This window comes from Streptococcus oralis (genome assembly GCF_001578945.1).
GTDB lineage: Bacteria > Bacillota > Bacilli > Lactobacillales > Streptococcaceae > Streptococcus > Streptococcus oralis_Q.
Genome location: NZ_KQ969550.1, coordinates 272,301 through 323,529, shown reverse-complemented (window position 1 = coordinate 323,529; position 51,229 = coordinate 272,301). Strand labels below are relative to the sequence as shown.

The 51,229-nt window shown below is 39.5% G+C and carries 31 protein-coding genes, 1 other RNA gene and 2 pseudogenes; 31 read left to right on the top strand and 3 right to left on the bottom strand.

What is annotated here, in order from left to right:
• The first annotated feature begins 106 nt into the window (after window positions 1-106).
• From SORDD16_RS01460 to rfbB, 20 genes and pseudogenes are all read left to right on the top strand, one after another.
• Window positions 107-2,074: a peptide ABC transporter substrate-binding protein gene (locus SORDD16_RS01460; RefSeq protein WP_061452080.1), complete on the top strand. Its 1,968-nt coding sequence runs from the start codon at window positions 107-109 to the stop codon at window positions 2,072-2,074.
• Window positions 2,075-2,674: 600 nt separating this feature from the next.
• Entirely contained in the window at window positions 2,675-4,363 is a 1,689-nt protein-coding gene (locus tag SORDD16_RS01455) for a CAP domain-containing protein (protein WP_061452079.1), read from the top strand.
• 776 nt (window positions 4,364-5,139) lie between these two features.
• Window positions 5,140-5,726 (top strand): annotated as a pseudogene (locus SORDD16_RS10470) (hypothetical protein); the annotation flags it as partial.
• Between the two features lie 190 nt (window positions 5,727-5,916).
• A complete protein-coding gene (cpsA, locus tag SORDD16_RS01445; RefSeq protein WP_061452077.1) occupies window positions 5,917-7,362 on the top strand; it encodes an LCP family glycopolymer transferase CpsA in 1,446 nt (481 codons plus the stop codon).
• A gap of 1 nt (window position 7,363) precedes the next feature.
• Complete coding sequence (gene cps4B / locus SORDD16_RS01440; protein WP_061452076.1) at window positions 7,364-8,095, top strand: capsular polysaccharide biosynthesis protein Cps4B; 732 nt, start codon at window positions 7,364-7,366, stop codon at window positions 8,093-8,095.
• Between the two features lie 8 nt (window positions 8,096-8,103).
• Entirely contained in the window at window positions 8,104-8,796 is a 693-nt protein-coding gene (gene cpsC / locus SORDD16_RS01435) for a capsular polysaccharide biosynthesis protein CpsC (RefSeq protein ID WP_061452075.1), read from the top strand.
• Between the two features lie 9 nt (window positions 8,797-8,805).
• A complete protein-coding gene (locus SORDD16_RS01430; RefSeq protein ID WP_061452074.1) occupies window positions 8,806-9,480 on the top strand; it encodes a tyrosine-protein kinase in 675 nt (224 codons plus the stop codon).
• A gap of 15 nt (window positions 9,481-9,495) precedes the next feature.
• Window positions 9,496-10,863 carry a sugar transferase gene (locus SORDD16_RS01425; RefSeq protein ID WP_061452073.1) on the top strand — a complete coding sequence of 456 codons (1,368 nt, stop codon included), beginning with the start codon at window positions 9,496-9,498 and terminating at the stop codon, window positions 10,861-10,863.
• 5 nt (window positions 10,864-10,868) lie between these two features.
• On the top strand, window positions 10,869-11,612 hold the full coding sequence (locus SORDD16_RS01420) for a WecB/TagA/CpsF family glycosyltransferase (RefSeq protein WP_061452072.1): 744 nt from the start codon (window positions 10,869-10,871) through the stop codon (window positions 11,610-11,612).
• Complete coding sequence (locus SORDD16_RS01415) at window positions 11,609-12,433, top strand: LicD family protein (RefSeq protein ID WP_001076787.1); 825 nt, start codon at window positions 11,609-11,611, stop codon at window positions 12,431-12,433. Before SORDD16_RS01420 ends, SORDD16_RS01415 begins: the two co-directional genes overlap by 4 nt.
• A 1-nt stretch (window position 12,434) precedes the next feature.
• Complete coding sequence (locus SORDD16_RS01410) at window positions 12,435-13,316, top strand: glycosyltransferase (RefSeq protein ID WP_061452071.1); 882 nt, start codon at window positions 12,435-12,437, stop codon at window positions 13,314-13,316.
• Window positions 13,317-13,340: 24 nt separating this feature from the next.
• Window positions 13,341-14,423: a glycosyltransferase family protein gene (locus SORDD16_RS01405; RefSeq protein WP_061452267.1), complete on the top strand. Its 1,083-nt coding sequence runs from the start codon at window positions 13,341-13,343 to the stop codon at window positions 14,421-14,423.
• Between the two features lie 18 nt (window positions 14,424-14,441).
• Window positions 14,442-15,686 (top strand): hypothetical protein, encoded by a 1,245-nt coding sequence (locus SORDD16_RS01400; protein ID WP_061452070.1) that lies wholly within the window; start codon window positions 14,442-14,444, stop codon window positions 15,684-15,686.
• 7 nt (window positions 15,687-15,693) lie between these two features.
• Window positions 15,694-16,596 carry a glycosyltransferase family 2 protein gene (locus SORDD16_RS01395; RefSeq protein WP_061452069.1) on the top strand — a complete coding sequence of 301 codons (903 nt, stop codon included), beginning with the start codon at window positions 15,694-15,696 and terminating at the stop codon, window positions 16,594-16,596.
• A gap of 98 nt (window positions 16,597-16,694) precedes the next feature.
• Window positions 16,695-18,629, top strand: a complete 1,935-nt coding sequence (locus tag SORDD16_RS01390) for an HAD-IA family hydrolase (RefSeq protein ID WP_061452068.1) — start codon at window positions 16,695-16,697, stop codon at window positions 18,627-18,629.
• Entirely contained in the window at window positions 18,619-20,064 is a 1,446-nt protein-coding gene (locus SORDD16_RS01385; RefSeq protein WP_061452067.1) for a flippase, read from the top strand. The genes SORDD16_RS01390 and SORDD16_RS01385 overlap by 11 nt, the downstream gene beginning before the upstream one ends.
• Before the next feature lie 60 nt (window positions 20,065-20,124).
• Window positions 20,125-21,213, top strand: coding sequence for a non-hydrolyzing UDP-N-acetylglucosamine 2-epimerase (wecB, locus tag SORDD16_RS01380; RefSeq protein ID WP_061452066.1), 1,089 nt, complete (start codon window positions 20,125-20,127; stop codon window positions 21,211-21,213).
• A gap of 38 nt (window positions 21,214-21,251) precedes the next feature.
• Window positions 21,252-22,121 (top strand): glucose-1-phosphate thymidylyltransferase RfbA, encoded by an 870-nt coding sequence (gene rfbA, locus SORDD16_RS01375; protein ID WP_061452065.1) that lies wholly within the window; start codon window positions 21,252-21,254, stop codon window positions 22,119-22,121.
• Between the two features lie 4 nt (window positions 22,122-22,125).
• Window positions 22,126-22,719, top strand: a complete 594-nt coding sequence (locus SORDD16_RS01370) for a dTDP-4-dehydrorhamnose 3,5-epimerase family protein (protein ID WP_061452064.1) — start codon at window positions 22,126-22,128, stop codon at window positions 22,717-22,719.
• A gap of 18 nt (window positions 22,720-22,737) precedes the next feature.
• Window positions 22,738-23,784, top strand: coding sequence for a dTDP-glucose 4,6-dehydratase (rfbB, locus tag SORDD16_RS01365; RefSeq protein WP_061452063.1), 1,047 nt, complete (start codon window positions 22,738-22,740; stop codon window positions 23,782-23,784).
• Between the two features lie 60 nt (window positions 23,785-23,844).
• Here rfbB and rfbD read toward each other — a convergent pair whose 3' ends face one another.
• Window positions 23,845-24,699: a dTDP-4-dehydrorhamnose reductase gene (gene rfbD, locus SORDD16_RS01360; RefSeq protein ID WP_061452062.1), complete on the bottom strand. Its 855-nt coding sequence runs from the start codon at window positions 24,697-24,699 to the stop codon at window positions 23,845-23,847.
• A 244-nt stretch (window positions 24,700-24,943) separates the two neighbouring features.
• On the opposite strand from rfbD, the gene SORDD16_RS01355 reads away from it, so the two are divergent.
• From SORDD16_RS01355 to SORDD16_RS01345, 3 genes are all read left to right on the top strand, one after another.
• Window positions 24,944-26,926 (top strand): peptide ABC transporter substrate-binding protein, encoded by a 1,983-nt coding sequence (locus tag SORDD16_RS01355; protein WP_061452061.1) that lies wholly within the window; start codon window positions 24,944-24,946, stop codon window positions 26,924-26,926.
• A 284-nt stretch (window positions 26,927-27,210) separates the two neighbouring features.
• On the top strand, window positions 27,211-33,501 hold the full coding sequence (locus SORDD16_RS01350) for a SpGH101 family endo-alpha-N-acetylgalactosaminidase (protein WP_081215100.1): 6,291 nt from the start codon (window positions 27,211-27,213) through the stop codon (window positions 33,499-33,501).
• A gap of 171 nt (window positions 33,502-33,672) precedes the next feature.
• Window positions 33,673-41,682, top strand: coding sequence for an SIALI-17 repeat-containing surface protein (locus tag SORDD16_RS01345; RefSeq protein WP_061452060.1), 8,010 nt, complete (start codon window positions 33,673-33,675; stop codon window positions 41,680-41,682).
• A gap of 166 nt (window positions 41,683-41,848) precedes the next feature.
• Here SORDD16_RS01345 and pbp1a read toward each other — a convergent pair whose 3' ends face one another.
• On the bottom strand, window positions 41,849-44,005 hold the full coding sequence (pbp1a, locus tag SORDD16_RS01340; protein ID WP_061452059.1) for a penicillin-binding protein PBP1A: 2,157 nt from the start codon (window positions 44,003-44,005) through the stop codon (window positions 41,849-41,851).
• The gene (recU, locus tag SORDD16_RS01335) at window positions 44,002-44,598 is read right to left on the bottom strand and encodes a Holliday junction resolvase RecU (RefSeq protein WP_061452058.1); all 597 of its coding nucleotides are present in this window, start codon (window positions 44,596-44,598) and stop codon (window positions 44,002-44,004) included. The genes pbp1a and recU overlap by 4 nt, the downstream gene beginning before the upstream one ends.
• A gap of 66 nt (window positions 44,599-44,664) precedes the next feature.
• On the opposite strand from recU, the gene SORDD16_RS01330 reads away from it, so the two are divergent.
• The 8 genes and pseudogenes from SORDD16_RS01330 to SORDD16_RS01295 form a co-directional block, all read left to right on the top strand.
• On the top strand, window positions 44,665-45,192 hold the full coding sequence (locus tag SORDD16_RS01330; protein WP_061452057.1) for an SLOG family protein: 528 nt from the start codon (window positions 44,665-44,667) through the stop codon (window positions 45,190-45,192).
• Window positions 45,193-45,261: 69 nt separating this feature from the next.
• On the top strand, window positions 45,262-45,591 hold the full coding sequence (gene gpsB / locus SORDD16_RS01325; RefSeq protein ID WP_061452056.1) for a cell division regulator GpsB: 330 nt from the start codon (window positions 45,262-45,264) through the stop codon (window positions 45,589-45,591).
• 20 nt (window positions 45,592-45,611) lie between these two features.
• An RNA gene (gene rnpB, locus SORDD16_RS01320) (RNase P RNA component class B) lies at window positions 45,612-46,001 on the top strand.
• Window positions 46,002-46,084: 83 nt separating this feature from the next.
• Window positions 46,085-47,242, top strand: coding sequence for a THUMP domain-containing class I SAM-dependent RNA methyltransferase (locus tag SORDD16_RS01315; RefSeq protein ID WP_061452055.1), 1,158 nt, complete (start codon window positions 46,085-46,087; stop codon window positions 47,240-47,242).
• 12 nt (window positions 47,243-47,254) lie between these two features.
• On the top strand, window positions 47,255-48,703 hold the full coding sequence (gene mapZ / locus SORDD16_RS01310; RefSeq protein WP_061452054.1) for a cell division site-positioning protein MapZ: 1,449 nt from the start codon (window positions 47,255-47,257) through the stop codon (window positions 48,701-48,703).
• A gap of 75 nt (window positions 48,704-48,778) precedes the next feature.
• Complete coding sequence (gndA, locus tag SORDD16_RS01305) at window positions 48,779-50,203, top strand: NADP-dependent phosphogluconate dehydrogenase (protein ID WP_061452053.1); 1,425 nt, start codon at window positions 48,779-48,781, stop codon at window positions 50,201-50,203.
• A gap of 11 nt (window positions 50,204-50,214) precedes the next feature.
• Window positions 50,215-50,904 carry a response regulator transcription factor gene (locus SORDD16_RS01300; RefSeq protein ID WP_061452052.1) on the top strand — a complete coding sequence of 230 codons (690 nt, stop codon included), beginning with the start codon at window positions 50,215-50,217 and terminating at the stop codon, window positions 50,902-50,904.
• A gap of 98 nt (window positions 50,905-51,002) precedes the next feature.
• Window positions 51,003-51,229 (top strand): annotated as a pseudogene (locus SORDD16_RS01295) (N-acetylmuramoyl-L-alanine amidase family protein); the annotation flags it as partial.

Below are 51,229 nucleotides of genomic sequence, written 5' to 3'. Positions count from 1 at the left end.
CATAAAAAATATTTGTTAGAATTTTCTAAAAAAATAGCTGAATGTCTTTGCATTTATAGAAAAATAGGGTATAATGGTGAAAATACTATCTTTAAGGAGATTGCCTATGAAATCGAAAAAGTGGCTCTTAGGAGCAGGAGCGGTCTTGAGTGCTGCTCTCCTGTTAACGGCTTGTGGAAAAAACGAAAAGAATGCAGAGGCTCCCAAGACATTTTCTTATGTTTATGCCATGGATCCATCGTCTTTGGACTATAGTGTGACGAGCAAAAGTTCAACATCTGACGTTATAGCGAACGTTGTGGATGGTCTCTTAGAAAATGATAAGTATGGAAATTTAATTCCATCACTTGCAGAAGACTGGTCCGTCTCTAAAGATGGTTTGACCTATACCTACAAACTTCGTAAGGGTGTGAAATGGTATACTTCTGAGGGAGAAGAGTATGCAGAAGTTAAGGCTCAAGACTTTGTTACTGGGCTTAAGCATGCTGCTGATGGGAAGTCAGACGGACTTTCTTTGATTCAGGATTCTATCAAAGGATTGGCTGCCTATGTCAGTGGAGAAAGCAATGACTTCTCTACTGTAGGAATTAAAGCTGTTGATGACTACACGGTAGAATACACTCTCAACAAGCCAGAAAGTTTCTGGAATTCTAAGGTCACAACTGCAACCATGCTTCCAGTTAATGAAGAATTTTTGAATTCGAAAGGGAGCGACTATGGTGCACCAACCCCATCAGGTATCCTATATAATGGTCCTTATTTCTTGAAATCATTGACTTCAAAATCAGTCATTGAATATGAAAAGAATCCAAACTACTGGGATAAGGACAATGTCAAGATTGACAATATTAAACTAACTTTCTACGATGGATCAGACCAAGAATCTTTGATTCGTAGCTTTACACAAGGTGCATATACCACAGCCCGTCTCTTCCCAACAAGCTCAAACTTTGAGTCAACTAAAAAAGAGTATGGCGATAAGATTGTCTATAGTCCACAAGAAGCGACAAGCTACTACCTCACTGTGAACGTAAACCGCCAGTCTTACAATAAAACAGCCAAAACGGACGAGGCTCAAAAAACTTCAACGAAAGAAGCTCTTCTCAACAAGAACTTCCGTCAGGCGCTGAACTTTGCCCTTGACCGTCACTCTTACACTGCCCAGCTGAATGGCGAAGAAGGTGCGGACAAGATTATCCGTAACAGCCTAGTGCCTCATGACTACGTTCAAGTGGGTGAAAAGACCTTTGGAGAGTTGGCACAGGCAGAGCTCGTTTCATATGGGGAACAATGGAAAGATGTAGCCCTTACAGATGGTAAGGATACGATTTACAGTCCTGAAAAAGCTAAGGCGGCCTTTGCAAAAGCTAAGACAGAATTGCAAGCTAAAGGCGTGACATTCCCAATTCGTTTGGACATCCCGGTTGAACAGACAGATGTGATTGCCGTTCAGCAAACCAACTCACTCAAACAATCTATCGAATCAACACTTGGTACAGAGAATGTCATTATTGATGTTCTTCAAATGACGGATGATGAAAAAATGAGTATCACTTCTCAAGCCAAAGTACCATCTCAAAAAGACTATGACTTGAATGGAACTGGTTGGGGACCAGACTATCAGGATCCAGCCACCTATCTCAATATACTAGATGCCAAGACAGGTTCTGCTCTCAAGCACTTGGGAATTACCCGAGGAAAAGATCCAGAAGTGATGGCTCAAGTTGGACTGGACGAATACAAGAAACTCTTGGATGATGCGGCGAGTGAAACAAGCGATCTCAATAAACGTTATGAGAAATACGCTAAAGCTCAAGCTTGGGTATCTGATAGCTCACTCTTAATCCCAGTTGCCTCTTCAGGTGGTTCTCCAACTGTTAGCCGTACAGTGCCATTCACAAAAGCGTACTCTCAAGTCGGAATCAAGGGGGATCCATTCGTTTTCAAAGGCCTGGAGTTGCAAAATGATGTCGCGACCACCAAAGAATACGAAGAAGCTTTCAAGAAATGGCAGAAAGAAAGAATCGAAACGAATGCCAAATACCAAAAAGAGCTAGAAAAACACATCAAATAATCTATAAAAAGAAAAGGAAGTTGCAGAAAATCTGTGCTTCCTTTTGTTTCTTTGTTAACTATAGTAGTCGATGAAACGCGTAATATCAGAGTTGTGCAAACACTAAAAAGGAACAAAACCGCTATAGTGGGGGTGCGATATATTATTAGAAGGGGGGTTCTTTTTAGGCTATGATTTGCATGATAAAGAGGACTGTCAGATCGACAATAGTTGTAATGCAACCTAATCACGGGAATCCGAAGGAGAATACGAACTTTAATATTTATATAACAAATTATTTTTAGTATATTTATACATGTTAAAAATATTTTTTAGGCAAGTGTTTAATACCATATAGTTTGAGCGTTGAAACAAAAAATACTTGTTCTGATGTTAAAACATCAGTTTTGTTATATAAAAATAGTAATGATGTTATTTTGTTGATTTTAAAATGTGAAAGTGCTACAATTGTTATTGAACGTAATAAATATTAAAAATATTCATTACGTCTAAATTATATTTTATAAAATATATTCTTTACTTTTAGTCCGAAAAACGAATAGTGCACAAAGTTTTTCCGAACATTACGACTAGTGGTTCTTTTTGGAGGTTTAATTTAAAATGAATAGAAAATATGGTCTTTTGGCGGGAGCGGTTCTGGCATCGGCAATTGCGGCTTCAGCTTCTGTAGCACCAACGGTTCATGCAGATCATCGTTGGGATTTCCGTCATAACTGGGACTACGATTTCGATGATTGGGACTATGACTATTGGGATTATGACTATTGGGATTATGACTATTGGGACTATGGCTATAACTATTGGAATCGCAACTATAATTATTGGAATAGATACAATTACCGACAACCCAATAATGGTCGCTATTTTTACTGGAATGGTCACTACTACTACCGTATGAGTGACGGTAGTTACCGTATTTACCGTGATGGTGAATGGAAACCGTTGACAAATAATAATGACAACAATTCTTCAGCTAATAACTTAACAAATGATAGCCACTACCGCTATGAGAATGGTTACCATTACTATGTGTTAGAAAACGGGGACTACTATTATTACCAAGATGGTCAGTGGGTGTTTGTTAAGAAATCTGAGGATAATCCAAAAGAAGAGGAAAAAGAAGATTCGGGTACAGTGGAGCTTCCAGAAAATCCCCCATTCAATGGTGCTGAGGGAGAGTTTAATCCTTTTGCACCAAAACCAGACCAACCAACTGAAGATCCAAAACCAGATAATCCAACTGAAGATCCAAAGCCAGATAATCCAACCAATCCATCTGTCCCAGAGACTCCAGGTTTAACCACGACGGATGAACCGAGTGAAAATCAGATTCCTCCGTATGTTGAAAAGCCAGCAGCGGGTTTGGAGCACTTGTTGTGGGCTCCAGATGGAAGTAAACCAAAATTGGCCTTTCCACCAGGAAAGCCAGGTGATAAGGTTCTGGAGAACGATACACACTATGCCTTTGATGGCACAAACCATTATTACTATGTTGACTCTAATGATGCAGTTACAGGTTATACAGCCTACTGGAAATGGATGGGGAATGTATGGAAACTGTATGGGATGACCAACCCTACTGATCCGGCACTGGATCCAAACTTGCACACGGATCCTGCGGATGATGAGTATAGATATAGTGATCAGGATTCTAGCGTGAAACTGTATTCGACTAATCTAGTCGCAACTGCTGAGGCAGGGCAAGCTCTTCCATTCCAAAATGTTGAGGAATTTAAAAACTATGTGATCGAAAAACTAAATCCGAAATTTGTAGATAACGCAGGTTGGGATGCAAAGGTTACTTGGGAGATTGAAGATGAAGAAATCTTTGAGAAAACTAAAACAGATCCTTGGGCTAGAGATTATGTTTTGGTTGCCAATCTCAAGAGCGGAGTAGACGGAGAAAGTTATCGTGATGTAGAATTTGGTTATGTGAAGTTTGTCTTCCGCGTTGCTGCGACGGATGATACGAATTATTACTATATGGAAAAGGCTAAGGAAGCATTTGCTGAGATCAATGAAATTCGTAAGGAACAAGGTTTGAAAGAATTGACTTGGTCAGATGAGATTTATCAAAATCAAGTCCTGCCGAAAGCAAATCAAATTTCTCGCCAATATGATAGTTCAGGCTTTGTTGCTCGTCATGACCAAGATGCGGACGCTGTTGTCAAGAAGTGGGCAAATAGTGGTTTGAGAGAACTACTTTTAGATCCAAATGCGACAGAAGGGGCCGTGGCGGCAGTAGTTAGTGGTAATGGAGATTATTACTGGGCTTATAATTATAAGTAATTCGAATTTCTAGCTCTGTGTCACCTGTCGTGGATTGATGAGAAGGCTAGTATATGGAGAAGGCGGTACTGTCTTCTCCATTTTTATTCAAAGCGATAATGGTTCTTTTCTTAAATTACCAAAGTTACGAAACTTGCATTTGATGGATTTTATCAGATTGCTAGTTGCCTCTAATCAAGGCAATTGAGGGATGTGGATAATTCATTTTTTCTTAAGAACGATTTGGAAAAGAGGATGAATGCCGCGGGTTCTATCTTCCTATTGGTACGAAAAGCTCTTCGAAAACAAACTAGTTGTCTGTATAATAATGCCGTAGCTGAAAAAATTGTCGTATTTTAAGGTCAAATTCATTAATCAAGGATACTTTCGTTCTTTAAAAAGAATGGCTGTTAGAGACAGAAGATTGTCTTTGTTGGTGGAATATTCATAGGATTCATAGCAATTTTGACGATCGAATGCCCGTCCGTGGCGGTGATGTTGATGGCTTAAATCGATATAGATAAAGTTTGTACAGAAAATGGTTGTTTTTTATTTTCCATGCACTTAAGTGTTTAGGTTCATTTTAACGCCCTGCATTATTTGTTTAGATTAATCGTTTCTCGATAGAAAGCGGGAAACTCTACTTTTTAAAGCAATTTTTATAACATATAAACATGTTATAAAACCTAACATATAGAAGTAGGCGATGAAATTAAGAAAAAACTTATCGGAGCGGTTCTTGCCTTAGTTGCAGGAGGGTTACTGTCAGCTTTTGGACAGTTTGATACAGATATAAGTACTTTCTCGTCAACGTTAACCGCAAAACCTATAATCATACCGCTAAAACAACGGATGAGCAAAAGCTATCAACTCAAACAGCGATTTTAAATAAAAATTTCCGTCAGGCGATTAACTTTGCCCTTGATCGCACAACCTACTCAGCTCAATCAAATGGTGAGGAAGCAGCCAGCAAAAACCTTGTAATACCTCCCTCCTTACTTTTGTACAAGTAGGAGACAAGAGCTTTGGAGAGGTAACGGCTTCTAAGCTTGTGAACTATGGAACAGAATGGTCAGGAATCAACTTGGCGGATGCCCAAGACGCTTACTTTAATAAGGAAAAAGCTCAAGCGTGGATGATTGACAATTCTCTAATCCTGTCTGCTATGTCAAATAGTGGTACAGCCTCTGTAACCAAAGTAACTTCGTTTACACGTGCCTACTCCTTAGTTGGTATCAAGGGGGACGGAAATAATTATAAGTACATGAGATTGCAGAAAGATCCTGTTACCAAGAAAACGATTTGACGAAGCTAAGGCTAAGTGGGAAGAAGAACGAAAAAAACGATTGAGCAGAGTCAAAAAGAATTTGAAAATCATATCTAAAAGCGAAAACAAGGTTTTCTTCAAGAGATCTTGTTTTTGTTTGTCAAAACTCTCAATGCTGAAAGTTGTAACTTCAAAAAAATAATTAAGAAAAAAGAATGAAAACGCTAGAAATTGTGGAAATGAATAGAATTTATCCTATTTCTGTGATATAATTATTCTAATTATTAGAGTAGTATAGGGGAGTATCATGAATAAACGTTCAAAGAGAACTCGCTCGGGGAAAGTAATGCAAAGTGTTAACATAGTCTTGTTAACTGTTTACCTATTGTTGGCTGGCTTGTTGCTTTTTTTGATTTTTAAATACAATATCCTTGCTTTTAGATATCTGAATCTAGTGGCAACTGCCTTAGTTCTATTAGTTTCTCTAGCAGGGTTGCTCTTGATTGTCTATAAAAAAGCTGAGAAATTCACCATTTTTCTCTTGATGCTCTCTATCCTTATGAGCTCTGTGTCGCTCTTTGCAGTACAGCAGTTTGTTGGACTGACTAATCGTTTAAATGCGACTTCCAATTACTCAGAATATTCTATCAGTGTTGCTGTTTTAGCAGATAGTGAGATTGGAAATGTTACGCAACTGACGAGTGTGACAGCACCGACTGGGACTGATAATGAAAATATTCAAAAACTACTAGCTGATATCAAGTCAAGTCAGAACACGGATTTGAAGGTCGAACAGAGTTCGTCTTACCTAGCGGCTTACAAGAGTTTGATTGCAGGTGACACCAAGGCCATTGTCCTAAATAGTGTCTTTGAAAATATCATCGAGTCGGAATATCCAGATTATACATCAAAGATTAAAAAGATCTATACCAAGGAATTCACTAAAAAAGTAGAAGCACCTAAGGCTTCGAAGAGTCAGTCTTTTAATATCTATGTGAGTGGTATTGATACTTATGGCCCGATTAGTTCGGTGTCGCGTTCGGATGTCAATATCCTAATGACTGTCAATCGTGATACCAAAAAAATCCTCTTGACCACAACACCACGCGATGCCTATGTACCAATCGCTGATGGTGGAGGCAATCAAAAAGATAAATTGACCCATGCGGGCATTTATGGAGTTGATTCATCCATCCACACCTTAGAAAATCTCTATGGAGTAGATATCAATTACTATGTGCGATTGAACTTCACTTCGTTTTTGAAATTGATTGATTTGTTGGGTGGGGTAGATGTTTATAATGATCAGGAATTCACAACTCTACACGGTAAGTTTCAATTCCCTGTGGGCAATGTTCATCTTGATTCAGAACAGGCTCTTGGTTTTGTCCGTGAACGCTACTCTCTAGCAGATGGTGACCGTGACCGCGGACGCAATCAACAAAAGGTGATTGTGGCTATCCTTCAAAAATTAACGTCGGCAGAAGCACTGAAAAATTATAGTACGATTATTGATAGCTTGCAAGATTCTATCCAAACAAACATGCCGCTTGAGACCATGATGAATTTGGTCAACGCTCAGTTAGAAAGTGGTGGAACTTACAAAGTGAATTCGCAAGACTTGAAAGGTAAAGGACGGATGGATCTTCCTTCTTATGCGATGCCAGATAGTAATCTCTATATGATGGAAATTGACGACAGTAGCCTTGCATCTGTCAAAACTGCTATTCAAGATGTGCTGGAGGGCAGATGAAATGATTGATATTCATTCGCACATTGTCTTTGATGTAGATGATGGCCCCAAGTCGAGAGAGGAAAGCAAGTCTCTCTTGATAGAAGCCTACAGACAGGGGGTACGAACCATTGTCTCTACCTCTCACCGTCGCAAGGGCATGTTTGAAACTCCGGAAGAGAAGATAGCAGAAAACTTTCTTCAGGTTCGGGAACTAGCTAAGGAAGTTGCGAGCGACTTGGTCATTGCTTATGGAGCTGAAATTTACTACACACCAGATGTTCTGGATAAGCTGGAAAAAAAGCGGGTTCCAACTCTCAATGATAGTCGTTATGCCTTGATAGAGTTTAGTATGAACACCCCTTATCGCGATATTCATAGTGCCTTGAGCAAGATCTTGATGTTGGGAATTACTCCAGTCATTGCCCACATCGAGCGCTATGATGCTCTTGAAAATAATGAAAAACGCGTTCGAGAACTGATCGATATGGGCTGTTACACGCAAGTAAATAGTTCACACATCCTCAAACCCAAACTTTTTGGAGAACGTTATAAATTCATGAAAAAAAGAGCTCAGTATTTTTTAGAGCAGGATTTGGTTCATGTCATTGCAAGTGATATGCACAATCTAGACGGTAGACCTCCTCATATGGCAGAAGCATATGACCTTGTTACCCAAAAATACGGAGAAGCGAAGGCTCAGGAACTTTTTATAGACAATCCTCGAAAAATTGTAATGGATCAACTAATTTAGGAGAAATGATGAAAGAACAAAATACGATAGAAATCGATGTATTTCAATTACTTAAAACCTTGTGGAAACGAAAGCTAATTATTTTATTAGTGGCACTTGTGACAGGTGTGGGAGCTTTTGCATATAGCACTTTTATCGTTAAGCCAGAATATACGAGTACCACGCGTATTTACGTAGTGAATCGCAATCAAGGAGACAAGCCGGGACTGACAAATCAGGACTTGCAGGCAGGAGCTTATCTGGTAAAAGACTACCGCGAAATCATCCTTTCGCAGGATGTATTGGAAAAGGTTGCGACCGATTTGAAATTAGACACGCCAGCAAAAACGTTAGCCAGCAAAGTTCAAGTGACTGTACCAGCTGACACTCGTATCGTCTCAATCTCTGTCAAGGATAAACAACCAGAGGAAGCCAGTCGCATCGCTAATTCTCTACGAGAAGTTGCTGCAGAAAAGATCATCGCTGTAACGCGAGTATCTGATGTAACGACACTTGAAGAAGCGCGACCAGCTACGACTCCCTCTTCTCCAAATGTTCGACGCAACACCTTGTTTGGTTTTCTTGGAGGAGTCGTCGTAACAGTAATTACTGTTCTTTTGATTGAGTTACTCGATACCCGTGTGAAACGTCCTGAAGATGTCGAAGATGTACTGCAAATTCCACTTTTAGGAGTCGTTCCAGATTTGGATAAAATGAAATAGGAGGAAGTTATGCCAACGTTAGAAATCTCACAGGCAAAATTGGAGCTTGCGAAAAAGGCAGAGGAATATTATAACGCTTTGTGCACGAACCTACAGTTAAGTGGAGATGATTTGAAAGTATTTTCTATCACTTCTGTGAAACCAGGAGAAGGAAAGTCAACGACTTCCACTAATATCGCTTGGGCTTTTGCGCGTGCGGGTTACAAGACACTGCTGGTTGATGGAGATATCCGTAATTCTGTTATGTCAGGTGTTTTTAAAACAAGAGATAAAATTACAGGTCTGACAGAATTTTTATCAGGAACTACAGACCTGTCACAAGGGCTTTGTGATACCAATATCGAAAATCTCTTTGTGGTTCAGGCTGGCTCTGTATCACCAAATCCGACAGCGCTTCTTCAAAGTAAGAATTTCAGTACGATGCTTGAAACCTTGCGTAAATATTTTGACTACATCATCGTGGATACTGCTCCGGTCGGTGTCGTCATTGATGCGGCTATCATTACGCGGAAATGCGATGCTTCTATTTTAGTAACAGCAGCAGGTGAAACAAATCGACGGGATATTCAAAAAGCAAAAGAACAGTTGGAACAAACTAAGAAGCCGTTTTTAGGGATCGTGTTAAATAAATTCGATACTTCAGTAGACAAACACGGTTCTTATGGAGATTATGGGAAGAAATAGGTTGAGGAGATAGAGATGGATGGAAAAGTAGTAAAACTTTCATTGGCCATAATCCAGAGCTTTCTTGTTATTTTATTGACTTATCCGCTTAGTGCTGTGAGAGAAACGGAGATTGTTTCAACAACAGCTATTGTACTTTATATCCTCCACTATTTTGTCTTTTATATCAGCGATTATGGACAGGATTTCTTTAAAAGGGGATATTGGATCGAGTTTGTCCAGACATTGAAATATATCCTATTCTTTGCTCTAGCGATTAGTATTTCTAATTTTTTCTTAGAAGATCGCTTTAGTATTTCCAGAAGAGGCATGATTTACTTCCTCACATTACATGCTCTTTTAGTCTATGTGCTAAATCTATTTATCAAGTGGTATTGGAAGCGAGCTTATCCCAATTTTAAAGGAAGTAAAAAAATTTTCCTACTTACAGCAACTTCTCGTGTCGAAAAGGTACTGGATAGACTAATAGAATCAAATGAGGTTGTTGGGGAGTTGGTAGCTGTCAGTGTTTTAGACAAACCAGATTTTCAGCATAATTCTTTAAAGGTAGTAGCAGAGGAGGAGATAGTAGACTTTGCGACTCATGAGGTGGTCGATGAAGTCTTTATCAATCTTCCAAGTGAAAAATACAATATTGGAGAGCTTATCTCTCAGTTTGAAACGATGGGAATTGATGTAACAGTCAATCTAAATGCTTTTGATCGTAGTTTGGCACGTAACAAGCAAATCCGTGAGATGGCAGGATTAAACGTTGTGACTTTTTCTACAACATTTTATAAGACTAGCCACGTGGTTGCTAAACGGATTATTGATATTATCGGTTCTCTAGTAGGGCTGATACTATGTGGTCTAGTCAGTGTTGTACTGGTTCCTTTGATTCGAAAGGATGGGGGCTCTGCTATTTTTGCTCAGACGCGTATTGGAAAAAATGGTCGCCATTTCACTTTTTATAAGTTTCGCTCTATGTGTGTAGATGCTGAGGAGAAAAAAAGAGAGCTCATGGAACAAAATACCATGCAGGGTGGAATGTTTAAGGTGGACGATGATCCGCGTATCACGAAAATTGGTCGTTTTATAAGGAAGACTAGCCTGGACGAGTTGCCACAGTTTTATAATGTTCTAAAGGGAGATATGAGTTTGGTTGGTACACGACCACCAACAGTGGACGAGTATGAACACTATACCCCAGAACAAAAACGTCGTCTAAGTTTTAAACCTGGCATAACAGGTCTCTGGCAAGTCAGCGGACGAAGTGAGATCAAGAATTTCGATGAAGTTGTCAAATTAGATGTGACCTATATAGACGATTGGACAATTTGGAAAGATATTGAAATTTTATTGAAGACAGTTAAAGTAGTATTTATGAGAGATGGAGCGAAGTAGTTCATATGAATGAGAGAATCCAAATATTAGGAATTACTATTGATCCATTAACGATGAAAGAAACAGTGGATGCTGTTGAACAGTATGTTTTAAAGAAGCATCCTTTGCACTTGATGGGAGTTAACGCGGATAAAATTAATCAGTGCCATGAAGATGAGAAAATTAAAAAAATCGTTAATGAATCAGGAATAATTAATGCCGACGGTGCTTCAGTGGTTTTAGCGAGTAAGTTTTTAGGAGCGCCTGTCCCTGAACGAGTAGCTGGTATAGATTTGATGCAAAATTTGCTAGAGTTATCAAATAAAAAAGGATACTCAGTTTACTTTTTTGGAGCCAAAGAAGTAATTTTGCAAGATATGCTAAAAGCTTTTAAACAAAGATATCCTGATCTTGATGTTGTTGGTTATAGAAATGGATATTTTTCACCTGAAGATGAAGAAAAGATTCAGGAAGATATTAAAGATAGAAAACCAGATTTTGTGTTTGTAGGGATTACTTCTCCTAAGAAAGAATATATTATCCAATCATTCATGGATAATGGAATTAATGCTGTTTTTATGGGTGTTGGTGGCAGTTTTGATGTATTATCAGGGCACATCAAACGAGCGCCATTATGGATGCAAAAATTGAATCTGGAATGGTTATTCCGTGTAGCTAATGAACCTAAACGCCTTTTTAAGCGTTATTTTGTAGGGAATATTTCATTTATAAGAAAAGTCTTAAGAGCGAAAAGGGGATATAAATTTTGAACCAAACAGAAATGGTTAAATTGATTCAGAAAGTTGAATTGGATGCTATAAAAGAGTTTCAAAAAATTTGTAAAGAGAACAAAATAGATTTCTTCCTTCGTGGGGGTAGTGTACTTGGGGCAGTCAAATATGATGGCTTTATTCCATGGGATGATGACATGGATATTGCTGTGCCCCGTGAAGGCTACGATAAACTTCCAGGTATCTTTAAGGGTAGAATTATCGCAGGCAAATATCAGGTTCTTGCTTATCAATATTGCGATACTTTACATTGCTACTTTCCTCGCTTATTCCTTTTAGAAGATGAACGGAAACGTTTGGGCTTGCCACGAAATACCAATTTAGGCCTGCATTTGATTGATATCATTCCTTTGGATGGTGCCCCAAATCATTCATTTTCAAGAAAGCTTTACTTCGGTAAAGTATACTGGTATCGTTTTTTAGCAAGTTTAGGAACTACTTATGTTGGAGACCATGTGGATATGCATTCCGTTAAGCAAAAACTAATCATCGGTTTCTTTAAAAAGCTAGGATTTGCAAAACTATTTCCTCAAAATTCTGTTTATAGACGCTTGGATAATCTCTATAAAAAGTATGATTGGAAAAAGCAGAGGTATGCTGGAACTATCAATGCTTCTTTATTTGCTAAAGAAGTTATGCCAGTAGAGATTTGGGGAGAAGGAGTAGAGAAGCCTTTTGAGGATACCTTCTTTAAAGTTCCAACGGAGTATGATCGCTACTTGAAAAGACTTTATGGGGAAAACTATCTTCACGAAGAGCCTAGTGATGATGAAAAGAAATCGCATTTAGGAGGACAATAATTTGTTTTGTTATATTATTTTGCATTACAAAGTATTAGAGGAAACTATTTCTTGTGTTAAATCAATAAAGGAAGCGAATTCCAATTCAAAACAGATAATCATTATTGATAATTTTTCTAATAATGGTACGGGTGAAAAACTACAAGAGCTTTATGAGTCGGATTCAGAGATTGATGTATTGATTAATCATGAAAATACTGGTTTTGCTCGTGGAAATAATGTAGCTTATCAATTTGCTAAGGAAAAGTATAACCCCGATTTCATGGTTATCATGAATAACGATATTGAGATAGAAACAGAAGATTTTGAAAAAATCGTGACAGATATCTATCGTGAGGAGAAATTCCATTTGCTTGGGCCAGATATCTTCTCGACTACTTATCAACTTCACCAAAACCCAAAACGGTTGACACATTATACTTATGAAGAAGTTAAAACTCTAAATGAAAAATTTAAAAAAGGGAGCCAAGTTAGTCTAGTTTTAAAAATCAAATGTTGGTTGAAAGCTAGTAAAGCTCTTCGAACAGCAATCTATCAAAATAGACGTAAAAAAGGATCAGTAGACTATAGAAAACAGGTAGAAAACCCAATTCTTCATGGTTCGTTTATTGTATATTCAAGAGATTTTATCGAAAAAGAGGAGTATGCTTTTAACCCTAACACCTTCTTCTACTATGAAACAGAGATATTAGATTATGAAGCTGAATTAAAAGGATACAAGAGAATTTACACACCGAAGATTAAGGTATTGCACCATCAGAATGTTGCAACTAATCAGGTTTATACAAACTTAGTAGAAAAAACTTTATTTTCAAACAAATGCAACTTTGAATCCACTAGTTATTTTTTAACTTTAATGGAGAAAAATAAAATTAGTCGGTAATTATTAAAAATGAATAAAAAAATGATGAAAAAAATTTTATATGTGACAAATGTTGATTGGAATTGGATAAAACAGCGTCCACAATTTATTGCAGAAAGCTTATCTAATTTTTATGAGATACTAGTTCTGTATCGCTATTGGTATAATAGAAAAGGGTTGACTGAGGATAGAAATACTAACATTACAAATATATCACGTATTTATGCCCTACCTTTTGTTAATAGGTCACCTAAACTAAAGCAACTGAATGATAAAATTGTTGCTTGGAAAATTCGAAGAAAAGTTAAGACCTTTAAACCAGAATATGTATATTTGACAAATCCAATGCAGTTTGCATCTCTTGTAGACAATTCAGAACAAAAAATAATATATGATTGTATGGATTATCATGTGGCTTTTATAGAGGATAGAGAGGAACGCCAGCGATTAAAAGATTTAGAAGAGAAACTGGTCAATAGAGCTAATTTAATCTTGGTTTCGAGTGAGAAATTAAGAGGAAATATTATTTCTGATTATAACTTGGAAGAACAGGTTGATAAAATAGTGGTGGTTAGAAATGGTTATAATGGTAAAATCTTAAGCATTCCTACTCAGCATAAAAAGAATAACCAAAAGCTTGTACTTGCATATGTTGGCACTATCAGTCATTGGTTTGATTTTGATATCATTTTACGAAGTTTAGAAGATTTTGATAATATTGAATATAAGTTGATTGGTCCGATTAGTAAAGCTGTTATTCCTGAACATGATAGAATTCATTATTTAGGAAGTGTACCACACGAGAAGATTTATCAGTATATTGAGAATGCAGATGTTCTTATTATGCCGTTTCAAATTAATGATATTGTTGAAGCAGTGGATCCAGTCAAGTTGTATGAATATATTAACTTTAACAAAAATATACTTACGGTATGTTATAAGGAAATTCTGAGATTTGAACCATTTGTATACATGTATTCAAATTATTCAGATTACCAAATGAATCTGGTGCAATTGATTGAAAATAATAATTTGAAATATGACAGTATAGCTAGAGAAGATTTTTTGAAAAGTAATACTTGGGAAAAAAGAGCGGAGATGATTCATCAGTTGATTAATCAATTGTAATTTTTTGTGGAGAGATGAATGAAGAGACAGAAGTTTGAATTTATAGAGATTCTATACTATTTTACAGTGATGCTATCAGTGGGAATGTTTCTTATGTTTGCCCTTAACTTATATTGGCACAGAAACTTATTAACTATTTTATCTATTGCACTCTTATTTTTAATGATTCCTATACTGATTGTTAATGCTAAAAGAATTTCTAAATCTGCTTTTATCTATGGTACTTTTTTATTTATATGTATTATATATGAGATCTTAAGAGCTAAAACTCTTTATAATTACAGTGTGAGTAATATTTTTTTGGCATCTAGGCAATATATATGGATTTTTCTATTTTTTGTATTGATTTACCTTTTTAAAAACAAACAAGAAAACATGAGAAAAATTTTAGATAATACACTCAATATTTTTATGTTTTCTCTTGGGATTAGAGCATTCACTTGGTTTTTATATACATTATTTCAAGTTGAACTATTTCCATCTATTTTAAGAGAATTCGGAGATTTGTGGTATAGAAATGAATTTTCGGTACGAATAGATGGAACGCCATTAATTATAATAGGTTTGCTAATCTCCGCTTTTTTCTATTTTAAATTTGGAAATAGGAAATACTTTTATTATTTGTTCTTGATATTAATGTATATAACATTTGTAAATCAGACAAGAATGCTATTGGTTTCTGTTTTGATTTCAATTTTTCTCATGTTTGTATATTCTAGAAGAACTTCTAGATTGCTCACCTCTTTAAGTTTTATAACTGTAATTATAGTATTCGTTTATGGAGGTGGATTGGACTATATTAAAGTGTATTTAAATATAGATACTGGATCATTTGATATGGGGTTAGGATTTAGATACTGGGAGTTGAAATACTATCTTGGTTTATTAGCTAATGATGTATGGAAACTTGGGGTTGGAATTCTAACATCAAGTAATATAAATAGTAATTTTATTTTGGCTGGGCCAGGTGCTGTTAAGATGTACCTAGATGATTTAGGTTTTTTAGAGTTGTTTGTTCAATTTGGTGTGGCCGCAATTTTTATGTATGGTTATATATTTTATAAAATAATCAATTTAATTCTAAGAATGTCAAATGATAAATATAGAGTTGACCGAGCCTTTTTTATTGCACTCTTAACTAATTTAATAATTACTTCAATTTCTTTAAATATCTTTGGAGCGCAGAGAAGTTTCTCATTGGCAATTGTTCTTGCATTAATATTCTACTATGACTATAGGCTAAAAAATGACATAGAAAATTAGGTGTATAATGGATAAAGTATGTATAGTTATTCTCAATTATAATAATTATGAAGATACGATTGAATGTGTACAAAGTTTGAGAAGTACTATAAAATCAAATGAGTATGACATCGTGATTGTAGATAATAATTCGGTTAATGATAGTGTCAAAGAGTTATCCAGGGCGCTATCCCCTATTAAGATTATCACTAGTCTAGAAAATAGAGGATATGCGAATGGAAACAATATTGGAATAAAGTATGCTGAGGATAATGGATATGATTACATTTGTATATTAAACAACGATACACTAATTGAGGTTGATTTTTTGGAATCGTGTAAACGAGAACTAGAAGATAATTCCTCTGTTGCTTTTGTTAGTCCAGTGTTAGTTGAATATAAAAATAATAACTTGGTGCAATCTACAGGTGGTGATATTTTTATTAATAGAGGAATTGTAACTTTAAAAAATCATGGTGCTCAGAGAGACAAACTTCCTTCTAAAATCGAAAGTGACTATATTGGGGGAGCGTGTTTGATGTTCAAAACCTCTATCTTGAAAATTATTGGATATATACCTGAAAGCTATTTTCTATTTTATGAGGAAACTGAATGGTGTTATGGAGCTAAAAAATTAGGATATAAGAATATATGTCTTACTCAAAGTTATGTTTATCATAAAGGTTCGGTCTCTATAAAAGCGGTTAATGGACTTCAAGAATATTTAATGGCGAGAAATAGAGTTGTATTTGTTCGTAGAAATGTAAATAGTAAACTAAGGTATACTGTTTTCTTGATCTATTTATTCATGCAACAACTTTATCATTGTTTATCGAGAAGGGATTGTTCTAAAAGAAAGTATAAATATTATTTAGATGGTGTATTTAATAGAATTGATCCATCCTACCCATTTATTTTCATAAACGAATAAGTTACTGCTTATAACTGTAGATGCACTAAGATAATTAGATTAAATAAGCAAAGAGAGTGGTCATTATAGGATCATAATTTAAAATAGTTAGGTGAAACATGGAAGTGTTTGATATATCTCAAATAAAAACAAAAATAGTTGCATTTGATTTTTTTGATACTGTTGTACATAGGAATTGTCATCCTGAGCAAACTTTGTATCAGTGGGCCAAGGAAATGGCTTTGGAGCTGAATTTTGATGTATCTCCTGCAATATTATACAAGATCAGAAAAAGTGTCGAAAACAATAAAGAATTAGGCACTGAAGAAATGTGTTATCTAGATCTTTTGTCTGGAATATATAATGAAATTAAAGATAAGATAAAAAACACATCGAAAGAAGAGTTTATTCATAGAGCTAAAATCCTAGAGTTGAAAATTGAATTACAATATATTTACTTGGATTCGGAAATTAAAGAAGTTCTAAAAAAATTGAAAAGTGATTCAAAACAGATTATCTTAGTTTCTGATTTTTATACTGATAAAGAATTAATAGAAACTGTATTAAAAAAGTTTGAAATTTTTGATTATTTCTCTTCTATCTATATTTCGAGTGAGAAAGCTTGCCGTAAATCCACAGGAAATTTATATAAGTTAATTTTAAAAGAATTAGGCTTAAATCCTATAGAAATTACCATGATAGGAGATAATTATAAATCTGATTATGAAGTGCCGCGTTCTTTAGGATTAAATGCTATTTATAGACAATGCATAGATAAAAATACAACAGTGTCAGAGAAAGAGTTGGTAAGACTCTATGATCAAATTTTATTTTCTAACAGTAAAAAAGCACCGTTTAATATTTTTTTAGCTGACATCGTGTTCTTTATTTCGGAATTGCATAAAAAGATGATTCAAGATGATGTTCAAATAGCACTCTTTTGCTCAAGAGAAGGACAGTTATTGAAAAGACTTTTTGATACATATCAAGATACTTTTTTGGGGGAAAATCAGAAGATTTGTACAGAATATTTTTATGTTTCTAGACGATCGACATTATATTCTTCTTTTACTTCTTTAGAGAATGAAGAATTTGAGATGATTTTTCGTCAATATAAAAAAATTACATTACAAAATTTCTTATTAAATTTGAACTTTTCTAATAATGAAATCATATTGATTTGTCAAGATTTAAATGAGAAACCTACATATGTATTAACAGTAGACGATCATTTATTAGAGAAACTAAGAAAACACCCTCAGTTTATTAAGAAGTTCAATCAAGAGAAAAAAGATAGCCAATTACTACATGACTATATTAAGCGTTTAACTAAAAGCAGAAATGAGGTATATTTAGTTGATGTAGGTTGGAAAGGAACGATACAAGATAGTATCAAAAAGGCTCTTCCAGACAAGAGAATAGTAGGTTATTATCTGGGATTGATGCTTAATGTTTATTCGGTAGAAAATAAAACGGATAAAACTGGTTTGTTATTTTCTGATTATCCAAGTAAATCGGAATTTTATGATATTGTGAGTAGAAATTTTGAATTTTATGAAGATATTTTTGTAGCAGATCATGGTCCAGTTTTGAAATATAAAAAAGAGAGTGAAATTATTCCCATTCTTGACGATGGTAAGAAACATGTGAGTATTTATCAGGCAGTTAAAGATTATCAAGAAGAGTTAGTATTAGGATTTTCAGAAATTTTGAAAGCTTATAAGAAAACGAAGTTTCTCCCTTTTGAACAAAAAAATCTGTGGCTAAAGATGTCACTAAAAAAAGAATGTATTCATATACCTAAGTTACAGTCATTTTCTGAATCTTTAAAAGAAAAAGTTGTTGAAAATTTTGGTGAGATAGTAACTCTTAAAACTACGAAAAAATCTTTAAAAACGTTATTAAGAGAGAAAAGCGATCTACTTTGGGTTGATTTCGTTTATAGATTGTTTGGTGGTGTCAATTTCCTATTTATTCCAGAATTATATACAAGAGTTATATTTTTAGTGAAATATTTAGATTTGAAATTGAGGTTGAAAAATTATGAGGAATAAATCCATAAAGTTGAATGCATTATTGAATATTGTCCTGACGCTATCAAATATCATTTTCCCATTAATTACTTTTCCTTATATATCTAGAATATTGAATCCTACTGGTGTAGGTTTAACTTCATTTTTTAGTTCAATAGGGAATTATGGTATTTTACTTGCTTCTCTGGGAATTTCAACTTATGGTATTAAAGCAGTAGCAAGTGTTAGAGATGATAGAGATGAGTTGTCAAAGGTAGTGCAGGAGTTAATGATTATAAACATTGCTATGTCTATAATAACAACTGCAATACTATTATTTCTGACTATATTTATAACACAACTGAATAGAGAATTTTCACTCTTATTGATCACATGTGGGACAATTTTATCTTCTCCTTTCGCCTTAAATTGGTTGTATAGTGGAATGGAAGAATATACTTATATTACTACTCGGTCAGTAGTGTTTAAAATTCTATCATTAATATTAATTTTTCTACTTGTGAAAAGGCCAGAGGATTATATTGTTTTTGCTAGTATTTCGTTGTTTTCTTCTCTAAGTTCAAATATCTTAAATCTATGGCATAGCCGACATTTCATTAATATTAAATTATATAAAAATTTACAATTTAAACATCATTTTAAACCAATGTGGTATTTATTTGCATCATTACTTGCGGTAAATATTTATACTAATTTAGATACAGTTATGCTCGGATTTATTAATGGTAATGAAGCAGTGGGATACTATTCTGTGGCATCAAAGGTTAAGTGGATTTTACTTTCTCTTATTACATCTATTAGTGCAGTTTTGCTACCGAGGCTTTCATTTTATATTAGTAAAAATTACATCTCGAATTTCAGAAAAATATTAAAGGAGTCATCTGCGGTTATATTTTTTGTTGCGATTCCATTGATGGTATTCTTTATTGTAGAGGCGCAAGATAGTATCTTATTACTAGGAGGAAGTCAGTATCTTCCTGCGACTTTATCTATGCAAATACTTATGCCAATTTTACTTATTTCTGGTTTCTCGAATATTACAGGAAATCAAATATTGATTCCAATGAATAGAGAAAAATATTTTATGGTTGCAGTAACGATTGGCGCTGTGATTAATCTTATTTTGAATCTACTGTTAATGCCTAGGTTTGGAATTATTGGCGCTTCTGTCGCAACTTTTTTTGCGGAATTGTCTCAGATGATGGTACAGCTACATTTTTCAAAAGAATATTTAGTCTCAAATATATCGATAAAGAGTTTGGGTAATGTGATAATTGCAACAGTTGTTTCTACAATACCACTAATTGTTTTGAATCAGCTGATAACGATAACTACACCAGTTTATTCTCTAATGCTAGCAGGTTTTACTTTCTTTCCATTATATTTAGGAATTTTGATTTTATTAAAGGAGGAAGTGTCGATTCAATTATTTTCTCTTCTAGCAAAGAAGAAGTAAATTGGTCAGAAATTGAAGTGTATAAACAAATAAAGAATTTAATTATTGATCTAGGAGGAAATCATGAAGATAATGCTAGTTTTTGGTACACGTCCAGAAGCGATAAAAATGTGTCCATTAGTGAATGAGTTGAAAAAACAGGCAGATATGGAAACAGTTGTTTGTGTAACTGGTCAACACAAGGAGATGGTTAGCCCCGTTTTGGAACTGTTTGGAGTTCAACCAGACTATGATCTAGAAATTATGAAAGCTAATCAAACCTTGTTCTCTATAACAACAAGTATTTTAGAAAAAATTAAGCCTGTTTTAGAAGAAGAACAACCAGATATTGTTCTAGTTCACGGTGACACTACTACGACATATGCAGCAGCTTTGGCAGCATTTTATTTAGGAATTAAGGTTGGTCATGTTGAAGCTGGGTTACGAACATACAACCTGCAAAGTCCCTTCCCAGAAGAATTTAATAGACAATCGACTTCTATTATTGCAAATTATCATTTTGCCCCTACAGAATTAGCTAAAGAAAATCTAACAAAAGAGGGTAGGAACAATGTTTATGTGACTGGCAATACGGTGATTGATGCACTTACAACCACAGTACAAAAGGATTATACACACCCTGATTTAGATTTAAACGCTGATAATCGTCTCATTCTATTGACTGCTCATAGACGTGAAAATCTCGGAGAACCTATGAGGCATATGTTTAGAGCTGTTAAACGAGTTTTAAATGAATATGACGATGTTAAGGTAATTTATCCAATTCATAAGAATCCTTTGGTGCGTGAAACAGCCGCGGAAATTTTTGGAGACACAGAACGGATTCAGATTATTGAACCTTTAGATGTCCTTGACTTTCATAACTTTATGAATCATAGTTACATGATTTTAACTGATTCGGGAGGAGTTCAAGAAGAAGCGCCTTCTTTAGGTAAGCCCGTATTGGTCATGCGTGATACTACAGAAAGACCTGAAGGAGTGACTGCTGGAACGTTGAAATTAGTAGGAACTGATGAAGAGACAATTTATCAAAATTTTAAGATGCTTTTGGATAATCCTAAAGAGTATAAAAAAATGAGTCAAGCAAGTAACCCTTATGGAAATGGTGATGCTAGTAAACAGATTGTTCGAATTTTACGTGGAATTTGAGTGTGTCCAGATAAAGTAATATAGAAAGGTACCCTATTATGAAAGGTATTATTCTTGCGGGTGGTTCAGGTACCCGATTGTACCCACTTACTCGAGCTGCGTCAAAACAGCTGATGCCGGTTTATGATAAACCCATGATTTACTATCCTTTGTCAACCTTGATGTTGGCTGGGATTAAGGACATTTTGATTATCTCAACACCACAAGATTTATCCCGTTTTAAGGACTTGCTCTTGGATGGCTCCGAATTTGGGATTAAGCTTTCCTATGCGGAACAGCCAAGTCCCGACGGACTTGCTCAGGCTTTTATTATTGGTGAAGAATTTATCGGTGACGATAGCGTTGCCTTGATTTTAGGTGACAATATCTACCATGGTCCTGGTCTGAGCACAATGCTTCAAAAAGCAGCCAAGAAAGAGAAAGGTGCAACTGTTTTCGGCTACCATGTCAAGGATCCAGAACGCTTTGGTGTTGTAGAATTTGATGAAAATATGAATGCTATCTCCATCGAAGAAAAACCGGAACAGCCGCGCTCTAACTATGCAGTGACAGGACTGTATTTCTATGATAACGATGTTGTAGAAATTGCCAAGAACATCAAGCCAAGTCCTCGTGGAGAATTGGAAATTACAGATGTTAACAAGGCTTACTTGGATCGTGGTGATTTGTCTGTTGAGCTTATGGGACGTGGTTTTGCTTGGTTGGATACAGGTACCCATGAAAGTCTCTTAGAAGCCGCTCAATATATCGAAACAGTTCAGCGGATGCAGAACGTTCAGGTTGCCAACCTGGAAGAAATTGCTTATCGAATGGGTTATATCAGCCGTGAAGATGTACTGGAGTTGGCGCAACCTCTTAAGAAAAATGAATACGGACAGTACTTGCTCCGTTTGATTGGAGAAGCATAAGAAGATGACAGAACAATTTTTTGATAAGGAATTAGCAGCGCGTGAGGTTCCCGGAATTCCTGGAATGTTAGAATTTGATATTCCCGTGCGTGGGGACAACCGAGGCTGGTTCAAGGAGAATTTTCAAAAGGAAAAAATGCTGCCGCTGGGCTTTCCTGAAAGCTTTTTTGCGGAAGGCAAGCTGCAGAACAATGTCAGCTTTTCTCGTAAAAATGTCCTTCGTGGTCTTCATGCTGAGCCTTGGGACAAGTACATCTCTGTTGCAGATGACGGCAAGGTGCTGGGATCTTGGGTAGACCTGCGTGAGGGCGAGACCTTTGGCAACACCTACCAGACAGTAATCGATGCCAGCAAGGGGATTTTTGTGCCACGTGGCGTAGCCAACGGCTTCCAAGTCCTTTCTGATACTGTTTCTTATAGTTATTTGGTGAATGATTATTGGGCACTTGAATTGAAACCGAAATATGCCTTTGTCAACTATGCAGATCCAGAGTTGGGCATTCAGTGGGAAAACCTAGAAGAAGCAGAAGTCTCAGAAGCCGACAAAAGTCATCCTCTGCTCAAGGATGTAAAGCCTCTAAGAAAAGAAGATTTGTAAAAAAGTTAAGGAATAAAAATGACTGAATACAAAAATATCATTGTGACAGGTGGGGCTGGTTTTATCGGTTCTAACTTTGTCCACTATGTTTACAATAACTTTCCAGATGTCCATGTGACAGTGCTGGATAAGCTGACTTACGCAGGTAATCGTGCCAATATTGAAGAAATTTTAGGTGACCGTGTTGAGTTGGTTGTTGGAGATATTGCTGATGCAGCCTTGGTAGATAAACTAGCAGCTGAAGCTGATGCTATCGTTCACTATGCGGCAGAAAGCCACAATGACAACTCACTCAATGATCCGAGCCCCTTTATCCACACCAACTTTATCGGAACTTATACACTTTTGGAAGCAGCTCGTAAATACGATATTCGTTTCCACCATGTGTCGACTGACGAAGTCTATGGGGATCTCCCTCTGCGTGAAGATTTGCCAGGTCATGGAGAAGGTCCAGGTGAGAAATTTATGGCTGAAACCAAGTACAATCCAAGCTCGCCTTACTCATCAACCAAGGCAGCTTCAGATTTGATTGTCAAAGCTTGGGTGCGCTCATTTGGTGTCAAAGCGACTATTTCGAACTGTTCAAACAACTATGGTCCTTACCAGCACATCGAAAAGTTCATTCCGCGCCAGATTACCAATATCCTGAGCGGTATCAAGCCAAAACTCTACGGTGAAGGCAAAAACGTCCGTGACTGGATTCATACCAATGACCATTCATCAGGCGTTTGGACGATTCTGACCAAGGGACAAATCGGCGAAACTTACTTGATTGGTGCGGATGGCGAGAAGAACAATAAGGAAGTCCTGGAACTCATCCTCAAGGAGATGGGGCAACCAGTTGATGCTTATGACCATGTGACGGACCGAGCTGGTCACGACCTTCGCTATGCTATCGACGCTAGCAAGCTTCGTGATGAACTAGGATGGAAGCCAGAGTTTACCAACTTTGAAGCAGGTCTCAAAGAGACTATCAAATGGTACACAGACAACCAAGACTGGTGGAAATCTGAAAAAGAAGCCGTCGAGGCTAACTATGCCAAGACGCAACAAGTAATTAACTAATCAGATACTAAAAAGCAAGAGACTTTGAGTTCTCTTGCTTTTTATGTATGTCGTAATCTTTTATTTTCTTATTTCTTGTTTATAAAACTCTTTAAGGGCATCTTGCCAGGTTGGAATGACGAAACCTGTCGCCTTCGCTTTGGCCAAACTCATGGTTGAGTTGAGGGGACGTTTAGCCTTGGCAGGAAACTTGCTGGAGTCTACTGGCATCACCTTAACATCACTGTCTTTAAGAATCTCGACAGCAAAGTCATACCAAGTGGTATCTTCAGTTGAGTCATTTGATAAGTGGTAGTAGCCATACTCTTTTTGATTATCAGTCAAGTAGGTCATGAATTCGGCCAAGGTACGTGTCCAGGTTGGGCGACCATGTTGGTCGTTGACAACTGTGAGTGTTTTATGGTTTTTGGCAAGATTTTGCATGGTAAAGACAAAGTTCTTACCATAATTTCCAAAGACCCAAGCAGTGCGGATAATGTAATGCTGTGACGTAAGGTTTTCAACAAGCTCTTCACCCATTCGCTTGGTACGTCCGTACTCTGTCTGCGGATCAGGTAGGTCATCAACCTCCCACTCTTGTCCGACGGGTTTCTTTCCATCAAAGACATAGTCTGTCGAGATATAGATCAGAGTAGCCCCGTATTTCTCAGAGGCCTTAGCAACATTTTCAGTTCCAGTTACGTTTATGGCAAAATCTAGCTCTTTCCCCTCATCTTCAGCTGCATCAACAGCAGTATAGGCTGCGCAATGATAGACTAAAGTTGGCTTAACCTCAGCAAATACTTTTTCAACCATTTCAGCATTAGTGATATCCATTTCGGCCACATCCACTGCAACATAGTCCACATTTCGTTCATCTAGTAAATAACGTAGTTCGGTACCGAGCTGACCATTTGCACCTGTAATTAAGATCATTGTCTCCTCCTTATATTTTCTTCTATCTAATCATAGCAAAAAAATGATAAAAAATCTGATTTTTACCTTTGGTTTGACCGTTTGTATTTTGGAAATCGTAAGTTATACAAATTGGAATTCAAGAGTATGGATAACTAGTAAAATTTTTCAGAATATACTAAACTAACACAAAAATTCTGAAAATTCTGTTGACATCTTTTTGAAAAGAGTCTATAATGGAGAGAAAGTTTTAAAGGAGAAAATGATGAAAAGTTCAAAACTATTTGCCCTTGCGGGCGTGACATTATTGGCAGCGACTACTTTAGCTGCATGCTCTGGATCAGGTTCGAGCACTAAAGGTGAGAAGACATTCTCATACATTTATGAGACGGATCCTGATAACCTAAACTATTTGACAACTAATAAAGCAGCTACAGCAAATATCACCAGTAACGTTGTTGATGGCTTGCTAGAAAATGACCGCTACGGTAACTTTGTGCCGTCTATGGCTGAGGATTGGTCTGTATCCAAGGATGGATTGACCTACACTTATACCATCCGTAAGGATGCAAAATGGTATACTTCTGAAGGTGAAGAATACGCAACGGTTAAAGCGCAAGACTTTGTAACTGGTCTTAAGTATGCCGCTGATAAAAAATCAGATGGTCTTTACCTTGTCCAAGGATCAATCAAAGGATTGGATGCATATGTAAAAGGGGAAACCAAAGATTTCTCACAAGTAGGAATTAAGGCTATTGATGACCAAACAGTTCAGTATACATTGAACAAACCAGAGAGCTTCTGGAACTCTAAGACAACGATGGGTGTAATGGCTCCAGTTAACGAAGAGTTTTTGAACTCTAAAGGGGATGATTTCGCCAAAGGGACAGATCCGAGTAGCATCCTTTACAATGGACCATTCTTGCTCAAGTCGATCGTCGCCAAATCTTCTGTTGAATTTGAAAAAAATCCAAACTACTGGGATAAGGACAATGTTCACATTGACAAAGTGAAATTGTCATTCTGGGATGGTCAGGATACCAATAAACCAACTGAAGCCTTTAAAGATGGTAGCTTCACAATGGCGCGCCTCTTCCCAACAAGTGCTGGCTATCCAGAAACTGAAAAAAACTTTAAAGACAACATCGTGTATACACAACAAGACTCAGCAACTTTTTTAGTTGGTATCAATATTGACCGTCAGTCCTATCAATATACTTCTAAGACAGCTGATGAACAAAAAACATCAACTAAGAAAGCTCTTTTAAACAAAGACTTCCGTCAAGCTCTTGCTTTTGGTTTTGATAGAACTGCCTATGCTTCTCAAGTAAACGGTGCAAGCGGTGCAACTAAACTTCTTCGTAACTTGTTTGTCCCACCAGCATTTGTGCAAGCAGATGGGAAAAATTTTGGTGAGTTGGTCAAAGAAAAGTTGGTGACCTATGGTGATGAGTGGAGCAACGTGAACTTGGATGATGCTCAAGATGGTCTCTACAATCCAGAAAAAGCCAAAGCAGAATTCGCCAAGGCTAAGACAGCTCTTCAAGCAGAAGGGGTGCAATTCCCTATTCACTTGGATATGCCTGTAGACCAAACAAACACAACAAAAGTTCAACGTGTTCAATCCTTGAAACAGTCACTCGAAGCTACTTTAGGAACAGACAATATCGTTGTCGATATTCAACAACTTCAAAAAGACGATGTTCTAAATATTACCTACTTTGCCGAAACTGCTGCTGGTGAAGACTGGGATATCTCAGATAACGTTGGTTGGTCTCCAGACTTTGCGGATCCATCTACCTATCTTGATATCATCAAGCCATCTGTAGGAGAAAACACGAAGACCTACCTAGGATTTGATTCTGGGACCAATAACGCAGCAGCTAAGCAAGTTGGTTTAGAAGATTACGAGAAAATGGTTGTTGAAGCAGGAGAAGAAGTTTCTAACGTTTCAAAACGTTATGAGAAATATGCTGCTGCCCAAGCTTGGCTGACAGACAGCGCCTTGCTCATCCCAACAACTTCTCAAACAGGACGTCCAATGTTATCTAAGATGGTGCCATTTACTCTTCCGTTTGCATACTCAGGTAACAAGGGTATGAGCGAAGCCCTCTTGTATAAATATTTAGATGTGCAAGACAAGGCAGTAACAACAGAAGAATACCAAAAAGCTCAAGAAAAATGGACGAAAGAAAAAGAAGAGTCAAATAAAAAGGCTCAAGAAGATCTCGCAAACCATGTGAAATAACTGTTGCAGAATATAAGAAAGGATTTAGTATTTCTCTTGAATGCTGAATCCTTTTTTTACATTTGTAAAGAAAGATTCTAAATTTGGAGCCTCTTTTTGTCAGAATAGAGAAAATTTTTGTTAATTTTACTTGTTTTCTATTGCTTTCTTAGTTATTATTTGTTATATTAAAAGTATAATTATTTTTTATTTATTAGGGTTAAGCATTGCACTTTCAGAGGAAGGAGTATTTTTTAAAAAGGAAATGTAAACGCTTACTAGAAAATGAAAGGATTTAGGAGTTTATGAATAAAAGATCATTTGAAAAACGTTGTAAATATAGTATTCGGAAATTTTCATTAGGTGTTGCTTCTGTTATGATTGGAGCTGCATTCTTTGGGACAAGTACAGTTCTTGCAGATAGCGTGCAGTCTGGCTCCACGGCGAACTTACCAGCGGATTTAGCTACTGCTCTTGCAACAGCAAAAGAGAATGATGGACGTGATTTTGAAGCGCCTAAGGCGGGAGAAGACCAAGGGTCTCCAGAAGTTACGGATGGACTTAAGACAGGAGAAGAACTATTAGCACTTGAAAAAGAAAAATCAGCTAGTTCAGATAAATTTCCAGAAGGCTTAGAGGGCAAATTAGACAAGGCTGAAGGTAAAGGGAAAGAAGTTGACAAGGATCAATTAGCTAAAGATACTGAGAATCTCGTTCCAGAAGATGTAGCTAAAACCAAGAATGGTGAATTAAACTACGGAGCAACTGTCAAAATCAAGACACCATCAGGTGAAGGTAGTGGGATTGTCATTGGCGAAAATCTGGTTTTAACTGTTTCACATAACTTTATAAGAGACGTTCCAGATGGCAATAATCGTAAGGTCGTTGACAATGATAATGGTGATGGGGATATCTATAGCATTTCCTATCCAGGACTACCAGATGTTAAATTTAGTAAAAAAGATATTATTCACTGGGATCGTGAAGGTTTCCTGAAGGGATACAAGAATGATTTGGCTCTTGTTCGATTGCGAACTGTTCTGGAAAATGCTCCAGCAGAAGTGACTGAAAAACCTGCAGTGAAAAAGGTTGGAGATAAATTGCATGTCTTTGGCTACCCAACTGGAAAATTATCACCAGTCCTCAATACAATTGTTGAATTAGTCGAATCCTACGGTGAGGGCGTAAAAGGGATAGGTTATCAAGGTAGTCATCCAGGTGCTAGTGGTGGCGGTATCTTTGATACAGAAGGCAAACTAGTCGGTGTTCATCAAAATGGAGTTGTTGGTCAACGTAGCGGTGGCATTCTCTTCTCACCTGCCCAATTGAAATGGATCCAAGCTCACATGAAGGAAATTTCAAGTGTCAAACCAGCAGACTTGGAAGAGAAAGAAAAACCAGTCGAAGACAAACCAAAAGAGGATAAACTTGCAGCTGCTAAATCTGAAAAACCTGAGAAAGTGATAGCTGAATGGCAAACGGTAGCGAAAAAAGAGCAACAGGGCACAGTCACTGTTCGTGAAGAAAAGGGTGTTCGCTACAACCAACTATCCTCAACTGCTCAAAATGATAACGCAGGCAAACCAGCCCTGTTTGAAAAGAAGGGCTTGACCGTTGATGCCAATGGAAATGCGACTGTCGATTTAACCTTCAAAGAAGATTCTGAAAAGGGCAAATCACGCTTTGGTGTCTTCCTGAAATTTAAAGATACCAATAATAATGTTTTTGTCGGTTATGACAAGGATGGCTGGTTCTGGGAGTATAAATCTCCAACAACTAGCACTTGGTATAGAGGTAGTCGTGTCGCTGCACCTGAAACAGGATCAACCAACCGCCTATCAATTACCCTCAAGTCAGATGGGCAACTCAATGCAACGAATAATGATGTGAAGCTCTTTGATACAGTAACTCTACCAGCTGCGGTCAATGATCATCTTAAAAATGAGAAGAAGATTCTTCTCAAGGCAGGCTCCTATGGCGATGAGCGAACAGTTGTTAGCGTTAAAACGGATAACCAAGAGGAGGTAAAAACAGAGGATACTCCTGCTGAAAAAGAAACAGGTCCTGAAGTTGATGATAGCAAGGTGATTTATGACACGATCCAGTCTAAGGTCCTCAAAGCAGTGATTGACCAAGCCTTCCCACGTATTAAAGAATACAGTTTGAACGGGCATACCTTGCCAGGACAAGTTCAACAATTCAATAAAGTATTTATCAACAAACACGAAATCACACCTGAAGTTACTTACAAAAAAATCAATGAGACAACAGCAGAGTACGTGATGAAGCTTCGCGATGATGCTAATCTTATCAATGCGGAAATGACAGTACGCTTGCAAGTTGTGGACAATCAATTGCACTTTGATGTGACCAAGATTGTCAACCACAATCAAGTCACTCCAGGTCAAAAGATTGATGATGAAAGAAAACTGCTTTCTTCTATTAGTTTCCTTGGCAATGCTTTGGTCTCTGTTTCGAGTGATCAAGCTGGTGCCAAGTTTGACGGGGCAACCATGTCAAACAATACCCATGTTAGCGGAGATGATCATATCGATGTAACCAATCCAATGAAAGACTTGGTTAAGGGTTACATGTATGGATTTGTTTCTACAGATAAGCTTGCTGCAGGTGTTTGGAGTAATTCTCAAAACAGCTACGGCGGTGGCTCTAATGACTGGACTCGTTTGACAGCCTATAAAGGAACAGTTGGAAATGCCAACTATGTCGGAATTCATAGCTCTGAATGGCAATGGGAAAAAGCTTATAAGGGCATTGTCTTCCCAGAATACACCAAGGAACTTCCAAGTGCCAAGGTTGTTATCACCGAAGACGCCAATGCGGATAATAAAGTGGACTGGCAAGATGGTGCCATTGCTTATCGTAGCATTATGAACAACCCTCAAGGTTGGGAAAAAGTTAAGGATATCACTGCTTATCGTATCGCGATGAACTTTGGTTCTCAAGCACAAAACCCATTCCTTATGACCTTGGATGGTATCAAGAAAATCAATCTCCACACAGATGGTCTTGGGCAGGGTGTTCTCCTTAAAGGATATGGTAGTGAAGGTCACGACTCTGGTCACTTGAACTATGCTGATATTGGTAAACGTATTGGTGGTGTCGAAGACTTCAAGACCTTGATCGAAAAAGCGAAGAAATATGGAGCTCATCTAGGTATCCACGTTAACGCTTCTGAAACCTATCCTGAGTCGAAATACTTTAACGAAAATATTCTTCGTAAGAATCCAGATGGAAGCTACAGCTATGGTTGGAACTGGTTAGACCAAGGTATCAACATTGATGCGGCTTATGACCTAGCACATGGACGCTTGGCTCGCTGGGAAGACTTGAAGAAAAAACTTGGTGATGGTCTTGACTTTATCTATGTGGACGTTTGGGGCAATGGCCAATCGGGTGATAACGGTGCCTGGGCTACCCACGTTCTTGCAAAAGAAATCAACAAACAAGGCTGGCGCTTTGCGATCGAGTGGGGCCATGGTGGTGAATACGACTCTACCTTCCAACACTGGGCAGCTGACTTGACCTATGGTGGCTACACTAATAAAGGTATCAACAGCGCCATCACACGCTTTATCCGCAACCACCAAAAAGATTCTTGGGTTGGGGATTACAGAAGTTACGGTGGTGCAGCCAACTACCCACTTCTAGGTGGCTACAGCATGAAAGACTTTGAAGGTTGGCAAGGAAGAAGCGACTACAATGGCTATGTAACCAACTTATTTGCTCATGATGTCATGACTAAGTACTTCCAACACTTCACTGTAAGTAAATGGGAAAATGGTACACCAGTTACCATGTCTGATAATGGTAGCACCTATAAATGGACTCCAGAAATGAAGGTTGAGCTAGTCGATGCTGCAGGTAACAAAGTGGTTGTGACTCGTAAGTCAAATGATGTCAATAGCCCACAATACCGTGAACGTACAGTAACGCTCAACGGACGTGTCATCCAAGATGGTTCAGCTTACTTGACTCCTTGGAACTGGGATGCAAATGGTAAGAAACTTCCTACTGATAAGGAAAAAATGTACTACTTCAATACGCAGGCCGGTGCAACAACTTGGACACTTCCGAGCGATTGGGCAAATAGCAAGGTTTACCTTTACAAGCTAACTGACCAAGGTAAGACAGAAGAGCAAGAACTAACTGTAAAAGATGGCAAGATTACCCTAGACCTTCTAGCAAATCAACCATATGTTCTCTACCGTTCAAAACAAACCAATCCTGAAATGTCATGGAGCGAAGGCATGCACATCTATGACCAAGGATTTAACAGTGGAACCTTGAAACACTGGACCATTTCTGGTGATGCTTCTAAGGCAGAAATTGTCAAATCACAAGGCGCAAATGAAATGCTTCGTATCCAAGGCAATAAGAGCAAGGTCAGCCTTACTCAGAAACTGACTGGCTTGAAACCAAATACCAAGTATGCGGTTTATGTGGGTGTCGATAACCGTAGTAATGCTAAGGCAAGTATCACAGTGAATACTGGCGAGAAAGAAGTGACTACTTATACCAATAAGTCACTCGCTCTCAACTATATCAAAGCATATGCTCATAACAATCGTCGAGAAAATGCTACAGTTGATGATACAAGTTACTTCCAAAATATGTACGCCTTCTTTACAACTGGATCGGACGTATCAAATGTTACTCTGACATTGAGTCGTGAAGCTGGTGATGAAGCAACATACTTTGATGAAATTCGTACCTTTGAAAACAATTCAAGCATGTACGGAGACAAGCATGATACAGGTAAAGGAACATTTAAACAAGACTTTGAAAATGTAGCTCAAGGTATCTTCCCATTTGTAGTAGGTGGTGTCGAAGGTGTCGAAGACAACCGCACTCACTTGTCTGAAAAACACGATCCATATACACAGCGTGGTTGGAACGGTAAGAAAGTCGATGATGTTATCGAAGGAAATTGGTCATTGAAGACAAATGGACTAGTGAGCCGTCGTAACTTGGTTTACCAAACTATTCCGCAAAACTTCCGCTTTGAAGCAGGTAAGACTTACCGTGTAACCTTTGAATACGAAGCAGGCTCTGACAATACCTATGCCTTTGTAATCGGCAAGGGAGAATTCCAGTCAGGTCGTCGTGGTACTCAAGCCAGCAACTTGGAAATGCATGAATTGCCAAATACTTGGACGGATTCTAAGAAAGCCAAGAAGGCAACCTTCCTCGTGACAGGTGCAGAAACAGGCGATACTTGGGTAGGTATCTACTCAACTGGAAACGCAAGCAATACTCGTGGAGATGCTGGTGGAAATGCCAACTTCCGTGGTTACAATGACTTCATGATGGACAATCTTCATATCGAGGAAATTACCCTAACAGGTAAGATGTTGACAGAAAATGCTCTGAAGAACTACTTGCCAACAGTTGCCATGACTAACTATACGAAAGAGTCTATGGATGCTTTGAAAGAGGCGGTCTTTAACCTCAGTCAGGCAGATGATGATATTAGCGTGGAAGAAGCGCGTGCGGAGATTGCCAAGATTGAAGCCTTGAAGAATGCTTTGGTTCAGAAGAAGACAGCCTTGGTAGCAGAAGACTTTGAAAGTTTGGATGCGCCAGCTCAACCAGGTGAAGGCCTAGAGAATGCCTTTGATGGTAATGTGTCTAGTCTATGGCATACATCTTGGAATGGAGGAGATGTAGGCAAGCCTGCAACCATGGTCTTGAAAGAACCAACTGAAATCACAGGACTTCGTTATGTTCCACGTGGATCAGGTTCAAATGGTAACTTGCGTGATGTAAAACTTGTTGTCACAGATGAGTCTGGTAAAGAACATACCTTCACCGTGACAGATTGGCCAGATAACAACAGGCCAAAAGACATTGATTTTGGTAAGACAATCAAGGCTAAGAAAATTGTCCTTACGGGTACCAAGACTTACGGAGATGGTGGCGATAAATACCAATCTGCGGCGGAACTCATCTTTACCCGTCCACAGGTAGCAGAAACACCGCTTGACATGTCTGGTTATGAAGCAGCTTTAGCTAAGGCGCAGAAATTAACAGACAAAGATAATCAAGAGGAAGTGACTGGAGTTCAGGCAAGCATGAAATATGCGACAGATAACCATCTCTTGACGGAAAGAATGGTTGCCTACTTTGCAGACTATCTCAACCAATTAAAAGATTCTGCTACGAAACCAGACGCTCCAACAAGTAGCAAGGGTGAAGAACAACCACCAGTTCTTGATGTCCCTGAGTTCAAGGGAGGAGTCAATGCAGCAGAAGCAGCTGTACATGAAGTCCCTGAGTTCAAGGGAGGAGCCAATGGAGTTGAGCCAGCTGTGCATGAAAAACCAGAGTACACAGGCCCACTAGGTACAGCAGGTGATGAACCAGCACCAACTGTTGAGAAACCAGAGTATAAGTTGACACCAGCTCCACTAGCTGATACAAATACATCAGAAATCAAAGATACTCTGAAAAATGAAGAAAGCAAAAAGACACTCCCAGAAACAGGAGAAGACCAGTCTGATACAGCCCTCTTTCTAGCAGGAATCAGCCTAGCATTGTCAGCCGCCCTCTTTGCTATTAACAGTAAAAAAGAATAGATATTTATTTATTCCACAACTACATTGTTTGGATAAGTGACTTGGACTTCTATGGGAGTCAGAGTCGGAAAATGAATCAAACGCCTGGAGAGGATCTCTTGGTTCTCTCCTTTTTAAAAGGAGAAATGATAACGCTTACCAGCGTAATCGGATGAAAGGAAATAGGAGAATATGGACAAACACTTTTTTGAGAAACGCTGCCATTATAGTATCCGCAAATTTGCAATTGGTGTAGCCTCAGTTATGATTGGTGCTAGTATCTTTGGAGTCAATATGGTTCAGGCAGCAGAAACAGCAGCGCCTTCAGAGACAGAGGGAAGTATCACTCATGTTCAAGCTCTGGATAAGTTACCAGATGATTTAGCCGCTGCGCTTGAAAAGGCGGATGCAGAAGCTGCAACAGAAGGAAATCAAGAGGGGAGCCAGGCAACCGAAGAAGGAACAAAACCTGAAGAGACAGGAGAAACAACATCAACAACGACTCCTTCAGTTCCAAAAACAGCTGAAATTCCTAAGGAAGAAGTGCAATCAGCAGAAACAAATACTCCTGCTATTAAACCAACTAATCAAGAAGTAGAAGAACGTCCAGATATCAATCACTTAGAGGGTGCTACTGCTCAGGCGAGCAACCATGAGACTGGGACCAACTTTACTGCAGATAAGGCTATCGATGGAGATGACAATACTCGTTGGGCTACGGACAAAGATGTACCAAAACCAACTTTTGAATTAACTCTTCCAAAAACTACCCTCATCAAGCATGTAGAAATTGACTGGGATCGTCGTCTTCGTAATGGGCAAAATGATCCCAATATCAAATCTTGGAGTCTCTATTACGCAGGTCAAGAAGATGTGGGGGCTAATGGAGAAAAACAATGGAAACTCGCTCATACCAAGACTGGAGAACCTGTTTTAGATGAGAAAGTTGACCTAGCTGAAAGTATTCAAGCTAAGTACCTCAAATTAGAGATCAATGACTACCAAGCTGGTACAATGAACTGGAGAAACGTTGGTATCCAAGAAATTCGAGCTTATTCAAACGTTCCGGACCATAGTAAGGTAACGGATATCCGCCAAGTAACCGAACTAACAGTAGCAGAAGACGGACAGTCTCTTGTCTTACCAACTTTACCAGGAAAAGTCAGTCTCATCGGAAGCAATAAACAAGGTGTAATTGACCTTCAAAATCACATCCATAAACCTCTGACAGATCAACGTGTCAAGGTCATGGTCCAACAAATCAGAGACAGTCATACCTTTACAAAAGAGTTTGAAGTAGTCATCAAGGGGCTACATCAGGACGAAGGTGTGGGTGTGAAGCCAAAAGTAGCACCAGCTGTTCAACAATGGTATGGGAAAGAAGGCCAATCTTCTATCACTTCAGATACAGTCCTTGCGACAGGAGATTCGGGCTTTGATCAGGCTGCAACTTTCTACCAGTCAGACCTTGCCAGCCGTGGATTGGAACTAGCAACGGGTGACAAGCAAGCTCAAAAACGAATCGAATTTAAAAAAGTTGAAAACAAGGGTTATGGTAAAGAAGGGTACGGTATCACTATCCAAGATGATGTGATTACCATCGAAGCTGCCACAAACACAGGAGCCTTCTACGCCACTCGTACCCTTCTTCAAATGGGAGAAACAGACCTACAAAATGGTGAAATTCGCGATTTCCCAAGTTTCAGCCACCGTGGCTTTATGCTAGATACAGGTCGTAAATTTATCCCTTATGACACTCTTGTAGACATCATGCTCAACATGGCTTACTACAAGATGAACGACTTGCAGTTGCACCTTAATGATAACTATATCTTCCTTAAGGAACACTTGGCAGGTAAGAGCTTAACACCAGAAGAAGAACTCAAGTATGTTCTTGAACATGCCAAGACAGGTTTCCGGGTGGAAACAGACATTGTCGGTAAGAATGGTCAAAAACTTACATCAGATGAGCATTATACCAAGGAAGAAATGCAAAATCTGATTAAACTTGCCAAAGAATTGCATATCAACCTAGTACCAGAAATTGACACACCAGGTCACGCTCTATCATTTGTCAAAGTCCGTCCAGACCTCATGTATCAAGGTAGTTTGAGCGATTATGCAGGCAAGCACAATGTCGAGCGCGTAGCTATGCTGGACCTAGATAAAAAATACGATGAAACGCTGGCTTTTGTCAAATCCGTCTATGACAAACTCCTCGATGGTCCAGATGCACCACTTCATGGGGTATCCACTGTTCATATCGGAACGGATGAATACTATGGCAGCAGAGAAAGTTATCGTCGCTATGTCAATGACCTTATCAAATATATTAAAGGAAAAGGCTATACCCCTCGTATCTGGGGCTCACTCAGTGCGAAACGAGGGAACACCCCTGTTGATTGGAACGGAGTAGAAGTTGATATCTGGAGCATCGGATGGCAACGACCAAATGAAGCCATTGCTCAGGGAGCTAAGATTATCAACATCACAGATGTGCCGACCTATAGTGTGCCAAGTGGAAGCAATAGTCAAGCAGCTTACGGGGACTATGCTAACTACGAACGTCAGTACAATAGCTGGACACCGAATGATTTTAGAACAGGTGGAGGTCCACTTCTACCAGCTTCTCATCCAAGTATCCTTGGTGGTGGTCACGCAGTTTGGAATGACAATATTGACCTTCATGAGACAGGTTTGACCTCTTATGATATCTTTAAACGCTTCTTCAAGAGCATGCAAACCACTGCAGAGCGCACTTGGGGATCTGACCGTGCAGCTGCGACCTTTGCAGAACGCACCCTGCCAACGAGTCCTTATGCGCCACAGTCAAATCCTGATAAAGAGATTGATCAAAGCGACTTGTTTACCATCAATCCTGAAACAGTGAAGAACTATGCAAGCAAGAAGGTGAAGACAAGCGAGCAAGGATTGGCTTTTGAGAAAGATAGCAGTATCGAAGGCTTGGCTGGTGATGTTGGTCCAAGTCACGTCTTGAAGTTTGATGTAACTGTCACTGGAGACGGGGAACAAACCTTCTCAACAAGTGGGGACAACCGTATCTATCTAGCTGATAAAGATGGCTACCTCGCTTATCAATTTGAACAGTTCCATATCCAATTCAATAAAAAACTTGAAAAGAACAAACGGTATCAAATCTCCATCGTGACCAAACCACAGTCAACTGAAGTCTATGTGGATGGTGAAAAGATTGAACGTATCGCAAATCCAGCCCACCCTCGCTTTGCCCACAATAGCTTGGTATTGCCGCTTGAAAGCATCGGTGGCTTCAAAGGAATCTTGCATAGTGCAGAGTTGTCAGACAAACCATTTGTAAATCCTCGTTTGATTTCAAATGATAAGATTACTGCTACTGCAAGTAGCCAAGAATTGCCAGGAAACGCTACTGAAGGCGCTGTTGAAAAGGCCTTTGACAATGATCCAAATACCTTCTGGCATACTAAATGGACTGGTGACACTGCGCCATACACCCTTACTATGACCTTGAAAGAAGCTGAAAAAGTCAATGGCTTGACTTATCTCCCACGTCCAGGTGGTGGAAATGGTGTCGTGACGCGCTACGAAATCTACGCACAAAAAGATGGTCAAATGGTTAAGGTTTCAGAAGGAAACTGGGACAACAACGCTCAGGAAAAAACAGTCAACTTTGTGGCGGTAGATTCCAATAAGATTGAGTTGAAAGTATTGGAAGGCGTTGGTGGCTTTGCAAGTGCAGCTGAAGTTCATCTATTGAAACCTGTCAAAGAAGAGCAAGAAACGCCTGCACCAAGTCAACCAGAAAAACCAACTACACCTGAAAAACCAAAAGTAGACCAAACCGGTGATGGAACAGTTGAATTGGCAGATCAATTCACTGCAAGTAAACCAGCTAGCGAAGACAGCGTTGCAGCAGCCAGCAAGAGCGCAGACTATCTCAAGAAAGAGTACAAGGTCTTCCCAACTCCACAAAAAGTGACTTATGGAGAAGGTGTCACAGCTCTTCGTAAGCAAGTCAATCTGGTTATGGGCGATCAACTCGATATCTATACTCGCAATCGCTTGAAGAGTGTCTTGCAGGATAATCAAGTATCTTATACAACTGGTAAGGCAGCAATCGCTGGCGCAACCAATATCTATCTTGGAGTGCATGGACAAGACTCACAAGCAGAACAAAACTTGTCCAATGTTTCAGCAGGTCTCTTTGACAAGATTGACGCCTATGTCTTGAGCATCAAGGATAATTCGATTTCCATCGTCGGAAAAGACACTGATGCAGTTTTCTATGGTTTGACAACCTTGAAACACATGCTCAAGGAAAGCCAAGTACCAGTTCTTCGCAATGTGACAGTAGAAGATTACGCAGAACTCAAGAACCGTGGTTTCATCGAAGGTTACTATGGAAATCCATGGTCTAATGCCGATCGTGCAGAACTCATGCGTTATGGTGGCGATTTGAAATTGAACCAATACTTCTTTGCACCAAAAGATGATCCATACCACAACAAGAAATGGCGTGAACTCTATCCAGAAGAAAAACTAGCTGAAATCCGTGAACTTGCTCGTGTCGGAAATCAAAGTAAAACCCGCTATGTCTGGACTATCCATCCATTCATGAACAACCGTATCCGCTTTGGCAATGAAGCGCATTACCAAGAAGATTTGGCAACCATCAAGGCCAAATTTACCCAGTTGATGAAAGTGGGTGTCCGCGAATTTGGTATCCTAGCAGATGATGCTCCAAGCCCAGTCGGTGGCTACAATAGTTACAACCGCTTGATGCAAGATATGACCAAGTGGTTGACTGAAATGCAGGGAACTTACAGCGGTCTTCGCAAAGAAATGATCTTTGTTCCTGGCCAGTATTGGGGTAATGGACGTGAGGATGAGTTGAAATCCCTCAATGAAAATCTCCCAAGTTCAACATCCATGACCTTGACGGGTGGTAAGATTTGGGGTGAAGTCTCTGAAAGCTTCCTTTCAACTCTCAAGAACAATCTATCCGCAGGTGGCAAGGCCTATCGCCCAGTTTCACTTTGGATTAACTGGCCAGTAACAGATAACTCTAAACAACACTTGATTCTAGGTGGTGGTGAGAAATTCCTTCATCCAAATGTAGATCCAAGCTTGCTATCTGGTATCATGTTGAACCCAATGCAACAGTCTGAACCATCTAAGATTGCCCTCTTTGCAGGAGCTCAATACTCATGGAAACAGTGGAAATCAGAAGAAGAAGCTAAGAAAATCAATGATATTGCCTTCAATTTTGTAGAAAATGGTCATTTTGAAGATAGTAAGGTATCAGAAGCCTTCCGTGAACTTGGTAAGCACATGATCAACCAAAACATGGATAATCGTGTCGTCAAACTAGAAGAATCTGTAGACTTGGCTCCAAAATTAACAGACTTCATGACCAAGCTCAAAGCTGGTCAGGATGTGACTGCTGAACGTACAGCCTTGCGTGCAGAATTTGCCAAGATTAAAGAAGCAGCCGAACTCTATAAAGCATCAGGCGATAAAAAAATGGTTGCCCAAATCCACTATTGGTTGGATAATGCAATCGACCAAATGAATGCCCTAGATGCCTTCCTTACAGGAACTGAAGCCATGGCTACAAACGATGCAGCCAAACTTTGGGATAGCTACTATAAAGGTTTGAAATTGTACGAACAGTCTCAAACTCACACCTTCCATTATGTAGACCATATGGAAAAAGCTGAATTGGGTGTTCAACATATTCGTCCATTTATCCTATCCTTGAAAGAAGTTCTAGCGTCTGAAGTTCAAAAAATCTTGCATCCAGACCAAATCATCAGTACCTTTATTACCAATCGAACAGGTGTAGAAGGTGGTTTAGCAGAAGTAACGGATGGCGATTTGGCAACTCATGCGATTATTAAATCACCAAATAGCATCAAGACAGGTGATTATATTGGTATGAAGTTCAACAAACCAGTAGCGATTCAAACATTGACCTTTGCTATGGGAACTCAGGCTAATCCAAATGATACTTTTAGTAAGGCAGAAGTGCAGTATCTAGATGAAAATGATAACTGGGTAACCTTGAAAGAACCAAGCTATATCGGAAATGAGTCCATTCTTAAGTTTGAAAATCTTACTATCAAGGCCAAGGCAGTTCGCATGATTGCGACAGCAGACCGCGAGAACACTTGGTTTGCAGTTCAGGAAATTGCAGTCAACCGGCCAGTTGAAAAAGCTCGTAGCCAACAAGCAACGACAGTCAGTCTAAGCTCAAACTTAGTTTACAAACTAAATACCTCAGCCCGTCAAATCACTGATGGCAAGGACAATACAGAAGCCATGATGGCAAATGCTGACGGTAGCAATACGACTCCAGTAGATGCCTGGGCACAACTTGACCTCGGTGAAGTCAAGTCAGTCACTAAAGTACGACTCCGCCAAGGAACGGGTGATAAGCTTGCTGCAGGTGTACTTGAGTACTCTACAGATGGAACTTCATGGCAAGAGTTGGATCGCCTATCAGGAGAACAAACTAAGGAAGTGACCAGAGCTATCAATGCTCGTTACATCCGAGTCCGCAATACCAAGGCTCTTGACCTCTGGTGGCGTATCCAAGACTTCTCTGTTGAGACACGCTCTGGAAATAGTGAGTTAACAGACACCAACGTGGAATCCTTGAAGGAAACGCCAGTAGTGGATAGCTTGGGCAGTTACGAGCTTCAAATTCCAGCTGGAACCAAACTCCCTGCTCATAGCTACCTAGGAATGAAGCTTGACCGTATCCATCAAATCAAGAGCATCCAGCTCAAAGGTCAGGCCAACCCTGCTCTTAGCCTAGAATACTCTGCAAATGCGCAAGAATGGACGCCAGCTAGCCAGTTGACAGACAGAGCTGTCGCAACCCACTTGGTACGTTATGTTCGTCTGGTCAATAAAACAGATCAGGAACAAGCTGTGACAGCCACCTCTCTCCTTGTGACAACCAAAGAAGTGCAACCAACCAAACTAGAATCTACAACTATGGGCATTCATCCAACATACGGAAGCAATGATGTTCGTAAGCTGAACAACCTAGATCAATTGTTTGACGGTGTTTACAACAACTTCGTTGAGTTTTCAGACTATGCCCATAAAGATGGCCATGTAACCTTGAAACTTGGTAGCGAACGTACCATCAAGAAGATTAGAGCCTACATCCAAGACGGAACTCAAAACTACCTTCGTGATGGTAAGATCCAAGTCAGCCAAGACGGTAAAACTTGGACAGATGTCGTTACAGTAGGAGATGGTGTGGCCAATAGCACACACGATGATTCATTGACAGATGGTTGGACACATGATTCTAAGATGCCAGGAAATCGCTACATCGAAGGTGAATTGACGACACCAGTCAAAGCTAACTATCTCCGTGTACTCTATACGGCAGACTATGATGCCCGTTTTGTAGGCTTTACAGAATTGGTCATCAACGATGGTGAGTTTGTCAAACCAATCAATGATCCAACAGTAGAAGGAAGTAGTGGAGAAAGCCAAGGCAACCTTTATAATAATCTTGTAGACGGCAAAGTCTTGACCAGCTACAAGTCTGAAAAAGACAAGGGCGAATTGGTGTATCATTTGTCTGAACCAACCAAAGCTAACCACCTTCGTCTCGTTTCCAGTCTTCCTGAAGGAGCGCAAGCACGTGTTCTTGCGAGAACACTTAAGGATGGGCAAGACAGCTGGCAAGACCTCGGTGCCATTACATCAAGTCTCCAAACCTTCGCTATCCGAAATGGCGGCACTCTTCTAGATGTCAAATTAGTCTGGGAAGGTGGCAAGGCTGAGTTTTATGAATTGGCTAGCTTTTATCAAGAATTAACAGAAGAATCGGTTCAATCAAGCAAGGGTGAAGAGCAACCACCAGTTCTGGAGATTCCTGAATTCACAGGTGGTGTCAATGCAGCTGAAGCAGCAGTGCATGAAGTACCAGAGTACACAGGCCCAATCTCAACAGTAGGTGACCAACCAGCTCCGACAGTTGAAAAACCTGAGTTTAAACTTAGCTCTTTAGCTTCTGATCAGGGTAAAACTCCAGATTATAAACAAGAAAGTGCTAGACCAGAAACAGCTGAACAAAGCTTGCCAGCAACAGGTGAGAGCCAATCTGACACAGCCCTCTTCCTAGCAGGTGTTAGCCTAGCCCTATCTGCTCTCTTTGTAGCAAAAACAAAGAAAGACTAGTATTTAGTAAAACCTCTTAACAAGATTACGAAATCCGTTTCCTATCTTTCCCAATGAGGTTTATAGTACAGCAAAAGCCTGAGAAGACATCTTTTCAGGCTTTTGCTAAACACATAAATATGATACTGCATTGAAAAATCACCCAGATTATTCTGGGTGATAAATGTTATGGCTGTACTGGTTGAGGATTTTGTTGATCAGAAGTTGTATCTGATTGCTGGGTATTATTGTTGTTGTTATTGTTTGAACTATTATTTGAAGTTGGAGTAGTTGAGCTTGACTGAGAAATCGAACTCTCAGATGTTGAGCTAGAACTTTCAGATGTGGAACTTTGTTGAGTAGATGGAGCTGTCCAAGTGGTACGTGCCCCATTCTTAAAGACAAATTCTCCGCTTCTGTAAAGGCCTTCAGGCATGGTCCAATCCCCTGGGTGATCATCTGTTGAGAGGTAGGTCATCATCGAACGGTAGACCTTTGCTGCGACATAGAAACCATCCCCAACGATAGGAGTGAGGCGGTTAGAATAGCCAGTCCAAACAGCCATTGAGTATTTACGCGTATAACCGACAAACATTTCGTCTGGAGCTACATAACCAGAGTTTTTGATGTATTTCTCGATTTCATCATCTGTATAGTTTGATGTACCAGTCTTTCCTGCTTGTGGTAGCCATGAAAGGTAGGCTCCACGACCAGTTCCGTAGGTTAGAACTGTTTTCATCATCTCCGTCATCATGTAGGCAGTAGTTTCTTTCATAGCGCGCGTACCCGAGTCAGAAAATTCTTTCGAACTACCGTCACTAAAGATAATTTTGTTGATATACATTGGCTTATGGTAAATTCCGCCATTGGCAAAGGCAGCATAGGCCGCAGCCATTTTTTCACTACTTGCTCCGTATTGCTTATGAGACTCGACTGTGTTACTTGAGATAGCATTAGCATAAACCATGCTTGGATAATCGATTCCGAGGCCATTTAGGAAGGTCTTAGCACGATCTAGTCCAACCTTATTCAAAGTTTCAACGGCTGGGACGTTTCGTGACTGTTGAAGGGCATACTGTAACGTGATGTTTCCAAAGTAACTCTTATCCCAGTTGTAGACAGGGGTGTTGGTTCCGGGATAGTTATATGGTACGTCATGAACAATAGAAGCGGTTGAGTCGTAGACATCATACTCTAAGGCTGGCGCGTAATCTGTGATTGGTTTCATGGTTGAACCCCAGTCACGGTTTGTTTCAACAGCTTGGTTCATGCCAAAGGAAACATTGCTAGATTGATGGCGTGCACCTAGCTGGGCAATTACCTTTCCGTTTGTGACATCAACGATGGTAGAAGCTACTTGTAGTTCATCATCTGGATAGCTAACGTATTCGTCGGTATTGTAGATATCCCAGAGACGTTGTTGAATCTTGGGGTTAACATTAGTGTAAACTTCCATTCCCGTTGTCAAAAGGTTGTAGCCCGTTTCCTGTTCGACTTGGTCAATCACTTCTTTGAGGTAATTGTCCATGTACAGAGGGTAGCTATTAGCAGATTTTAGACTTTGAAGTCCGTCTGTAATCGGAGTGTTAATAGCTTTTTCGTATTGCTCAGCTGTAATGTAGCCTTGTCCCTTCATCTCAGAGAGAACCAGATCTCGGCGTTCTTGTGCCGCTTCTGGATGAGAGTAGGGGTCGTACTGGTTTGGAGCTTGTGGCATTCCGGCTAGGAGGGCCAACTGAGGCAAACTTAAATCTTTGAGGTCTTTGCTATAGTAATTTTGAGCGGCTGTCTGCATTCCGTAGTTACCGTTTGACATGTAGACTTTGTTGATGTAGTAAGTTAGGATCTCCTGTTTGGTCGTTTTTTGTTCTAGCTGAAAGGCTAACCAGGCTTCCTGTGCCTTGCGAGAAAGGGTCTGATCGGAGGTTGACGTAGAAAAATAGGTCAGCTTAATCAACTGCTGTGTCAAGGTAGAGCCGCCCTGAAGGCCACCTCCGCCTCGAAGATTTCGTAAGGAAGCACCTAGGATACGAATGGTATCTATACCACGGTGATTAAAGAAACGATGGTCTTCAATCGAAACAATCGCATTAACCAACTCTGTTGGAATTTCATTTGCTTGCGCATTGACCCGACGTTCTGATCCAAGATCAGCGATGAGTTCGTCGTTGCTATCATAAATCTTACTAGACGTTGTAGCGACTAGTTTGCTTTCGGATAGGGCTGGAGCCTTACTAACATAGTAAAGAAAGAGGCTACCGCCTAGCATAATAGCTGCGATAAATACAGTTAAGAGGCAGATACTGATATACTTAGCTATTCGCAGGAAAGTTTGTTTGTTCATCTTATTTTACCACCTAGTAAATGTTCTTTGACAATGTCGAGGTAGGGTATTTGTGGAAAGGCACTCGGCTCAATCCGATATCCATGCTCTCGAATATATCCAAGTGGCATTGACTTTTGTCCCCTATCTTGATGATAGAAACGGATGAGGTCAATAGCCGATAATAAGTAGGTTTCTTGCTGAGAAGAAAAGTGAAGGAGTACAAAGCAGATTCCTTGCTGGGCAAGGACTTGTTCCATATGTTGGATCTGATGGAGATGAAAATTCTTCATCGGAATCGCATGTTTTTGCCTGGTTTCCTTTGCTTCAAAGTCGATGTAGTATCCATCATAAACCCCTGAATAGTCAGTCGTTGAGGCCTGTCTAAAGTAGGCTTCAACGATCTTGGCTCGACTTCGTTGGGGATAATCGACACGTACGATTTGGATGGGAGTCGGTTTCTTGTGGATAACAGCCAGCCCATGCGACAAGTAATAGTCGTTCGTAGCGTTGATCATCTTTTCAAAAGACATTCCCCGGTTTGCGAAATTTTTAGTCTGTGACAGGGGAGCTTGTCTCTTCTGTGATGAAAGTTTATGTGGATAGTTGACCATAATTCTCCTTATTGGTACAATAACATCACTCTATTATATCATAAATTTACAAAGAAAGGGTTAAAAATGACAACAGCCTTGATTTTAGGCTATTCAGCCTTTGACCTTGGTCTCTTTAATGACAAGGATATTCGCGTTGATATTATCAAGACAGCCATTCGGAGAGACCTGGAACGTCTAGCTGAGGACGGAGTGATATGGCTTGTCTTTACAGGAACTCTGGGCTTTGAGTACTGGGTGCTTCAAGTGGCAAAAGACATGCAAGCAGACTATGGCTTTCAGTTGGCAACAATTTTTGCCTTTGAAACCCATGGTAGTAACTGGAATGAAGCCAATCAAATCAAACTTAGTGAGTTTAAGCAGGTTGACTTTGTCAAATATGCCTATCCACAATATGAGCACAAGGGGCAACTACGTGATTATCAGAAATTTTTACTGGAGAACACAGATATTTGCTATCTTTTTTATGACGAAGAAAATGAAACTAAGTTACGATATTTTTACCAAATGATGAAAAATCAAGAAGGCTATGTTACAAAAAGATTAACATTTGAGGTTCTGAATGAAATAGTGGAAAATTTTTCCGAAAAATGAGGCTTTGACCTTGATTTTTGTTTGTCTTTTTTTATATAATAAGAATAGCAATCAAGAATGGAGAGAGAAATGGCAAGTATTATTTTTTCGGCAAAAGATATTTTTGAACAAGAGTTTGGACGTGAAGTTCGTGGATATAGCAAGTCGGAGGTAGACGAATTCCTAGATGATGTGATCAAGGATTATGAGACTTACGCAGCTTTGGTCAAATCTCTTCGCCAAGAGATTGCTAATTTGAAGGAGGAATTGTCTAACAAGTCACAGGCAAATTCTGCTCAACAAAATCCTATTGAGGTAACAAGTTCTACTCCAATGACAAACTTCGATATTTTGAAACGCTTAAATCGACTTGAAAAAGAAGTATTCGGTAAGCAAATCATAGACAATTCTGAGTTATAATCAGGCGTCTATTAGATGCAATTTTTGGATAATCGCGTGAGAAGCGAGGCTTCTCATCTTCTCATGAGGAAAGTCCATGCTAGCACAGGCTGTGATGCCTGTAGTGTTTGTGCTAGGCGAATCCATAAGCCTAGGGACGAGTGATCGTTACGGCGGAAGAAATGGCTAAGTCCTAGGATATGCCAGAGTAAGTCTGAAAGTGCCACAGTGACGGAGTCTTTCTGGAAACGGAGAGAGTGGAACGCGGTAAACCCCTCAAGCTAGCAACCCAAATTTCGGTCGGGGCATGGAGTGCACGGAAACGAACGTAGTACTCTGACTGCTAGCAGCTATATGCTGTTAGTGGTAGACAGATGATTATCGAAGGAAGTGGTCCTAGTCACTTCTGGAACAAAACATGGCTTATAGAAAATTGCATATAGGTTGGGGCTGAGAACTTTTTCTCAACCTCATTTTTTAAAGTGAACAAGAGAAAGGTCTTGCAAGACTAGAAATGAAAGAACAATTTAATTTAATCGCAACTGCTGCGGCGGGGCTTGAAGCTGTCGTTGGACGTGAGGTGCGAGAACTTGGCTATGATTGTCAGGTTGAAAACGGCCGTGTTCGTTTCAAAGGAGATGTGAAGGCAATCATTGAGACCAATCTTTGGCTTCGCGCAGCGGATCGCATCAAGATTGTAGTCGGAAGTTTTCCGGCTAAGACTTTTGAAGAACTCTTTCAAGGCGTTTTTGCTTTGGATTGGGAAAGCTATCTCCCGCTTGGGGCGCGTTTTCCGATTTCAAAGGCTAAATGTGTTAAGTCAAAACTTCATAACGAGCCCAGTGTTCAGGCTATTTCTAAGAAAGCTGTTGTGAAGAAATTACAAAAATACTATGCCCGTCCTGAGGGGGTTCCCTTGATGGAAAATGGTCCTGAGTTTAAGATCGAGGTATCTATCCTGAAAGATGTGGCAACTGTTATGATTGACACGACAGGTTCTAGCCTTTTTAAACGTGGTTATCGTACGGAAAAAGGTGGAGCGCCGATCAAGGAAAATATGGCAGCGGCCATTTTACAACTCTCTAACTGGTATTCAGACAAGCCCTTGATTGATCCAACCTGTGGTTCAGGAACTTTCTGTATCGAGGCGGCTATGATTGCTAGAAAGATGGCACCAGGCCTTCGCCGAACTTTTGCTTTTGAGGAATGGAATTGGATCAGCGATCGGTTAATCCAAGAGGTTCGTACCGATGCTGCTAAGAAAATCAATCGTGAGATAGAACTGGATATCATGGGCTGTGATATCGATGCACGTATGGTGGAAATTGCCAAGGAAAATGCCCAAGCGGCAGGCGTCGCGGGTGATATCACCTTTAAACAAATGCGGGTACAGGACTTGCGCACAGACAAAATCAATGGCGTTATCATTTCCAATCCACCCTACGGCGAACGTTTGTCTGATGATGCAGGAGTGACGAAACTCTATGCGGAAATGGGACAGATTTTTGCTCCACTGGAAACCTGGAGTAAATTTATCCTGACCAGTGACGAAGCTTTTGAAAGTAAGTACGGAAGTCCAGCGGATAAAAAGCGCAAACTTTATAACGGAACCTTAAAAGTGGATTTGTATCAATACTTTGGTCAGCGTGTGAAGCGCCAAGAGGTAAAGTAGAAAGGAAGACAGATGAGTAAAAAAAGACACAATCGTCATAAAAAAGAGCATCAAGAAGTCCAATTTGATTTTGACGAGGCGAAAGATTTGACAGTTGGTCAAGTGATTCGTAAGAATGAAGAGGTAGAAGCTGGAGTATTGCCTGAAGACAGTATATTGGACAAATATATCAAACAACACCGCGAGGAAATCGAAGCAGATAAGTTTGAAACACGTCAATTTAAAAAAGAAGAACTGCAGGAAGCGCAGGCTCAAGAAGAATTGACACAGGAAGTTCCAGAAATCACTGGAGAGTCGGCGCCAATCATAGAGGGGCTCGAGACAGTTTCAGAAGAAACGGTGTCAGACTCAGTGGAAACTACAAGCTCGGATGTGATTTTGCCTCCTTTGGGAGAAGAAAATCAAGACTTGGAACCGTTTGTGTTGGAAAAGCAAACGCCAGCAGAGGTTGCTGATGAGAAAGAAGAGGAAGAGACGGCTCTACTTTCACGTTCAGCTCAGGCAGAATCAGAAACAACTTCTAATTCTAAAAAGAAGCGTGTGTTTGTTATCGGTTCAGCCTTGGCAGCAGCCCTTGTCTTGGCAGGTAGTTACTATATCTATCGTCAAGTAACTCGCTCCAACCAAGCTATCCAGTCTTATCAATCATCTTCTAGTAGTCAGGAAACACAAGTAGCCCTACAAGAGTTTAATGCCCTCTACGATGCTTTTTATACGGATGCTAATAAAACAGCCTTGAAAAATAGTCAGTTTGACAAGTTGAACCAACTCAAGGTTCAACTAGATAAACTCGAAGGCAGTCGAGAGTATACCCTTGCAAAATCTAAGTATGATAGTTTAGAAACTCAAATCAAGGCTGTGCAAGAAGTAAATAATCAGTTTGAAACTCCAGCAATTACTGACGGTGTCTTGGATACCAATGCAAAGGTCAAGGCAGATGCTAAATTTACAGAAATCAAAACAGGAAATACAGAGCTAGATAAACTGTTAGATAAGGCCATTAGCCTTGGTAAGAGCCAACAAACAAGCGCCTCTAGTTCAAGTTCAAGTAGCAGTAGTCAGGAAAGTTCAAGTACAACGACTGATAGCAGTACGAGCAGTTCGTCTGCTTCATCAAGTTCAGCACCTGCCAGCAGACCAGAAAGTGGAGGTTTGTCTAGCGATGGTGTCAATCTTCAAAGAAGTGCTAGTCGTGTACCCTACAACCAAACAGCTGTAGATGATAGCAACAACCCTGCTTGGACGTTTGCGGATGGTGTATTGGAACAAGTCCTAGCAATATCACGTGCTCGTGGCTATATCACTGGCAACCAATATATCCTAGAACGTGTCAATATCGTAAACGGAAATGGTTATTACAACCTCTATAAACCAGATGGAACCTATCTCTTCACCCTCAACTGTAAGACTGGATACTTTGTAGGAAATGGTTCTGGTCATGCAGATGACTTGGACTACTAGGACTCCGTTACAAAATTCTTTCCTTTCATAGGTAAAAATGATAAAATAAAACAAATTAAATAAGAGGAGTGTCACATGACAAAAGCTAACTTTGGTGTTGTAGGTATGGCCGTAATGGGTCGTAACCTTGCCCTAAATATCGAATCTCGTGGCTATACAGTTGCCATTTACAACCGTAGTAAAGAAAAAACAGAAGACGTGATTGCTTGCCATCCAGAAAAGAACTTTGTGCCAAGCTATGATGTAGAGTCTTTCGTTCAATCTATCGAAAAACCTCGTCGTATCATGCTCATGGTTCAAGCTGGACCTGGTACAGATGCTACTATCCAAGCCCTTCTTCCACACCTTGACAAGGGTGATATCTTGATTGACGGAGGAAACACTTTCTACAAAGATACCATCCGTCGTAATGAAGAATTGGCAAACTCAGGTATCAACTTTATCGGTACTGGGGTTTCTGGTGGTGAAAAAGGTGCCCTTGAAGGTCCTTCTATCATGCCTGGTGGACAAAAAGAAGCTTACGAATTGGTTGCTGATGTTCTCGAAGAAATCTCAGCTAAAGCACCAGAAGATGGCAAACCATGTGTGACTTACATTGGTCCTGATGGAGCTGGTCACTATGTGAAAATGGTCCACAACGGTATCGAGTATGGTGATATGCAATTAATCGCAGAAAGCTATGACTTGATGCAACACTTGCTAGGCCTTTCTGCAGAAGATATGGCCGAAATCTTTACTGAGTGGAACAAAGGCGAGCTTGATAGCTACTTGATCGAAATCACAGCTGATATCTTGAGCCGTAAAGACGATGAAGGTCAAGATGGGCCAATCGTAGACTATATCCTCGATGCTGCAGGGAACAAGGGAACTGGTAAATGGACTAGCCAATCAGCTCTTGACCTTGGTGTGCCATTGTCACTCATCACTGAGTCAGTATTTGCTCGCTACATCTCTACATACAAAGAAGAACGTGTACATGCTAGCAAGGTGCTTCCAAAACCAGCTGCCTTCAAATTTGAAGGTGACAAGGCTGAGTTGATTGAAAAGATTCGTCAAGCCCTTTACTTCTCAAAAATCATTTCTTACGCACAAGGTTTTGCTCAATTGCGTGTGGCTTCTAAAGAAAACAACTGGAACTTGCCATTTGCAGACATCGCCTCTATCTGGCGTGATGGCTGTATCATCCGTTCTCGTTTCTTGCAAAAGATCACAGATGCCTACAACCGTGATGCAGACCTTGCCAACCTTCTCTTGGATGAATACTTCTTGGATGTTACTGCTAAATACCAACAAGCAGTGCGTGATATCGTAGCTCTTGCGGTTCAAGCTGGTGTACCAGTACCAACCTTCTCAGCAGCTATTACTTACTTTGATAGCTATCGTTCAGCAGACCTTCCAGCTAACTTGATCCAAGCGCAACGTGACTACTTTGGTGCCCACACTTACCAACGTAAAGACAAAGAAGGAACCTTCCACTACTCTTGGTATGACGAAAAATAAGTAGGTCTGCCATGGGGAAACGGATTTTATTACTTGAGAAAGAACGCAATCTCGCTCATTTTCTCAGTCTGGAACTCCAAAAAGAGCAATACCGTGTTGATCTGGTCGAGGAGGGGCAAAAAGCCCTCTCCATGGCTCTCCAGACAGATTATGACTTGATTTTACTGAATGCTCGTCTGGGGGATATGACGGCCCAGGATTTTGCAGAGAGGCTGAGTCGGACAAAACCAGCCTCAGTCATCATGGTCTTGGACCATCGCGAAGAATTGCAAGACCAGATTGAGACAATCCAGCGCTTCGCCGTTTCTTACATCTATAAGCCAGTGATTATTGATCAGCTGGTGGCTCGTATTTCAGCGATTTTCCGAGGGCGGGACTTTATCGACCAACACTGTAGTCAGATGAAGGTTCCAACATCTTACCGCAATCTGCGTATGGATGTAGAACATCATACCGTTTATCGTGGCGAGGAGATGATTGCTCTGACGCGCCGTGAGTATGACCTTTTGGCCACTCTCATGAGAAGCAAGAAGGTCTTGACTCGTGAGCAGTTGTTGGAAAGCGTTTGGAAGTACGAAAGTGCGACAGAAACCAATATCGTGGATGTTTATATCCGTTATCTACGTAGCAAGCTTGATGTAAAAGGTCAAAAAAGCTACATTAAAACAGTGCGTGGTGTTGGTTACACCATGCAAGAATAGAAAAGCAGTTGCAGTTGTGTAACTGCTTTTTTTGAGAAATTTTTACACATTGACATACAGTCAGGTCTTTGCTACAATCAGTTACGGAGGATACTAAAATGAAATTTTTGAAAAAAATGATGCAAGTTGCACTAACAGCATTTTTCTTTGGTTTGCTAGCTACAAATACAGTATTTGCAGATACCACGGGTGGACAGTTTGTTGATAAGGATAATAGAAAATACTATATAAAAGATGACCACAAAGCGATCTATTGGCATAAAATAGACGGTAAAACCTACTATTTTGGTGATGGAGGAGAGATGGTTGTCGGTTGGCAATACTT

Excerpts from the sequence above, each read along its gene's own strand:
- SORDD16_RS01370 (WP_061452064.1), top strand. The coding sequence starts at position 22,126 with ATGACAGAACAATTTTTTGATAAGGAATTAGCAGCGCGTGAGGTTCCC.
- SORDD16_RS01345 (WP_061452060.1), top strand. The coding sequence starts at position 33,673 with ATGGACAAACACTTTTTTGAGAAACGCTGCCATTATAGTATCCGCAAA.
- SORDD16_RS01455 (WP_061452079.1), top strand. The coding sequence starts at position 2,675 with ATGAATAGAAAATATGGTCTTTTGGCGGGAGCGGTTCTGGCATCGGCA.
- SORDD16_RS01315 (WP_061452055.1), top strand. The coding sequence starts at position 46,085 with ATGAAAGAACAATTTAATTTAATCGCAACTGCTGCGGCGGGGCTTGAA.
- cps4B (WP_061452076.1), top strand. The coding sequence starts at position 7,364 with ATGATTGATATTCATTCGCACATTGTCTTTGATGTAGATGATGGCCCC.
- SORDD16_RS01400 (WP_061452070.1), top strand. The coding sequence starts at position 14,442 with ATGAAGAGACAGAAGTTTGAATTTATAGAGATTCTATACTATTTTACA.
- SORDD16_RS01395 (WP_061452069.1), top strand. The coding sequence starts at position 15,694 with ATGGATAAAGTATGTATAGTTATTCTCAATTATAATAATTATGAAGAT.
- SORDD16_RS01420 (WP_061452072.1), top strand. The coding sequence starts at position 10,869 with ATGAATGAGAGAATCCAAATATTAGGAATTACTATTGATCCATTAACG.
- mapZ (WP_061452054.1), top strand. The coding sequence starts at position 47,255 with ATGAGTAAAAAAAGACACAATCGTCATAAAAAAGAGCATCAAGAAGTC.
- rfbA (WP_061452065.1), top strand. The coding sequence starts at position 21,252 with ATGAAAGGTATTATTCTTGCGGGTGGTTCAGGTACCCGATTGTACCCA.
- rfbB (WP_061452063.1), top strand. The coding sequence starts at position 22,738 with ATGACTGAATACAAAAATATCATTGTGACAGGTGGGGCTGGTTTTATC.
- SORDD16_RS01350 (WP_081215100.1), top strand. The coding sequence starts at position 27,211 with ATGAATAAAAGATCATTTGAAAAACGTTGTAAATATAGTATTCGGAAA.
- rfbD (WP_061452062.1), bottom strand. The coding sequence starts at position 24,699 with ATGATCTTAATTACAGGTGCAAATGGTCAGCTCGGTACCGAACTACGT.
- SORDD16_RS01330 (WP_061452057.1), top strand. The coding sequence starts at position 44,665 with ATGACAACAGCCTTGATTTTAGGCTATTCAGCCTTTGACCTTGGTCTC.
- cpsA (WP_061452077.1), top strand. The coding sequence starts at position 5,917 with ATGAATAAACGTTCAAAGAGAACTCGCTCGGGGAAAGTAATGCAAAGT.
- pbp1a (WP_061452059.1), bottom strand. The coding sequence starts at position 44,005 with ATGAACAAACAAACTTTCCTGCGAATAGCTAAGTATATCAGTATCTGC.
- SORDD16_RS01355 (WP_061452061.1), top strand. The coding sequence starts at position 24,944 with ATGAAAAGTTCAAAACTATTTGCCCTTGCGGGCGTGACATTATTGGCA.
- cpsC (WP_061452075.1), top strand. The coding sequence starts at position 8,104 with ATGAAAGAACAAAATACGATAGAAATCGATGTATTTCAATTACTTAAA.
- SORDD16_RS01425 (WP_061452073.1), top strand. The coding sequence starts at position 9,496 with ATGGATGGAAAAGTAGTAAAACTTTCATTGGCCATAATCCAGAGCTTT.
- SORDD16_RS01460 (WP_061452080.1), top strand. The coding sequence starts at position 107 with ATGAAATCGAAAAAGTGGCTCTTAGGAGCAGGAGCGGTCTTGAGTGCT.
- SORDD16_RS01390 (WP_061452068.1), top strand. The coding sequence starts at position 16,695 with ATGGAAGTGTTTGATATATCTCAAATAAAAACAAAAATAGTTGCATTT.
- gpsB (WP_061452056.1), top strand. The coding sequence starts at position 45,262 with ATGGCAAGTATTATTTTTTCGGCAAAAGATATTTTTGAACAAGAGTTT.
- SORDD16_RS01430 (WP_061452074.1), top strand. The coding sequence starts at position 8,806 with ATGCCAACGTTAGAAATCTCACAGGCAAAATTGGAGCTTGCGAAAAAG.
- SORDD16_RS01405 (WP_061452267.1), top strand. The coding sequence starts at position 13,341 with ATGAAAAAAATTTTATATGTGACAAATGTTGATTGGAATTGGATAAAA.
- SORDD16_RS01385 (WP_061452067.1), top strand. The coding sequence starts at position 18,619 with ATGAGGAATAAATCCATAAAGTTGAATGCATTATTGAATATTGTCCTG.
- recU (WP_061452058.1), bottom strand. The coding sequence starts at position 44,598 with ATGGTCAACTATCCACATAAACTTTCATCACAGAAGAGACAAGCTCCC.
- gndA (WP_061452053.1), top strand. The coding sequence starts at position 48,779 with ATGACAAAAGCTAACTTTGGTGTTGTAGGTATGGCCGTAATGGGTCGT.
- SORDD16_RS01300 (WP_061452052.1), top strand. The coding sequence starts at position 50,215 with ATGGGGAAACGGATTTTATTACTTGAGAAAGAACGCAATCTCGCTCAT.